52 protein-coding genes and 2 pseudogenes (1 of these 54 running past the window's edge) are annotated in these 57,671 nt (G+C 60.7%); 36 read left to right on the top strand and 18 right to left on the bottom strand.

Annotation, left to right across the window (positions count from 1 at the left end; all coding sequences use genetic code 11):
• From HGO38_RS26645 to HGO38_RS26675, 7 genes are all read left to right on the top strand, one after another.
• On the top strand, positions 1 to 346 hold a 346-nt coding region (locus HGO38_RS26645), incomplete at its 5' end, for a transposase (RefSeq protein WP_250958841.1).
• 323 nt (positions 347 to 669) lie between these two features.
• Positions 670 to 2,040, top strand: a complete 1,371-nt coding sequence (locus HGO38_RS26650; protein WP_250958842.1) for a S41 family peptidase — start codon at positions 670 to 672, stop codon at positions 2,038 to 2,040.
• A gap of 244 nt (positions 2,041 to 2,284) precedes the next feature.
• Complete coding sequence (gene leuS / locus HGO38_RS26655; RefSeq protein WP_250958843.1) at positions 2,285 to 4,804, top strand: leucine--tRNA ligase; 2,520 nt, start codon at positions 2,285 to 2,287, stop codon at positions 4,802 to 4,804.
• Between the two features lie 33 nt (positions 4,805 to 4,837).
• Complete coding sequence (locus HGO38_RS26660) at positions 4,838 to 5,311, top strand: NUDIX domain-containing protein (protein ID WP_250958844.1); 474 nt, start codon at positions 4,838 to 4,840, stop codon at positions 5,309 to 5,311.
• Positions 5,312 to 5,475: 164 nt separating this feature from the next.
• Positions 5,476 to 6,024, top strand: a complete 549-nt coding sequence (locus HGO38_RS26665; RefSeq protein WP_250958845.1) for an isochorismatase family protein — start codon at positions 5,476 to 5,478, stop codon at positions 6,022 to 6,024.
• 117 nt (positions 6,025 to 6,141) lie between these two features.
• Complete coding sequence (locus HGO38_RS26670) at positions 6,142 to 6,969, top strand: class I SAM-dependent methyltransferase (protein ID WP_250958846.1); 828 nt, start codon at positions 6,142 to 6,144, stop codon at positions 6,967 to 6,969.
• A 97-nt stretch (positions 6,970 to 7,066) separates the two neighbouring features.
• Complete coding sequence (locus HGO38_RS26675; protein WP_250958847.1) at positions 7,067 to 8,308, top strand: MFS transporter; 1,242 nt, start codon at positions 7,067 to 7,069, stop codon at positions 8,306 to 8,308.
• A 139-nt stretch (positions 8,309 to 8,447) separates the two neighbouring features.
• Here HGO38_RS26675 and HGO38_RS26680 read toward each other — a convergent pair whose 3' ends face one another.
• Entirely contained in the window at positions 8,448 to 9,893 is a 1,446-nt protein-coding gene (locus HGO38_RS26680) for an IS1182 family transposase (protein WP_502941642.1), read from the bottom strand.
• A gap of 108 nt (positions 9,894 to 10,001) precedes the next feature.
• On the opposite strand from HGO38_RS26680, the gene HGO38_RS26685 reads away from it, so the two are divergent.
• The 3 genes from HGO38_RS26685 (at position 10,002) to argS (ending at position 14,518) form a co-directional block, all read left to right on the top strand.
• A complete protein-coding gene (locus HGO38_RS26685; RefSeq protein WP_250958849.1) occupies positions 10,002 to 10,487 on the top strand; it encodes an L-2-amino-thiazoline-4-carboxylic acid hydrolase in 486 nt (161 codons plus the stop codon).
• A gap of 423 nt (positions 10,488 to 10,910) precedes the next feature.
• The gene (metG, locus tag HGO38_RS26690) at positions 10,911 to 12,461 is read left to right on the top strand and encodes a methionine--tRNA ligase (protein WP_250958850.1); all 1,551 of its coding nucleotides are present in this window, start codon (positions 10,911 to 10,913) and stop codon (positions 12,459 to 12,461) included.
• A gap of 353 nt (positions 12,462 to 12,814) precedes the next feature.
• Entirely contained in the window at positions 12,815 to 14,518 is a 1,704-nt protein-coding gene (gene argS, locus HGO38_RS26695; protein ID WP_250958851.1) for an arginine--tRNA ligase, read from the top strand.
• Between the two features lie 35 nt (positions 14,519 to 14,553).
• Here the strand turns inward: argS and HGO38_RS26700 are convergent, their stop codons facing one another.
• The 8 genes and pseudogenes from HGO38_RS26700 to HGO38_RS26735 form a co-directional block, all read right to left on the bottom strand.
• Positions 14,554 to 14,943, bottom strand: coding sequence for a nuclear transport factor 2 family protein (locus HGO38_RS26700; protein ID WP_250958852.1), 390 nt, complete (start codon positions 14,941 to 14,943; stop codon positions 14,554 to 14,556).
• Positions 14,944 to 15,045: 102 nt separating this feature from the next.
• Positions 15,046 to 15,579: an AAA family ATPase gene (locus HGO38_RS26705; protein ID WP_250958853.1), complete on the bottom strand. Its 534-nt coding sequence runs from the start codon at positions 15,577 to 15,579 to the stop codon at positions 15,046 to 15,048.
• A gap of 463 nt (positions 15,580 to 16,042) precedes the next feature.
• Positions 16,043 to 16,521, bottom strand: a pseudogene (locus HGO38_RS26710) (transposase); the annotation flags it as partial.
• Between the two features lie 116 nt (positions 16,522 to 16,637).
• Positions 16,638 to 17,087, bottom strand: a pseudogene (locus HGO38_RS26715) (6,7-dimethyl-8-ribityllumazine synthase); the annotation flags it as partial.
• Positions 17,088 to 17,101: 14 nt separating this feature from the next.
• Positions 17,102 to 17,611, bottom strand: a complete 510-nt coding sequence (locus tag HGO38_RS26720) for a flavin reductase family protein (protein ID WP_250958855.1) — start codon at positions 17,609 to 17,611, stop codon at positions 17,102 to 17,104.
• 61 nt (positions 17,612 to 17,672) lie between these two features.
• On the bottom strand, positions 17,673 to 19,058 hold the full coding sequence (locus HGO38_RS26725) for an NtaA/DmoA family FMN-dependent monooxygenase (RefSeq protein ID WP_250958856.1): 1,386 nt from the start codon (positions 19,056 to 19,058) through the stop codon (positions 17,673 to 17,675).
• Between the two features lie 359 nt (positions 19,059 to 19,417).
• On the bottom strand, positions 19,418 to 20,035 hold the full coding sequence (ribA, locus tag HGO38_RS26730; protein WP_284739573.1) for a GTP cyclohydrolase II: 618 nt from the start codon (positions 20,033 to 20,035) through the stop codon (positions 19,418 to 19,420).
• A 120-nt stretch (positions 20,036 to 20,155) separates the two neighbouring features.
• Positions 20,156 to 21,508, bottom strand: coding sequence for an acyl-CoA dehydrogenase family protein (locus HGO38_RS26735; RefSeq protein WP_250958857.1), 1,353 nt, complete (start codon positions 21,506 to 21,508; stop codon positions 20,156 to 20,158).
• 233 nt (positions 21,509 to 21,741) lie between these two features.
• On the opposite strand from HGO38_RS26735, the gene HGO38_RS26740 reads away from it, so the two are divergent.
• Positions 21,742 to 22,380, top strand: a complete 639-nt coding sequence (locus HGO38_RS26740; RefSeq protein ID WP_250958858.1) for a helix-turn-helix transcriptional regulator — start codon at positions 21,742 to 21,744, stop codon at positions 22,378 to 22,380.
• A 10-nt stretch (positions 22,381 to 22,390) separates the two neighbouring features.
• On the opposite strand, the gene HGO38_RS26745 is transcribed toward HGO38_RS26740, so the two are convergent.
• Positions 22,391 to 23,686: an acyl-CoA dehydrogenase family protein gene (locus tag HGO38_RS26745; protein WP_250958859.1), complete on the bottom strand. Its 1,296-nt coding sequence runs from the start codon at positions 23,684 to 23,686 to the stop codon at positions 22,391 to 22,393.
• A 164-nt stretch (positions 23,687 to 23,850) separates the two neighbouring features.
• Between HGO38_RS26745 and HGO38_RS26750 the strand changes: the two genes are divergently transcribed.
• Positions 23,851 to 24,786: an AraC-like ligand-binding domain-containing protein gene (locus HGO38_RS26750; RefSeq protein WP_250958860.1), complete on the top strand. Its 936-nt coding sequence runs from the start codon at positions 23,851 to 23,853 to the stop codon at positions 24,784 to 24,786.
• A 1,223-nt stretch (positions 24,787 to 26,009) separates the two neighbouring features.
• Here HGO38_RS26750 and HGO38_RS26755 read toward each other — a convergent pair.
• On the bottom strand, positions 26,010 to 26,864 hold the full coding sequence (locus HGO38_RS26755) for a D-amino-acid transaminase (protein ID WP_250958861.1): 855 nt from the start codon (positions 26,862 to 26,864) through the stop codon (positions 26,010 to 26,012).
• Positions 26,865 to 27,215: 351 nt separating this feature from the next.
• On the opposite strand from HGO38_RS26755, the gene HGO38_RS26760 reads away from it, so the two are divergent.
• From HGO38_RS26760 to HGO38_RS26855, 20 genes are all read left to right on the top strand, one after another.
• Positions 27,216 to 28,196 (top strand): TRAP transporter substrate-binding protein, encoded by a 981-nt coding sequence (locus tag HGO38_RS26760; RefSeq protein WP_250958862.1) that lies wholly within the window; start codon positions 27,216 to 27,218, stop codon positions 28,194 to 28,196.
• A 78-nt stretch (positions 28,197 to 28,274) separates the two neighbouring features.
• Positions 28,275 to 28,808, top strand: coding sequence for a TRAP transporter small permease subunit (locus HGO38_RS26765; protein WP_250958863.1), 534 nt, complete (start codon positions 28,275 to 28,277; stop codon positions 28,806 to 28,808).
• A gap of 3 nt (positions 28,809 to 28,811) precedes the next feature.
• Positions 28,812 to 30,113, top strand: coding sequence for a TRAP transporter large permease (locus tag HGO38_RS26770; protein ID WP_250958864.1), 1,302 nt, complete (start codon positions 28,812 to 28,814; stop codon positions 30,111 to 30,113).
• Positions 30,114 to 30,137: 24 nt separating this feature from the next.
• A complete protein-coding gene (pxpB, locus tag HGO38_RS26775) occupies positions 30,138 to 30,854 on the top strand; it encodes a 5-oxoprolinase subunit PxpB (RefSeq protein ID WP_250958865.1) in 717 nt (238 codons plus the stop codon).
• Complete coding sequence (locus tag HGO38_RS26780) at positions 30,851 to 31,828, top strand: 5-oxoprolinase subunit C family protein (RefSeq protein WP_250958866.1); 978 nt, start codon at positions 30,851 to 30,853, stop codon at positions 31,826 to 31,828. The genes pxpB and HGO38_RS26780 overlap by 4 nt, the downstream gene beginning before the upstream one ends.
• Complete coding sequence (locus tag HGO38_RS26785) at positions 31,825 to 32,463, top strand: GntR family transcriptional regulator (RefSeq protein WP_250958867.1); 639 nt, start codon at positions 31,825 to 31,827, stop codon at positions 32,461 to 32,463. The genes HGO38_RS26780 and HGO38_RS26785 overlap by 4 nt, the downstream gene beginning before the upstream one ends.
• Positions 32,460 to 33,431, top strand: a complete 972-nt coding sequence (locus HGO38_RS26790; RefSeq protein WP_250958868.1) for an NAD(P)-dependent oxidoreductase — start codon at positions 32,460 to 32,462, stop codon at positions 33,429 to 33,431. Before HGO38_RS26785 ends, HGO38_RS26790 begins: the two co-directional genes overlap by 4 nt.
• The gene (locus HGO38_RS26795) at positions 33,428 to 34,669 is read left to right on the top strand and encodes a hydantoinase/carbamoylase family amidase (RefSeq protein ID WP_250958869.1); all 1,242 of its coding nucleotides are present in this window, start codon (positions 33,428 to 33,430) and stop codon (positions 34,667 to 34,669) included. Before HGO38_RS26790 ends, HGO38_RS26795 begins: the two co-directional genes overlap by 4 nt.
• Positions 34,666 to 35,352, top strand: coding sequence for a GntR family transcriptional regulator (locus HGO38_RS26800; RefSeq protein WP_250958870.1), 687 nt, complete (start codon positions 34,666 to 34,668; stop codon positions 35,350 to 35,352). The genes HGO38_RS26795 and HGO38_RS26800 overlap by 4 nt, the downstream gene beginning before the upstream one ends.
• A 45-nt stretch (positions 35,353 to 35,397) precedes the next feature.
• On the top strand, positions 35,398 to 36,564 hold the full coding sequence (locus tag HGO38_RS26805) for a M24 family metallopeptidase (RefSeq protein ID WP_250958871.1): 1,167 nt from the start codon (positions 35,398 to 35,400) through the stop codon (positions 36,562 to 36,564).
• 26 nt (positions 36,565 to 36,590) lie between these two features.
• Positions 36,591 to 37,004, top strand: a complete 414-nt coding sequence (locus tag HGO38_RS26810) for a VOC family protein (RefSeq protein WP_250958872.1) — start codon at positions 36,591 to 36,593, stop codon at positions 37,002 to 37,004.
• Between the two features lie 28 nt (positions 37,005 to 37,032).
• Entirely contained in the window at positions 37,033 to 37,977 is a 945-nt protein-coding gene (locus tag HGO38_RS26815) for a 2-hydroxyacid dehydrogenase (RefSeq protein WP_250958873.1), read from the top strand.
• 133 nt (positions 37,978 to 38,110) lie between these two features.
• Complete coding sequence (locus HGO38_RS26820; protein WP_250958874.1) at positions 38,111 to 38,956, top strand: transporter substrate-binding domain-containing protein; 846 nt, start codon at positions 38,111 to 38,113, stop codon at positions 38,954 to 38,956.
• A 66-nt stretch (positions 38,957 to 39,022) separates the two neighbouring features.
• Positions 39,023 to 39,766 (top strand): amino acid ABC transporter ATP-binding protein, encoded by a 744-nt coding sequence (locus HGO38_RS26825; protein ID WP_284739574.1) that lies wholly within the window; start codon positions 39,023 to 39,025, stop codon positions 39,764 to 39,766.
• 9 nt (positions 39,767 to 39,775) lie between these two features.
• Positions 39,776 to 40,459: an amino acid ABC transporter permease gene (locus HGO38_RS26830; RefSeq protein ID WP_250958875.1), complete on the top strand. Its 684-nt coding sequence runs from the start codon at positions 39,776 to 39,778 to the stop codon at positions 40,457 to 40,459.
• Between the two features lie 13 nt (positions 40,460 to 40,472).
• Positions 40,473 to 41,138, top strand: a complete 666-nt coding sequence (locus HGO38_RS26835) for an amino acid ABC transporter permease (RefSeq protein WP_250958876.1) — start codon at positions 40,473 to 40,475, stop codon at positions 41,136 to 41,138.
• 29 nt (positions 41,139 to 41,167) lie between these two features.
• Positions 41,168 to 42,094: an N-carbamoyl-D-amino-acid hydrolase gene (locus HGO38_RS26840; protein ID WP_250958877.1), complete on the top strand. Its 927-nt coding sequence runs from the start codon at positions 41,168 to 41,170 to the stop codon at positions 42,092 to 42,094.
• Between the two features lie 11 nt (positions 42,095 to 42,105).
• Positions 42,106 to 43,566 carry a dihydropyrimidinase gene (hydA, locus tag HGO38_RS26845; RefSeq protein WP_250958878.1) on the top strand — a complete coding sequence of 487 codons (1,461 nt, stop codon included), beginning with the start codon at positions 42,106 to 42,108 and terminating at the stop codon, positions 43,564 to 43,566.
• Entirely contained in the window at positions 43,563 to 44,225 is a 663-nt protein-coding gene (locus HGO38_RS26850) for an aspartate/glutamate racemase family protein (RefSeq protein ID WP_250958879.1), read from the top strand. Before hydA ends, HGO38_RS26850 begins: the two co-directional genes overlap by 4 nt.
• Positions 44,222 to 45,148: a LysR family transcriptional regulator gene (locus HGO38_RS26855; protein ID WP_250958880.1), complete on the top strand. Its 927-nt coding sequence runs from the start codon at positions 44,222 to 44,224 to the stop codon at positions 45,146 to 45,148. The genes HGO38_RS26850 and HGO38_RS26855 overlap by 4 nt, the downstream gene beginning before the upstream one ends.
• A gap of 97 nt (positions 45,149 to 45,245) precedes the next feature.
• On the opposite strand, the gene HGO38_RS26860 is transcribed toward HGO38_RS26855, so the two are convergent.
• The 5 genes from HGO38_RS26860 to HGO38_RS26880 all read right to left on the bottom strand — a co-directional run bounded on the left by HGO38_RS26860 (position 45,246) and on the right by HGO38_RS26880 (position 52,019).
• Positions 45,246 to 46,754 (bottom strand): sugar ABC transporter ATP-binding protein, encoded by a 1,509-nt coding sequence (locus HGO38_RS26860; protein WP_250958881.1) that lies wholly within the window; start codon positions 46,752 to 46,754, stop codon positions 45,246 to 45,248.
• Complete coding sequence (locus tag HGO38_RS26865; RefSeq protein WP_250958882.1) at positions 46,751 to 47,794, bottom strand: hypothetical protein; 1,044 nt, start codon at positions 47,792 to 47,794, stop codon at positions 46,751 to 46,753. The genes HGO38_RS26860 and HGO38_RS26865 overlap by 4 nt, the downstream gene beginning before the upstream one ends.
• Entirely contained in the window at positions 47,791 to 49,920 is a 2,130-nt protein-coding gene (locus tag HGO38_RS26870) for an ABC transporter permease (RefSeq protein ID WP_250958883.1), read from the bottom strand. The genes HGO38_RS26865 and HGO38_RS26870 overlap by 4 nt, the downstream gene beginning before the upstream one ends.
• 73 nt (positions 49,921 to 49,993) lie before the next feature.
• Positions 49,994 to 50,983 carry a sugar ABC transporter substrate-binding protein gene (locus HGO38_RS26875; RefSeq protein WP_250958884.1) on the bottom strand — a complete coding sequence of 330 codons (990 nt, stop codon included), beginning with the start codon at positions 50,981 to 50,983 and terminating at the stop codon, positions 49,994 to 49,996.
• A 28-nt stretch (positions 50,984 to 51,011) separates the two neighbouring features.
• The gene (locus tag HGO38_RS26880) at positions 51,012 to 52,019 is read right to left on the bottom strand and encodes an ABC transporter permease (RefSeq protein WP_250958885.1); all 1,008 of its coding nucleotides are present in this window, start codon (positions 52,017 to 52,019) and stop codon (positions 51,012 to 51,014) included.
• 545 nt (positions 52,020 to 52,564) lie between these two features.
• Here HGO38_RS26880 and HGO38_RS26885 point away from each other — a divergent pair.
• The 4 genes from HGO38_RS26885 to HGO38_RS26900 all read left to right on the top strand — a co-directional run bounded on the left by HGO38_RS26885 (position 52,565) and on the right by HGO38_RS26900 (position 57,304).
• On the top strand, positions 52,565 to 54,184 hold the full coding sequence (locus tag HGO38_RS26885) for an AMP-binding protein (protein WP_250958886.1): 1,620 nt from the start codon (positions 52,565 to 52,567) through the stop codon (positions 54,182 to 54,184).
• A complete protein-coding gene (locus tag HGO38_RS26890) occupies positions 54,181 to 55,368 on the top strand; it encodes an acetyl-CoA C-acyltransferase (RefSeq protein WP_250958887.1) in 1,188 nt (395 codons plus the stop codon). Before HGO38_RS26885 ends, HGO38_RS26890 begins: the two co-directional genes overlap by 4 nt.
• A gap of 280 nt (positions 55,369 to 55,648) precedes the next feature.
• Entirely contained in the window at positions 55,649 to 56,302 is a 654-nt protein-coding gene (locus HGO38_RS26895; protein WP_250958888.1) for a TetR/AcrR family transcriptional regulator, read from the top strand.
• A 111-nt stretch (positions 56,303 to 56,413) separates the two neighbouring features.
• Entirely contained in the window at positions 56,414 to 57,304 is an 891-nt protein-coding gene (locus HGO38_RS26900; protein WP_250958889.1) for an SDR family NAD(P)-dependent oxidoreductase, read from the top strand.
• A gap of 65 nt (positions 57,305 to 57,369) precedes the next feature.
• Here the strand turns inward: HGO38_RS26900 and HGO38_RS26905 are convergent, their stop codons facing one another.
• Both HGO38_RS26905 and HGO38_RS26910 read right to left on the bottom strand, forming a co-directional pair.
• A complete protein-coding gene (locus tag HGO38_RS26905; protein ID WP_250958890.1) occupies positions 57,370 to 57,603 on the bottom strand; it encodes a substrate-binding domain-containing protein in 234 nt (77 codons plus the stop codon).
• A gap of 15 nt (positions 57,604 to 57,618) precedes the next feature.
• Positions 57,619 to 57,671, bottom strand: partial view of an SDR family NAD(P)-dependent oxidoreductase gene (locus HGO38_RS26910; RefSeq protein WP_250958891.1) — the 3' portion only. The gene runs 709 nt beyond the window's last position; the window shows 53 of its 762 coding nt (coding positions 710-762); its start codon lies beyond the right edge, outside the window — the gene reads right to left on this strand; the stop codon is at positions 57,619 to 57,621.

The raw sequence follows: 57,671 nt of genomic DNA on the forward strand, positions 1-57,671 counted from the left end.
CGACAATGTGAAGATCGACTACGTCAACCGTGACGCCTGCAAAGCGTGCCATCTGCGCGAACGCTGTACCAAGGCCTTCCGCCGCGTCTCGCGACTTGAGAACGAGGCGGTGCTCGACCGCATGGCGACACTTCTTGCCGCCCGGCCCGACATTCTGGACCAACGGCGCGAAAGCGTCGAGCACCCGTTCGGAACGATCAAGCAGTGGATGTATCAGGGCGCGTTCCTCATGCGCAGGCTGGAAAACGTCCGCGGGGAGTTCAGCCTGACAGCGCCCGCCTACAACATAAAAAGAGCCATCACCCTTGTCGGCGTTCCTGGCCTCATCGCCGCTGTGCGAGCATGATAGCCCCACTGTGCGCACTTTCTGAACCAAATGGCGCATTCAAAAACGCTCAAAACGCCTTGTCGGGCTCTTTGGACATCGAAATCAGGGAAATCTGGATGCCTGCAGAGTTCCGGACACTCAACAGCGCATGCCATCATTCAATCCAAAGAGTTTTCGGACAATCTGTGGGAATTCTGCGACAGGAGCGCCCTGCCTTATTTTTGCCCGAAGCGGTATCGCTAGAAACAAATCGCTCAAGGCTTTACAGTCAAGCTTGAAAAGGCGGTAAGCGGCTCTCGCTTTTCGGTTCCGAACTTCCAAAGATTCTGGAAAGGCACACAATGATACGCAGGTTTTCTCTTGTTCTCGCCAGCGCATTGATGAGTGCAACCGCGATGAGCATTGTCTATTCCTCTGTGGCCCCAGCGGAAGCCGCCAATGAAACCACTTACAAGGAATTAGCGATTTTCGGCGAAGTGCTGGAGCGTGTCCGGGCGCAATATGTGACGCCGCCAACGGATGAGCAGCTTATCGAGAATGCCATCAACGGCATGCTGTCCTCGCTTGACCCGCATTCCAGTTTCATGAATGCGAAGGATGCCGACGATACGCGCACCCAGATCAAAGGTGAGTTTGGCGGCCTCGGTATCCAGGTGACCATGGAGAACGAACTGGTCAAGGTGATCGCCCCCATGGACGATACACCTGCAGCGAAGGCTGGTGTTCTCGCTGGTGATTATATTTCCGAGATCGACGGCCAGCCCGTGCGCGGCCTGAAGCTGGAGGAAGCGGTTGAGAAGATGCGCGGACCGGTCAATACACCCATCAAATTGACACTCATCCGGGAGGGTGCTGACAAGCCGATCGAATTGATAATCGTGCGCGACATTATCGCCGTGGAGGCCGTGAAATTCCGCGTCGAAAACGATGTCGGTTATCTCCGTGTCATCTCCTTCACGCAGAAGACCTATGACGACCTGGAAGCCGCGATCATCAAGATTAAGAAAGATGTTCCGGCCGACAAGCTGAGGGGCTATGTGCTCGACCTGCGCCTGAATCCGGGCGGTCTGCTGGATCAGGCCATCAATGTTTCGGATGCGTTTCTTGAGCGCGGTGAAGTTGTTTCCACCCGAGGCCGTACCCCCGATGAGACCCGTCGCTACAGCGCAACCGCTGGCGACCTGACCGATGGCAAACCTGTTATTGTGCTGGTCAACGGGGGTTCTGCTTCAGCCTCGGAGATCGTCGCTGGCGCGTTGCAGGATTTGCGCCGCGCGACCGTCGTTGGAACACGCTCTTTCGGTAAGGGGTCCGTCCAGACGATTATCCCCATGGGCGATGTGGGCGCGCTCCGTCTAACGACGGCGCTTTATTACACGCCGTCCGGGAAATCCATTCAAGGGACCGGTATTACGCCGGACATTACAGTCGAACAGCCGCTGCCACCCGAATTACTGGGCAAGCTGAAAAACGCCGGCGAATCGAGACTGCGCGGTCACATCCAGGGTCAAAGCGAGACGGAAGACGGCTCTGGTTCCTCGGCCTATGTGCCGCCAGAGGCCGAGGGCGACCTTCAGCTTCAGTACGCATTGGAACTGCTGCGCGGCGAGAAGATCGATCCAGCCTTCCCGCCGAGTCCGGAAAAAGCGCTTTCCTTCAAGAAAAGAACCCCGCCCGCCGATAGACTCTGTACTTTGTCGCGTAAATCCTAATTTTGCAGCGCTGCAAAAGTCGGGCTAACATATCGAGCAAATGTCGGGATTTTCGTGACAACTGGACATTCTATAAAATTCATGGCACTGGTTTAGGCATGAATTACAGCGCCGCCCATAGCCTGCTCCTAAGCACCTTCGCTTGACGAGGGTGGGTTAGCGCGCGCGCTTTTGTATGTAACCCGCCGAAGAGGCGGGTTTTTTATTGCTCTCTCTTCGGCCAAATCAACCGGTAGAGACAATCATGGCCTACGATCCCAAGCGCATCGAGCCCAAGTGGCAGGACTATTGGCACACGAACGCAACGTTCCGAACCGGAGAAGATCGCTCCAAGCCGAAATATTACGTGCTCGACATGTTTCCGTATCCCTCGGGGGAAGGCCTGCATGTCGGCCACCCTGAAGGCTATACCGCGACCGATATCGTCGCGCGCTACAAGCGGATGGCGGGTTTCAACGTACTGCATCCGATGGGCTGGGATGCCTATGGATTGCCGGCAGAACGTTATGCTGTGCGCACGGGTGTACACCCCGCAATTACCACCAAGACCAATATTGCCAATTTCAAGAGCCAAGTGCAGCGGCTGGGCTTTTCCTATGACTGGAGCCGCGAATTCTCCACCACAGATCCCGACTTCGTCCGCTGGACGCAGTGGATCTTCCTCAAGCTCTACGAACGTGGCCTTGCCTATCAGGCAGAGGTACCGGTCAACTGGTGCCCAGCGCAGGGGACGGTGCTGGCGAACGAAGAGGTAAAGGACGGCAAATATGTGGAGACCGGCGAGCCAGTCGAGCGCCGCCTCATGCGACAATGGATGCTCAAAATCACGGACTATGCCGACCGGCTGCTGGAGGACCTGGACGGACTCGAATGGCCCGAGGGCATCAAAACCATGCAGCGTAACTGGATCGGCCGTTCCGAAGGGGCGGAGATTGCTTTTGTCCTTGAAGGGCATGGGGATCGCCTCACCGTCTACACGACCCGGCCGGAGACTATCTGGGGGGCGACCTTCCTTGTGCTGTCGCCCGAGCATCCCATGGTGTCAGCAATCACGAGCCCAGCGCAGCGGGATGCGGTGCAGGGCTATCTCACCCGCACTGCGGCGCTGAGCGATATCGAAAAATTGCAGGAGCCCGACAAGACCGGCGTATTCACTGGCGCATACGCCATTAATCCCGCGACGGGCCGGCCGATACCGGTCTGGATCGCTGATTATGTGCTAATGGGCTATGGCACGGGCACCATCATGGCGGTACCCGCCCATGACATTCGTGACCACACGTTCGCACGCACTTTCGGACTGCCGATCGTAGAGGTCATCGCGGCAGCGGCGGGAACCAATATTAAAGAGGAGGCTTGGGAGGGCGAGGGCCGCCTGGTCAATTCAGGGGACTGGACCGGTTTCGACTCACAGACGGCGAAGCAGGCCGTCATCGCCTGGGTTGAAGAGCGAGGCGATGGGCGAGGCCGGACGCAATATCGCCTGCGTGACTGGCTGTTCTCGCGGCAACGATATTGGGGTGAACCCTTTCCAATCTTGCACCGAGTGGATGGCACGATTGTGCCGCTGCCAGAGGATGCCTTGCCGTTGCTGGCGCCGGAACTGGATGACTACAAGCCGACGGAGACCGGTGATCCGCCGCTGGCGCGGGCCGAGAACTGGGTGCGCACGAGCGATCCCGCGACCGGCCTGAACGCGCTACGAGAAATAAATACAATGCCGCAGTGGGCGGGCTCTTGCTGGTATTACCTGCGCTTTGCCGATCCAAAAAATGCCGTGGCACCGATCGACCGGGAGGTGGAGAAATACTGGCTGCCCGTCGATCTTTATGTCGGCGGAGCCGAGCATGCTGTGTTGCACCTGCTCTATGCCCGCTTCTGGCACAAGGTACTCTTCGATATCGGCGTTGTATCGACCAAAGAGCCATTCAAGAAGCTCTTCAACCAAGGCATGATACTGGCCTTCTCTTATCGTGATGCCTCCGGGAAGTATTATCGTCCCGATGATGTCAGCGAGCACAACGGCCAATGGTTTGCGGGCAACATGCCGGTCAGCCAGCAGGTCGCGAAGATGTCCAAGTCCAAGTTCAACGTTGTCAATCCGGACGAGGTGATCGATCTCTACGGCGCCGATTCCATGCGACTCTACGAGATGTTCATGGGACCTCTCGACGTGGCCAAACCGTGGCAGATGTCAGGCGTCGCAGGCGTCAGCCGCTTCCTGCATCGCGTTTGGCGCATGGTTTCGAACGCTGCGGATGGCCTGAACGACCAGATCTGCGATACACAGCCAGCATCCGATATCGCCCGCCTGGAGCACAAGACCATCCGCGCAGTCAGCGAGGATATCGAAGCGATGCGATTCAACACGGGGATCTCCAAGTTGATGGAGATGTCGAACGCATTGATAGCGCTGGAGCGAAGGCCACGAGCGGCGGTGGAGACCTTCGTGCTGCTACTCGCTCCCTTCGCGCCCCATATCTGCGAGGAATTATGGTGTATTCTGGGTCACAAGGCGTCTGTTGCGTATGCACCTTGGCCGTCATTCGACGAAGATTTGGCTGAGGATGAGCGTCGGGAATATGTTGTCCAAATCAATGGCAAGCTGCGTCACAAAGTGTTCGCCGCCCCGGGTCTGTCTACCACTGCTCTTCTGAGTGCCGTTAAGAATGATCCGCGTGTGAGTGCCCTGCTTGAAGGCAAACAGATAAAAAAAGAAATTGTGGTACCCGACCGCCTCGTGAATTTTGTCGTGAGAGATTGATTGTCGCAAATATCCTGAATTTTGAGGTAGATTATGGCCCTAACCCAAGATCAATTTTTTCAAGCCGTCGCATCGCGACAAATCCCACGAGTAAGAATTGCAGGCATTGTTGTGAACGATGGGAAAGTGCTCGTTCAAAAGCCTGCCGATGATCCGTCTTCGTGTTACGCCTTTATTGGTGGCGAATACGAAGTGGGCGACACCTTCGAGACCCGGCTTAGAAAGGAGTTCGAGGAAGAGACGAATGCCCGCGTTGTAGCGGCACGATACCTTTTCTGCGTCGAGAACCACTTTCGTTATAATGGCCATCACATTCAGCAGGCTGAGCACTTTTTCCTAGTGTCGCTGGATCGGCATGATATCACCAGTCATGAGGATCACCTCACACAGCACTGGCTGCCGCTTGCTGATTTGCCGAACGCCGATCTTCGCCCTTTTGTCGTGCGAGATGCCATGGCTTCAGGTAGCTACTTGACCGATAGGCACCTCATCCAAATGCCGGAATAGCTCGCAGAAATCCTGATTTTGCGGCGTTGCAAACGTTTGGCTAATATATCAAACAAAATTCGGGTGATTTCCGACAAAGGTGACGACTGCTTTCGCCCTTTGCAGACATGTTGGCACATGATAGCCAAGACTATCGCCTTTGCAGACCCGCAGGATCAGGGATTTTGAGAAAAGCTCTTGTTATCGTCGATATGCAGATGTACTCGCAGGACCGCCTCGATAGCGGGCGGGATCATGTCCATGGCGATGCCATCGTCAAGATCGCCGCACTAGCTGCGAAGTTTCGTAAGGACGGTGAGAAGGTAGTCCATGTTCATCATGGCGACCTCGATCCGACATCGCCGATGTACCCAGGCGCACCAGCGCAACGTGTGATGCCAGGCGTCGAACCCCTTTGCGGGGAACCAGTTTTTGTCAAAAGCACATCATCGCCCTTTGCATCGACCGACATTGAAAACTATCTCCGTGACAATCGCATCGAGACTCTCGTCGTCACAGGTGCCGTTGCAGGCTATTGTATCAATACGACCGTTCGAGTTGGGTCGGATCTTGGGTTCACTATGATCGTGGTCCGCGATGCCGTCATGGGCTTCGACCTTCCCGAGGAAAACCTGTCTGCTCGCGCGATTTTTGATGTCACCATGGCCCATCTCAAATCCGATTTCGCCAATGTTGTCGATAGCGCCGAAATCATGGCGCCCCTTAGCGAATGACCGCTGTTGGCAAATCGGGCGTTCTTGTCGCAAATTCCTAATTTTGCAGCGATGCAAAAGTCGGCCTAACTTATCGAGCAAAATCCGGGATTTTCGCGACAACTACCGAGGAACGCCGTGTCGGATGTAATTTCGCTTGAAGAAGGCCGACGCGCGTTCGGAGCGAACAGCGAAGCTTATAATGATGCAAGGCCCGCCTATCCGCCGCGCGTCTTTGATATTTTGCGCGATCAAGGCGCAGCGTCGCAAACGGCTAGAGTTTTCGAAATTGGGGCGGGGACAGGACAGGCAACCGCGCCGTTACTTGCCTTGGGCTGCACGATAACCGCTATCGAACCGGACGCGCGGCTTGCCACGACGCTGGGTGATCGATTGAAGCACTACAGTTCGTCACTGACCATCATGCAATCCTCATTCGAGGACAGTTTGCTGCCTTCTGCCGGTTTCGACCTCGGCGTCGCCGCCATGGCTTTTCACTGGCTCAAGCAAGATAGCGCGCTTGCCAAGGTGTTTCGGCTTTTGCGGCCGGGCGGTTGGTGGGCCATGTGGTGGACAGTCTTTGGCGATCCGGCTGGCATGGACCCGTTCCAGCGCCGAACTCAGGCGCTTTTCCAACCGCTGAGCCGCAGCCCCTCCCATGCGGCCGGCTCCAATCGGCCGTTCGCGCTCGACAAAGACGTGCGGATGGCCGAGTTGCAAGCGGCGGGTTTCAGGCACGCCACATATGAGGAAATCAGGTGGGCCCCAGCTCTAACGACCCGACAGATCGTAGGGCTAACGGCAACGTTCTCGCCGGTCGCCCGCCTGCCTGAAGCGGAACGATCCCGGTTCCTAAACGAGATCGGACGCATCGCGGATGAGGAATTCGACGGGCACGTTCGCCGGAACTTTGTCACGGCCATTTACCTCGCCCGCAAACCTGAAGAAATGTCGCGGAAATCCTGACTTTTTCAGCATTGATCCGTCGCTCTCGAACACAGCTGTCATCCACTTGATATGTGAAGCCTGCTAATCAGCACTTTTCATTGTTATGGCAGGCCTTATGCGGTTCTCGGGACCCGACAGGAAAATCATCGGTGTCCTCTTTGTCCTTGCTGTGACGCAGGTCATCGGGTGGGGTACGGTCAGCCTTCCCGCGATCATCGGCCGGCAGGTTGCCGCCGATCTTGGTATGAACATTGAGGCGGTCTTCGCTGGCACTTCGATCCTGTGTGTCATCATGGGCCTGTGGGCTCCGGTGTTGGCGAAGGGATTTATGCGGTTCGGCGCCCGCCGCGTAATGATGGCCGGGGCTGTTCTCGCTGCGCCCGGCTTTGTGCTGCTTTCCGTTTCAACAGGGCCAGTGCTCTATTTCGCCGCCTGGGTGATCCTGGGCACGGCCGGCAGCGCCACACTAACCACAGCCGCCTATATCATGCTCAATGAGATCGCCGGACGAAATGCCAAGAGCGCCATCGGCGCACTCATGTTGATAACGGGGCTGTCTAGCAGCATCTTCTGGCCGACCACAGCATTTCTCTCCGAAGTTATTGGCTGGCGTGGCGTCTGCCTCGCCTATGCTGGAATGATGGTGCTGGTTTGCCTGCCGTTCTATTTCTTCGGCTTGCCGCGCAGGGCATCTCCGGGTGAGGCTGTAAGCCCCTCAGAGCCGGCAATCGGGCAGACGACTATTGCACGCAAAGGCACTTTCGCGCTGATCGTGACGGCCATCGCCCTCAATGCCTTCGTTACCTTCGGGTTTTCTGCCGTACTGATCGAACTCTTGCAGGCGGAGGGACTACCAACGTCCCAAGCGATTGCCTTTGGCTCGATGCTGGGGGTAATTCAGGTGTGTGCTCGCGGACTGGATTTCGTGGGTGGCGGTCGATGGGATGGGATCACCACCGGCCTGGTCGCCGGTATCGGCCTGCCCGTCGCCATGCTGCTGCTCATCGTGGGCGATGGCACCTATTGGACAATCGCCGGCTTCATCCTGATTTATGGCCTGGGCAGCGGTGCGCTGGCGGTGTCCCGGGCCACCATCCCTTTGGTATTCTACGACAAGGCCGAATTTGCCAAGGCAACGTCGCGCATCGCACTGCCGCTCAATCTGATTTCGGCCGCATCACCTCCGATCCTTATCAGTTTGCTGACACAGTCTGGCAGTCACGTCCTTCTTGGCCTTGCCACACTATGTTCATGCGGCGCGCTCCTGAGCCTGTTTTTGCTCAGCCGCCGCCGGCCATCGGTCGACGCAATAGTGTTGCAGAACGCCTACAGAGCGTCCAAAAACCCTTTTGGCTGAATGATGGCCTGCACTTTTCAATGCCGGAACTCTACGGGTGAAGAGATTTCCCTGATTTCGATGTCCAAAGAGCCCGACAAGGCGTTTTGAGCGTTTTTGAATGCGCCATTTGGTTCAGAAAGTGCGCACAGTGGGGCTATCATGCTCGCACAGCGGCGATGAGGCCAGGAACGCCGACAAGGGTGATGGCTCTTTTTATGTTGTAGGCGAGCGCTGTCAGGCTGAACTCCCCGCGGACGTTTTCCAGCCTGCGCATGAGGAACGCGCCCTGATACATCCACTGCTTGATCGTTCCGAACGGGTGCTCGACGCTTTCGCGCCGTTGGTCCAGAATGTCGGGCCGGGCGGCAAGAAGTGTCGCCATGCGGTCAAGCACCGCCTCGTTCTCAAGGCGCGACACGCGACGGAAGCTTCTTGTGCAGCGTTCCCGCAGGCTGCACGCCTTGCAGGCGTCGCGGTTGACGTAGTCGATTTTCACATTGTCTCGGGACTTGCCGAAGTGACGGGGTGAGAGCACCTGGTCTGCGGGGCAAAGGTAGATGTCCTTGTCCGGGTCATAGCGGAATTGCTCCTTGGAGAAGAACCCCTCGGCCACGGCCGGACCACGGATCGGTTTGGGAACATAGGCGGTGATGCCGGCCTTCTCGCATGCTTCGATATCTTCGATCTTGAAGTAGCCGCGGTCGGCCACCGCCTCGATCCTGTCAACGCCGCGCGTCTCCATCGCCGCCTCGACCGTCGGTGCAAGAAGCCCCATGTCCAGGACCTGATTGCAGACCTCCTGCGCGGCGATAAGCTTGTGCTTCACATCCACGGCAAGCTGGATGTTGTAGCCGACGCCCACCTTCGTCATGCGGGCCATGGCACGGGCATCCGGATCGGTCAGCGAGATCTGGTCCTCACCGGTCTTGTCCAACTCGTCCAGCAGCGCCTTGTGGCGATCCCGCTTGCCTTGGATCGCCGCGATCTTTTCCGCGAGTTTGCCATCGCCGCGGCCGGAACCATTGCCGTTGGCGCTGGCTTTCTCCTCTTGCGCATCACCCTCATCGAGCCGCTTCATGTAATCGGCCAGTTTCTCGTCGGCTTCGCGGATGAACTTCGTCAATGCTCCCCGTGTGACGTTGCGATCCTTGTTGTTCACTGCCTTGATGCGCGTGCCATCGACCGCCAGAAGCTCTCGCCCGAACAGATCAAGCTGCCGGCAGAGAATGACGAACTCCCGGAACACCTGATTGAAAGCCGGCCGGTTCACACGGCGGAAATCGGCGATGGTGCGGAAGTCGGGCTTCAGGTGCCGCAGCAGCCAGATCACTTCGATATTGCGATGGGCCTCTGCCTCCAGCCGCCGGCTGGATCGCACCCGGTTGATGTAGCCGTACACGTAGAGCTTCAAAAGATCGGCCGGATCATAACCCGGGCGGCCGGTCTCCTTCGCCGTCACACGGATGAAACCAGCTTTCGCTAGGTCCAACTGATCAACGAAGGCTTCGATGAAGCGGACCGGGTTGTCCGGCCCAACGTAATCATTGACCGCCTCCGGCAGAAGCAGCAATTGCGCGCGATCTGTTCCCGAAAGATGTGCCATGGTAAAGTCTACCATAGACGACTAAATTCGGGAATCCCGGAGGATGTTTTCAAACACTCTGGAAGAATTTCGCGACAGCAGCCCAGCACAATTTTCGGAGGGGAAGATTTGCCCAAAAAGCCAACCAACAAATTGCTGTATGACGCCATTAAGGACCGAGGCACGGCTTATCTGATGGTCTTTCGCGAACTCAAAGCCCGCTACGGCGAAGATGAAGCCAAGGATGTGATGCGAAGTGCAAGCCGCGCCCACGGTCTTTATATCGGCAAATCGCTCGCGGGCTGCGCCCCGAGGGACTTTGAATGTATGGCAAGAGGCTTCGCGAAATCACCAGATGACGGGTCAGTGTTTTGCCCGGACATTAGGCGGCTCGACAGCACATGCCTCGAAGTGAAGATGATGGCATGCCCAATCAAGGACGCATGGGTGGACGCTGGATGCAGCCAAGAGGAAATCGTCACCTTGCTTTACTGCGCCTCCGCGCTTGACGAGGCGACTCTGGAAGCGGCGGGCTTCGACTTTGAGATTGAACTCTGGTCCCCCGGACAGGAAGGCTGCTGCCTGACCCGGATTACAAAGAAGACTGAACTGTGAACCGCAGGCGAGTTGGTAAAACGAAATTCTAATGCGTGATTTTAACTTTGAGTTTTCAGACGGTCTGCCCAATTAAAGCGACACTTGTTTTCCTGACTTTGCGACATCGCAGAATAGGGAGTTTTGTGGCAGCCGCAATGTCCGGTGTTGGCGCTTCTGCGCCATGACGGCCGTCGGCCCAAACCGGTCATCACATGTGATCGGGCATCTGGGCGATGCCATTCTTGGAATATTGCCATGTGTGGCAGCAGATGATACTGGTAGATATGGACCGAAACGTAACCAACAGCTCAGTTATGATGATGCCGCGCTCATAGCGTGGCGGGTTTCGTGCATCCATACTGCACCAGTGACCGCCCTAGAGGCGGTCTTTTCATTGGTCGATCCGTCTCGCGGGCAATTTAGCCTCGAAAGGATACATCAATGAGTAGCTCAGCTATATACATCACGACCTCCATTCCATACGTCAACGCAGCGCCTCACGTTGGCTTTGCCTTGGAACTTGTTCAGGCAGACGCCTACGCACGTCATCTTCGCCTTTTGGGGCACGATGTCAGGTTCCAATGCGGCACCGATGACAATAGTCTCAAGAATGTTAGAGCAGCAGAGGTGGCTGGTTTTCCGGTCACGGAGTTTGTGAATTCCAATGCCGACAGGTTCGAAAGGCTGGGAGTTCAACTTAAAATCTCGAATGACGAATTTATCCGCACCTCGAATAATCTGTCTCATGTCGCATGCGTCCACCGCCTCTGGAACGCATGCGCTTCAAGTGGCGATCTCTACCGCAAGTCTTACGAGGGTCTCTACTGCTTGGGTTGTGAGGAGTTTTACGATCCAGCCGAACTCGATAACGGCCGATGCCCCGAGCACGGTGTTCCGCTCGAAAACGTCAAAGAAGAGAACTGGTTTTTCCGGTTGTCCCGCTATCGCGACCGTATTTTAGAACTCGTTGAAACTGACACCCTGAAGATAGTTCCGAGCCACCGTCGTAACGAAGTGCTCGCCCTGTTGCGACGAGGCCTCTTCGACATCAGTGTGTCGCGCGGTGCTGAGCGGTCGCGGGGGTGGGGCGTCCCTGTTCCGGGTGGAGATGAAGTCGTCTATGTGTGGTTTGATGCCCTCGCGAATTACCTGACGGGACTGGGGTACGGCTCCGATGAACGTCTTTTCGAGCGTTACTGGTGCGGAGAAGGCGAGCGTATCCATGTTGTCGGAAAGGGGATTTCAAAGTTTCATGCCGTTTACTGGGTAGCTATTCTGTTATCAGCTGGCTTGCCACCACCGTCCTCAATTCTCATCCACGGCTATGTCACTGTGGATGGGAGGAAAATCGGCAAGTCCGCAGGAAATGGTATTGATCCAGAGCGGATTATACAGGCCTACGGCACCCCTGATGCGCTTCGCTATTATCTACTTCGACATGTGCGTTGTAGCGACGACGGAGACTTCTCTGAGGATCGCCTAGAGGCTGCATGGTCGGGCGAACTAGCAGCCCAGCTTGGAAACTTAACGAACCGCGTCGTAGCACTTCTCGCGACGTCGTTCGGCGGAATTGTTCCTCCCGTCCAAGACAGCGATTTTGTACGAGAAGCAATGCAGCTCCCATCCACGGTGGCGAGGGCGTTCGAGAGATACGAGCTTCATGTTGGGGTTTCTGAAATTTTCGCTTTCTTGGGTGAGGCAAATCGGCAATTCACAAAGAGAGCACCATGGGCGGATGCCAAAGCGCTGGGCGGTGACCTGCCCGCAGAGGATCGTCACATAACGATAGATCGCCTTAGCTCGTCCCTTGCCGAACAAGTATTTGGGCTCGCAATCGTGGCCCGAAGCCTTCTTCCCTTTTTGCCGACGGCAGCCACGGAGTTGCATACGAAGCTCGGCCTTCAGCTCCCTGAAAAATATCGGGATCGTATATTCGTCGATGGAGCGAAAACTGCATCTGGAGCGGTGCTCTTTCCTCGAAGGGGAGCGTAGCGATAAAGACGGAGAGAGCGAACAATGGCGGCTTCACGGCCGCCATTTTTGTCGCGAGAGTCCATGACCGCAAATGGCGGGAAGCTGAAGACCCCGGTCGGCCCATTGCGGTCATTGAAACACGGACCGCACAGTCAGCCACCCATCGCCAGCAGATTTTGATGAGACGCTTCCAATCGTTGCGGTTGCGAAATTCAGTCGATCACAAGATTGCCAGCGGTCATCGGACGGTCTATTGAAAAATCGAACTTAGAGGCCCGACATGAACATGGTTCCGAAGATTGCAGAACGGCGACGCTGAAGCTCTCAACGCTTCCGCGCTCCTTCACTCATGCAATTTCAGGAAATGATCCATGTCCGTAAAATCGGCCGCGCTCGCCGCCCTTGCTTCCGCATATGAACTGAACGGCCTCGAAGCCGCCCCCTCCATCGTCCGGTCGACCAGACCCGAGTTCGGCGATCTTCAATGCAACGACATGATGCGGCTGGCGAAATCCGCGGGCGAGAACCCGCGCGTGCTTGCGGCCGAAGTCGCAGAGGCAGCCCGGAGTGCTCTTTTCGAGGACGTGTCTGTCGCCGGCCCAGGTTTCGTGAACTTCCGGCTGGCCGATGCAACCGTTGCCGCGGAAGCAAGCGCCATGCTTGCCGATCCGTCGCTCGCCGCAGAGAAGGTGGAGCCGATGCGGACGGTCATTGACTTTGGCGGACCCAACGTCGCCAAGGCACTGCATGTCGGCCATCTGCGTTCCTTCGTCATCGGGGAGAGCCTGCGGCGCATCCTCGTGGAGATCGGTCACGACGTTCTGTCCGACATTCACCTTGGCGATTGGGGTCTCCAAATGGGCAAGCTTCTTCTGGGTGCATCTCAGGCCGCGGGATGGAAGGCAGGTGACCCCACATTCTTCATCGATCCATCGGCATTTGATGCCATGACCGTCGAGGAGCTAGGCGCCCTTTACAAGTCGGGTAATGCTGCCTGCGAGGACGAGGCTTCGCTTGCGCTCGCGCGGATGCTGACCACGAAACTGCAGGACGGAGATCCGCTTCTGGCAGAGGCCTGGGCGCGCATGCGGGCCATTTCCCTTGCATCGATCTCCGCCACGGCGGAGATGCTCGGCGCGCATTTCGATCTATTCAAAGGCGAAAGCGATGCGCATGCGGAAGTCGCGCCCATGCTCGACGATCTCACCACCCGCGGGCTGGCGCGCGCGAGCGATGGGGCTCTTGTCATCGACGTCTCCGGTGACTGGCTTCCGGACAATGTGCCACCTCTGCTTCTCCAGAAGAGAGACGGCGCGGCCCTTTACGGTACCACCGATCTCGCAACACTCCGGCAGCGGGTGCGTGACATCGGCGCGCAGCAGATCGTTTACTGCACTGACGATCGGCAGGCACTCCATATCGCCAGCGTGTTTTCGGCGGCGCGCACGGCAGGCTATGCCGATGGCGTCGAATTACGGCACGTGACCTTCGGTACAGTCCGCGGCAATGACGGCAAGCCCTTCAAGACCCGTGACGGGTCGGCAGCCTCGCTCGGTGACATGATCGATCTTGCGCTCGCCAAATCGTCTGAAAAGGTCACCGACAGCCAAGCAACCACGGTTGTGGGCCTTGGCGCGTTGAAGTTCGCCGACCTCTCCACACCAAGAAAGACAGGCTACATCTTCGATATCGACAAGATGACCTCCTTCGAGGGACGGACCGGACCGTATATTCAATACGCCTACGCCCGGATCTGCTCGATCCTCGACAAGGCTGCGGAGGCCGGCGTCGTTCCAGACGAGACAGTCTCGATCAGGCATCCATCGGAACGTGCCGTCCTGATGGAATGCCTCTGGTATCCGCACGCACTTTCGGAGGCAGCGCGACAGCTCGAGTCTTTCGAAATCGCCGATAGGGCCTACCAGGTGGCGGATGCGTTCAGCCGCTTCTACACAGATTGCCCGGTGCTGAAGGCGGACGATCCGTCGGGACGGCTTGCCACGTGCAAGCTGGTCGCAAGGGTTATCGGAAAGTGTCTTGAGCTTCTTGGAATGGAAGCTGTGCGGCGTATGTAAGGTCCATTGGTTTGACGGCTTCCGGCCCAATCCGGTCATTCTTGCGGGATAGGCGTTCCCTGATGAAAAACCATCTGCCAACGGCCCGAACCCAGTTTCCAGATCGAGCTACGCAGAGTTTCAAAGTTTTTAGGCGCTTCGTCTGCAACGCGAATGCTTCGATAAGTCACCAGGACCACGTCGCTTGAGAGCGAGGTGACAGAGAAATCGGCTACCTGCGGCACAATGTTTGATCCCGACGAGCCTTCGCTCGCGAGTGTATCAACCGTGATCTGCTTGTTATAGACCCGACCCGATTTCCCGAATTCAAAAAACTCATCGGCCAGACGGTCTGTGACTTGTTGGGGCGACATCCTTGTATCGGGACGATGGAGGCTAGTTTCCAAGCGGTAGAAAAGATCAGCGTCGGGTTCTGTGAATGACATGAAAGCTCCAACCATCGGTGTGACAGCACGATGATACACAGATACATCGACGGTTCGATGTCCGCCAATGGCGCATGGTGGAAGTCGATCCTAACCCGTCTTCTACGGGCTGAGATGGCGGAGAACGAAATCCGCTCGATCTTCAACCGCTACCTTCGGCAGGATAAATGTTTCATACCCAAGCTCGCGGTACGCGATCACTAGGCGATCGTATTCTGCAATCGCCTCGGCTAGATCGTGTTGCCGCTCCTTTTCGGTCACATAGATCTCTGGCCAAGGGGGCGTCATAAAAACTCTCTCGTGGTAGCGGTCATGTGACGCCAGCAAATTCCGCGCTGGACCGCCTGTCGCATGCTCAAGCGCCACCGCCGCGTCCACCAAACCACGGTCAAAGAAGACCCAGCCGGCTTCGCTGCTCATCCGTCTTCGGTCCTCAGCCGCGAGATTTATCGCCCGTTTGGCGAAAGCCGTAAGGTCGACCCAGGGCAGTCCATGCCCATCGCCGCGTAGCTCCTCATCCACGATCCGGCGGCCAGGCTCCGGTACGACGGCAAATCCCCTTCGGTCCAACTCGGCGAGGAGGGTTGACTTCCCGCCACCTGAGCAGCCTGAAAGCACGATCTGTCGAAAGCTCATGTTATCTCTCGTTCGATATCTGCTCTTGCGGGGTCTTAATAAGCCTGCAAGGCCATCGCCGCTTCTCTCTGTGACGCCTTTTGGCGCATTCTTGCCATCCATATCGCAGCGCCATTTTTCGGAATGGCCAATTGAGCTTGGTCAATGTGCGAGGACAACACCTCTTACTCAGGAACGCTGGTCTCAGCCGGAAAACCTCCTCTGCTCATGTCTGAGGCCCCATACATCGCGCTTAGCCACGGAAATCGTTTAAGTAATGGCGAACGCGCAGGCTGCGCCAATCAGGCGCACCTCGCGCAAACGCGTCATAAGCCCCTGAAAACACACAACCGAACGAAGGCGCACATCGCCTGCTTTTATCTAGCCTTCCTAATCGGTCGACTTTTTGGTGTGCTTTCCATGGCGGCAACCTTTCCTGTTGTTGATTGAAATCCATCATGTTTGACGCTGCAGGACGACATCGATCGCGGCGCAAGTGAACATGGACACGCCGGTAGCCATACCGCACGCGTGTCTCGCAAATCTCCTTGATGCGTCTTTCGAGTGGGGCCCGTCCGCTGCGCCGGGACTTGTAGTGGTAGTTGGGTGTGTCGAACCTCAGGACCTTCCAGGCCGGCCGGATCGATATGCCCCAATTCACCATCCCGTCGATCAGCTGTCGCTGCCGGTCAGGCCTCGGTGCTTTTGGAGGATGACGTCCTGGAGCATCTCGCAGTCCAACGTCAGACAGGCGACGATCTTCTTGAGCCGGGCATTCTCATCTTCCAGAGCCTTCAACCGGCCCATCTCGTCGGGCAACAGACCCGCATACTTCTTGCGCCAATTGAAATACGTCGCCTGGCTGATCCCCGCCTTCCGGCAGATCGCGGCCAAACGGCACGCTGTCGTCGCCCTGCTTCAAATGAACGCTTTCTGAGCGTCCGAAAACCTCGATGCCTTCATGCTTCCGTTCCTGTTCCCAGCGAGGAAATTACCGCGGCAAAATCCAGTTATGAACGGTCCAGGTTTTGGGGATCAGAGCAGGTCGGGCCACATTCGGTCGTGCCAGTGTCGGCTGCCAGAGCCTCGATCCTGGCATGGGCTTTAAGAACGCCTAGGACAGCAGAGGCCGCCTCCTCCCCCTTTTTCACAAAGTGATCGTGGAAGAATTCCCGTTGTGGACCCGCGTCATGGTAATGGTGAGGTGTCAACGAGACAGAGAGGACAGGGACATCCATCTCAAGGCCAACCGTCATCAGGCCTTCGACGACCGTAGCCGCAACGAATTCGTGTCGATAGATTCCTCCATCGACCACAAGGGCTGCACATACAATCGCATCGTATCGGCCTGTCTTTGCCATCTTTCTCGCGGCCAGCGGCAACTCAAACGCGCCTGGTACGTCCACAACGTCGATAGTGTGGCTGGCCATTGCAGATTTGAATCCCAGGAGGGCCTGCTCAACTGTTTCGGCATGCCACGAAGCTTTGATGAACGCTATGCGATATGTGCTGGTATTTCTGGTCTCCATTTTCGTTCTCCTGGCTATGCAACCTGAGGCAGCGTCATGATGCTTCGATTGAAATAAATCAGGGGCATACTCCCTCTTTCACCGCTGGCGATGTGAACGTCGCAAACGAAAATTGTGTGAGTTCCCGATCGTATTGTTTCATGAACGGAGCAGCTGAAGCGTGCGCACGCCCCTTCCAGGGCCGGCTGGCCCAGTTCGTCAACAGTCCATTGACCTATCTCGAACCGCTTCTCCGGCGAGACCTGGCCACCGAAGGCGGCGGCTACGGCCTCCTGACCCTCGGACAGAATGTTCAAACTAAGTCGGCCGTTTTCCAGAACGACCGGGTGCGCGGAGGCCGTCGTATTAACACAAACGAGAAGTCGGGGCGGTTCTTGGCATACGGAACAGGCCGCCGTGACCGTGAGACCACCACGCCCGGCCTTGCCGTCGGTTGTGACGACTTTGACGGCTGCTGCCATCATCGCCATCGCGTCCTTGAAACGGTCCGCGTTTGCGGCACCAATTTTCATATCAATCAACATATGAGTCCCCATCTGGATTGAAGGAAGGATCCGGCAAGCCGGATCCTGATCGTCGGGATGGTTATTCGGCGGCAACCGGTGCAGCATTGGAGAACGCGTTTCGGTATGCGGCACCCGGATGATTGTCGGGAAGCAGCGGGCCCCGTCCGAACAGCTTCTGGCGAAGCGGGCCTTCGTCATAGTCCCGTTGAGCCAAGCCGCGCCCCTGAAGCACCGGCGTCACATGGTCGATGAAATCGAGATAGGTCTCGGGATGAAGCTGGCAGATCATGTTGATGCCATCCACGCCCGCGTCCTGCCACCGCTCGAGCTCATCAGCAATGGTTTCCGGCGTGCCCACGATGCGGCAGTTATAGGAGAGCGCGTTGGCGACTTCCTTCACTGTCGCCTTCTCGCCGTTCGACTTGCCCATTTCTATCATACGCGCATAGCCCTGAAGGCCATCGAGACCGGACTCGTCAACCGGCTTGTCGGGATCAAGATTAGACAGATCGACGCCCATATCGCGGCTCACATGGGCGGCGAGCCCTTCGTAAAGGACCCACTCGTCGATTTCCGCAGCTTTCCGGGCAGCCTCTTCCATGGTGCTGCCGACCACGAATGACAAACCCTGGATAAATTTCAGGTCCTCGGGTCCCCGTCCAACCTGTTCGGCAACCTTTTTTGTACCGGCGATGCCAATACGAGCGCCATTCACATTGGGATAGAGAATGAAGGTGCCCTCAGCGTGCTGCGCAGCAAATTGGCTGCCGCGTTTGGAGGCGCCGGCTTGGTAAAGCATGGGCGTGCGTTGGGGCGATGGCGCCACCAGATGCGGTCCCTGGACCTTGTATCGCTCGCCGACGTGATTGATATGATGCACCTTCGTGTGCTCACTGAACACGCCTCTCTCACGGTCGGCGACCATCGCGCCGGCTTCCCATGATCCTTCGAAGAGCTTGTAGACGACGTCCATATATTCATCCGCCCAGTCGTAGCGCTGGTCGTGCGGAACGATCTTGTCATGTCCGAAATTGCGAGCTGCATTATCGGTCACGCTTGTCACGATGTTCCAGCCAATTCGTCCGCGGCTGATGTGGTCGAGCGTAGAGGCCTTCTTCGCGAAGGCGAAGGGATGTTCGGAAAGGATCGAGCTCGTGAACACCAGGCCGAGGTTCTTTGTTATTCCGGCGAGGGCGGCGCAAAGCGTGAAGGTGTCATTGCAGGGCATGTGGAGCCCCTGTTCGAAATAGGCGTCCCACTTGCCGTCATAGGCCGGATCGATACCAAGGATGTCGGCGAAAAAGATCGCGTCGAACTTTCCCTCTTCGAGTCTTCTGACAAGGTTTGCCCACGTGTCAAAGTCATTGAACTTCGCGAGCTGGCTCCGCGGATGCCGCCATGTGCCGTGATAGATATGCGAGGGCACGTTCATGGTGAAGCAGTTGAAAATCATACGTTTGCGCATCTTGCTGTTCCCTTTGGTTATCGTTGGTCTGGAACCCAAAAGCTATGCGGCACTGCAGCAATCGTCTTGCCTTAAAGAGAACACTGTCTGTTCTGAGCGTGCAAAAAATCGGCTTCTGGCAGATGGTTTTTCGGGAGTGACGGGCAGAAGCGGATTTCCAGGTGCCGTCATGGAGGAGACGACACCAGCTTGGCGTGGATTGGCCTTCCCAAGGTTATCGGTAGCGGAAATTGCGAGGCCAAGATCGGGCCACCGGCATTCGAAACGACGTGGGAACGTGTGTCGCTGTATGTGTGGGCCGTGCGCATGCTTCGTCCTCAAGGCGGAACAGGAGTTTGCAAACGTCATTCCGGAGGCGTTCAGCCCAGAGGCTCAAGAAAATGGCCGAAACGGTCTCTCTTGGAGGCGAGATAGACCGAGTTCGACGCGTTGACCGCGCCAATCAATCCTCGCCGGCGAGAAACCACGATTCCGGCCGCCACCAGCTTCGAAACCTTCGCGGGATTGTTCGTCAGAAGCTCAACTTTCGTCAGCTCGAGATCACGAAGGATGGCCGCAGCCGCTTCAAATTCACGAGCATCGACCGCAAAGCCGAGTTGCTCGTTGGCATCCAATGTATCGAGGCCTGAGTCCTGCAGGGCATATGCGGCGATCTTGTTTGCCAGCCCGATACCTCTTCCTTCGTGGCCGCGCAGATAGACCATACATCCAGATCCGGTTTCTCCGATGATCCTCAGAGCACTGTCCAGTTGTTCGCCGCAGTCGCATCGAAGGGATCCAAAGGCCTCTCCGGTCAGGCATTCGGAGTGCACGCGGACGATTGGTAACTCCTGCCGCTCGGGCTGTCCGCAGACCATTGCGAGATGTTCAATGCCTGAGAAAACGTCACGATAGGCAACCGCTCTGAAGAGGCCGTATCGGGATGGCATTGCGGCTTCAGAGTATCGAACGAGACGTGTCTCCTGTGGAGGGGGCATCCGTATGGTCTCCTGTCCTCGGTTGGTCCATCGGCGTTCGGCACCGGTAACGCCGAACGCCGCAATCCGCCCGACCCGGGCAGGGCGGGCTGTCCGGGTCTTCGCTTTCGTTCCGGGACGTTATTCCGCGGCAACCGCAGTTGCGTTGGAGTATCTCTTGTCCCAGTCGGCGACGGTGCCGATGCTTTCCATCGACTTTTCGAACACGACGGTCTCGTCCTCCATGATCGCACGGGGATTGAACCCTTCGTCGGCGATAACGCCATGGACGCGACGCCGCTGCATTCCCATGTTGCCCCCATCATAGATCGGCAAGACGGAGGCTTCGCGGAGATAGCGCCCGAAGGCGTATTCAGTGCTCAGGCTGTTGACGCCGACGACCTGCATGCATTTGTAGATAACGTCGAACATCGCCTCGGTCGTATTGATCTTGCACATGGCGCCAACAAGTTCGGCATGCTGCTCGTGCTTGTCGAGGTAGTCCGACGTGCGCCAGCAGAAGTAACGGGCCGACTCGATCTTCGCTGCGCAGTCTCCCAGAATGTAACCCACATTCTGGAAGCGGATGATCGGCGTCAGCGAACCTGCTGTATTGTTCTTGCAAAACTTCAGAGCAAGTTCGTAGGCGGAGCGAGCCATCCCGACGGCGGCGATGCCTGCGACCGGGCCGGACCAGGCGAAGTTCCGGTTGATGACGAAGTCGCCATTGCCTTCCGCACCCGGCAGGAGGTTCTCGACGGGTACGCGCGCGTTATTGAAGGTGATTAACGCATTGGATGCGGTACGGTGACCCTCCTTGTTGACAAACTGATAGCTTATGCCGGGCGTGCCGCGCTCTACGACGATCGCGGAAAGACCCTTGGTGCCGCCAGCATCCGGGTCGGTGCGGACGATCACGGTCTGGGCATTGACGCCCTTGGCATCCCACCCGCCTGCCGACGACCATTTCTTTTGGCCATTCAGGACGAAGTGATCGCCATCGCGGACCGCCGTCAGTCCGATACCCGCAGGCCTCGGGAACGGATTGTCGAAGTTGGCGGTGCCGCCCGTGCCGCCCGGCGGCTCACCCGCAGTCCAGCCGCCGAGGAATTCACCCGTCGGATCCGAAGTTGCCGCTCCGATGAAGCGCTTTTTTTGCTCCTCCGTGCCGTACCAGGATACCGGCATCAGGCCGAGGCCGTTGCAAAGGACAGTGCATGCGAAACCGGGATCGATTGCGCAGATTTCCTCGGCGGCAATGGTAAAGTCCAAGCACGACATACCGCCGCCGCCGTATTCCTTCGGCAGCATCGCCATGGCGATGCCAGCCTTGTAAGCCTCGATATAAGCTCCCTTGGTCATGGCATGCGCTACCAGCGGATCGGGTTCGCGATCAGCGTCCGGAACCACCGGCGCAAGGATGTTTTCCGCAAACTCGCGTGCCGTCGCCTGAATTCTTCGCTGTTCAGGTGACATTGTGAAGTCAATTGCCATTGAAGTTCCCCTTATGAACGGCCGTCCGGTATGGCCGGCCTCTGATGCGTCCTTCGTCATGCCGGACGTGGATGCAGGCTTACGGTACTTTTGGCATAAAAAAATGTCAAAACATTTTTATGTTGAAAAAGTAAGCAGTTGTGCTTAAATTCTGATCGAAATGCTTCTCGGGGCAGATGTTGTTAAATGGCTGGTGCGCCTTTATAAAAAGCCGGTGTATCGAAGGGGATTGAATGATGCTCAGCGGAGGAGGGACCCAGCGACGACTGCTCGCACAGCTTCTTGATGTCAAAAACGGTCTTTCGATCGATGATCTGGCACAGCGGCTCGATATCAGTCGGACGGCAGTCAAACAGCATCTTTCTGGGCTTGAGCGGGACGGCTATGTGGCGCGCGGAACCGCGCGCAAGACGGCCGGGCGTCCGGAGCAGACCTTCGTCCTTACTGACGACGGGATCGACGTATTTCCCAAGCAGTATTCGTGGTTTTCCCGGGTGCTTCTGCAAACCCTGAGGTCGCGCATCGGCGAGGCCGATCTCGGGGAATTCATGTTCAATCTCGGCGTCGACATGTCCGCTGCGGCCCTGCCGCGCATCACTGGAAAAACCAGGAGCGAGCGCATTTTAGAGATCGTCCGTATCATGAACGAGACAGGGTTTGTCGCGCAGGCAATCGAGGGTGATGCCGGAAGCCTTGCTCGCATCGCATGCAAGAACTGCGTCTATCATGATCTGGCGAAGGATCATCCAGAAGTCTGTCGATTTGACATCGGCTTTATCAGTGGACTGATGGGGGCGGATGTGGAGCAGGAAGAGTGCATGCAGCGGGATGAAGGACAAGTCTGTCGGTTCCGCTTCATTCCTTATGCCTAGCCAACTCTCGTTAGATCAGTGTCTTATCGAAGGGAGTGGCGGCAAGGTCCATGAAGGCTCGTGGATCGAAGTCATCATGGCGCATCACGGTCCAGATTTTCCGCATTTGCATCCCCATATTGCCAGCGTCGTACAAAGGGAAGACTGCCGCTTCGCGGAGGTAGCGCTCGACAGGGTGTCGGCGATCCAGCGCATTAACGCCCATCACTTTCATCGCACGAAAAACCGCGTCGAACAGCGTTTCTCCACAGAAAACCTTCGCCATAGCGCAGATGGCATGACCATGGCTTTCATTGCTGTCCAAGTAGTGCGCGGCCTTCCAGGCGAAAGCGCGGCACGCTTCGACCTTCATGGCGATGTCCGCAAGCGAATAGCCCACGGCCTGGTGGTTTATGATTGGCGTCGGCCCTCCTCCCGTGTAATTTTTGGACCATTCGAGTACATATTCGTAGGCGGAGCGGGCAACTCCGACAGCTGCGATCGCCGCAACGGGGCCAGACCATGTGAACGCCCGCGAAATCGCCAGGTCGCCCTGTCCGATCGCGAAGGCGTTTTCTTCTGGAACCCGGCAGTCCCTGAACACGATCGAGTTGTTCTGGCAGATGCGGTGGCCCAGCTTCGAGATAGGTTCCTCATACTCAACTCCGGCCGTGCCCCTGGGAATGATGATCGCCGACAGCCCTTCATTCCCGCCAAGCTCCGATGCCGTTCGGACGATACAGACGTTCACATTCGCTCCGGCGAGGTCCCAACCGCCCGCGTTACATGGCCAGTATTTATGCCCATTGAGAACATACTCGCCGTTCGCCCGGTCATGCTTGGCTGTCAGGGATATCCCCGCGGGCCAAGGTGCCGGATTGTCAAAATTTGCGGTGCCCCCAGGCGATCCCGCAGCTTCGCTGACAGTCCATGCGGCAAGATACTCGCCGCGAGGATCACCCGTCGCAGGCACAAGCCATCTCTGCTTCTGCTCCTCGGAGCCGAACCACACAAGCGGCATCAGGGCAAGACCGTTGACGAGCAGGATCGTGGCAAAACCTGGGTCTACGGCGCAGATTTCTTCAGCGACCACCTGAAGGTCGAGGTTGCTGATTCCGCCTCCTCCGTACTGCTTGGGAATAAAGCCGGTTGCAAAGCCAAGCTTGTATGATTCAATGTAGGCGCCCTTGACCTCCTGAAAGGCCCGTTGCGGGTCCGGTTCTTCGTCGGCCTTCCTAATCCGCGGTGCGAGGATATCGTTCGCAAACTCCCGCGCAATGGATTGCAGGCGCTTCTGGTTGACGGAGAGCGTGAAGTCTATGGCCATGAAGGTCTCCAGAGTTCTTGCTCAAGATAATGCAATCCCCGTGCCAGGACATCGAAGTCCGCATCCCCGAGCGGCCCGTGGAATGCGACAGAGGACGCTTCGCCAGCCGATTGGCATGCAAATTGCCTATCTCTTCCCGAAACGGGAACGTCGGAGGCGACAGTATGGCATCCTGGAATGCAAGCGAATTGCCCGAGCGGGACCGCTTCCCCTATTGGAAGGAAGTTCTGTGCGAAGCCTATATTGCACTGAACCCCACCCTTGAGGGTGAACGACCCTTCCGTGGAGAGGTTCGGGCACACCTTCTCGATTCGATCAACGTGACCACAATCTCTTCGAGCAGGCAGAAAGTCCATCGCCGGCGTCTGGAAATCAGCCGCATGCCGCAAGAAGTCTACTTTCTCAATTTCCAGATGAAGGGGCAGTGTCGGATGATGCAGGGCGGCAGAGAAGCGCTGCTGGAGCCAGGCGATTTTTCGCTGGTGGATTCAACCCAACCTTATCTCAATGACTACTGCAGTGATGATTGGACTCAGTACTCCTTCCGTATTCCGAGAGCTTTGCTCAAACCTCTGCTGAGGCAACCCGACAAGCAGACGGCCATCAAGATTACGAACGCGAATCCGATCGCATCCGTCGCCGGGGATTATTTGAAGTCCATAGCGCGGAACGTGGAACAAATCGAAACCGCTGCAACCCCAATAGCGAACCACATTGTCGAACTGGTCGCTATGGCTGCCGGAGTTTCCGTAGGCGCAGAAGACCGTGCTCGCGGGGCGCTGAGGGCGCAGCTTTCGCGATCTCTTGTCCGGTTCATCGGTGCAAACGCCGCGGATCCTGAACTGACGCCCGCCAAGGCAGCTCAGCACTTCAGAATATCCGTCCGATACGTGCACCTTCTCCTTGAGGAAAGCGGTGAGACTTTCAGCCGCCTGCTGCTCAGGCGTCGTTTGGAGCGATGTGCCGACGATCTCCGTGCCGAGGCTGTCGGCTCGATCGGTGAGATAGCCTTTCGTTGGGGATTCAACGATCTCTCGCATTTCAGCAGAACTTTCAGGGGCCATTTCGGAGTGGCTCCCCGGGACTACAGGAGCCGGTAAGTTGCGCGCGCAGGTTCGCGCTAACATAGCGCCTGCGAGGCTTCCCCCAGGCTCTTGGCCCGCATGACGCGCGCCACCCGCTTCTGATTGAAGAGGTGACCACCTGACGCCGTGCGGCGCCATAGGAACGAAGCTTGTTGGTGACGAATCGCTTGGGGGTAAGCCTCCGGTGGAGGACGAGGGTTGTCCTGCTTGTGCTTTCAGTCCTAGCGCCTCTCAACTCCATGGAAGCAGTTGGGTCTCAACCGTTGTGTCACGAACGACTCGCGAACGACCAGCGAGGCTCGCTGACGGCACGCAATCCCATTTTCTGGCCACGCCTCGTTAATCGGGTTTAAGCCTCTTCGTCGTAGAGCACTTGAATGAACCCACATGTGTCACTCAGTGCCGCGGATATTGTTTTCCCCGTGATCATGACCGTTCTTTTGGGCGTTCAGCTATGGCGGCGCGGCCATTTTCGACACGAGCTGCTAGGTAAAATTGGACTAACAGCGGTCATCCTGGCGATGGTCGGGGTATCCTTTGCGAACCTCTTCTATCAAGGCGTTCTGCAGGTGAGAGCTTGGCCAACGGTCGGTTTATTCGACCAAGTCGTGGTGACACCTGCTGGGGATGTATACGCGAAGATCAAAGACCCCATCCTGGGGCGGGCATATCGGGTGCAACGCTGTAGTTGCCGCGGGGAGTTCATGGCAGCCTTTCAACCGGACAACCAAGGTGGATTGTTCAAGATTGGTGCCAATTCCGACGACACGCTGAGCATCTACAGCGTCAGAAACGACTCGATTGACACCTTTGCAGGCGACGGCACCTTTCTCCATAGGCGCGTAGTGGACAGCGAAGGCATGCCGTTCAATTTCCTCAATTCTGGCCCGTCAGTGACGAGAGCCAATAACTGCGAATTCGTTATGGACCCAGTTTCCGGTCAGCCAGCAGTCAAAAACACCGCTGGCGTGTGGCCGCTGGAAAGCGGCGATTGGATGCTTGAACACGCGCTTAGCCGTCAGAACATCATAGGCGCTGCGGCTCTTGGGATTCTGTTTCTGGTGATTTCCCATGTCAGAAGGCGCAACCGGATGAAAAACCGCCCCCTATATGGGAGCGGCGGGGCCCTTATTCTGGAACGGGTTGCGCGGCCTGCCTTCAAATCTCTACAGTCAGCAAATGTCGGTCTCGGTCAAAACCTGCCCGACCATGACGAATCCGTTGGCACACATTGTGTGTCAGATGGCGCTCGCCAGGCGGTCCTCGATATAGGCCTGCAGCAAGGTCTGCGACACCGGCCCCGGCTTGCCGTCGCCCACCGGTTGACCGTCTATGCGGGTGACCGGCATGACGAAATTGGTGGCCGAGGTGATGAAGACTTCGGCCGCATCCTTTGCTTCCGCCGGCGTGAAACCGCGTTCCTCGACGGTCAGACCGGCGCGCCTGGCCAGATCCAGCACCGAGCCGCGGGTAATGCCATGCAAAAGGGCATTGGAGAGATCGCGGGTGACCAGCGTTCCAGCCTTGGTGACGATATGGGCGTTCGAGGAGCTGGCCTCGGTGATAAAACCATTCTCGACGAAGAAGGCGTCGTCGGCGCCCTGTTTCTGGGCCTCCATCTTGGCCAGCGACGAATAGAGCAGCTGCACCGTCTTGATCTGGCGTTGCTCCCATCGGCCTTCCAGCATGGTGATGACCGAAATGCCCTTGCCCCATTTCGGGTTGCCGAGCACCGGGCGGCTCTGGGTGAACATCACGAAGGTCGGGATCAGGTCATTGGTGAACAGGAAGTCGCGATCCTGGGCGCCGCGCGAGATCTGCAGATAGATCAGGCCGTCGGTCATGCCGTTCCGGGCAAGGATTTCGCGGTGCAGGGCCAGCATGTCCTCGTCGGAAACGGGGGCGGCAATGTTCAGCGAGGCCAGCGAGCGCTTCAGGCGGCCGGCATGGCCGGCATAGTCGATCAGCTTTCCACCGATCACGGCGGTGACCTCGTAAATGGCATCGGCAAACATGAAGCCGCGGTCAAAGACCGAAACCTTGGCCTCCGTTTCCGGCAACCATTGGCCGTTGAGATAGACAGTACGGGTCATGATGGGCAGTTCTCCCGAAGAGTTGGCACGACGCCCGCAGGCGCGCTTCTTGGCATATCGTGCGGATGAGTCCATAGCGTCAACTTATAGAAATATAAGAAGCCGTTGTAAATTGCATTTGCATCCAATGGCTTAGCTGTTCAGCTTGGCAACCCTCCCCCACGTTTCATCGACGCCCGACAGTTTGTTGTGCATAAAAAATAGACCTGCTCGTTCAGCGGCGAAAAAAGCGCCATAGCCTCTGGCCTATTGGGAATACGTCCTGTATACCGAAAATGCAAATGCCAATTTTCGCATGGCCGCCGCTCCCAAGGGCTGGCCGCAGAATGATAAAAGAGGGGTTACCGCACCATGAAGAACATGCTCCGTGCCGGCCTGGCCGTGCTTCTCGCCAGCCTCGCCGCACCCGCTGTCGCAGAAACGGCCTGGGATATGTCGGTCGTATGGCCGCCCGGCAATTTCCACACCAAGAATGCCATGAAATTTGCCGAAACGGTCAAGGACGTCACCAAGGGCGAAGTGGTCATCACCGTGCATTCCGGTGGCGCGCTTGGCATCAAGGGGCCTGAGGGCATGGCAGCGGTTCGCGACGGCATCGTGCCGGTCGCCGACATCCTGATGAGCCAGCAGGTCGGCGAAGCGCCGGTGCTGGGCATCGAAACCCTGCCCTATCTGGCGCCGACCATGCCGGATCTGGCGCTGCTGCACAAATTCTTCCGCCCGAAGATCGAGGAGGTCGCCACCTCGATGAACCAGAAGCTGCTCTACATGGTGCCATGGCCGGGCCAGGCAGTCTATTCGCCGAACAAGATCGAGACGATCGAAGACCTGAAGGGCCTGACGATCCGCGTTGTCGACGCCAATGGCCACAACTTCTTCAATGCGCTGGGTGCAGCACCCGTCCAGATGCCATGGGGTGAGGTTGTACCCTCGCTGGCGGCCGGCACGATCAAGGGCGTGACGACCTCGTCCTCATCGGGCGTCGACGGCGCGTTCTGGGAATTCACCAAGAACATGAGCACCTTCAACTGGCAGGCATCGAGCAACATCGTCACCGTCAACCTGGACGCCTGGAACGCCCTGTCGCCGGAAAACCAGAAGGCGATCGAAGCCGCCTCCAAGACGCTTGAAGGCGAGTTCTGGCTGGTCAGCCGCGCCGAAGATGACGCCAAGCTGGCCATCCTGAAAGACAAGGGCATTGACGTCTCCGCGCCGTCGCCGGAGTTGAAGGCCGCCCTGATCGAACGGGCAAAGCCGCTCTGGGAGGAGTTCAAGACCCGCGTTCCGGACGCCGCTCCCTATATCGACGCCTATCTGAAGGCCCAGAACTGACGCCATCGTCCGACATTCGTCGTCACCGATCCCAAGCGGTGACGACGACCCCTTGTCAGCGCCTTCCGGAGAATGGCCATGGATCCCAGCCCATCCCAACGCTTTTCACGCGTGATCGACCCGATCGATGCCTTGACGTCGCTTGGCAACGGTCTTGCAGCCCTCTGCCTGCTTGGCATTTTCGCGCTGATTGCCGGAGAAATCCTGCTGCGCAACATTCTCGGCTTTTCCTTGAGCTTTTCCTGGGACGTTGCTGCCTATCTGATGGGGGCCTGCTTCATGCTCGCAGGCGCCAGCGCCCTGAAATCCGGCAGCCATGTCCGGGTGACGGCGATCGCCGAAATGCTTCCCCTTCGCGGCGCCCGCTGGATTGAGATGGCCGCCTGCCTGATCGGCCTTGCCATTTCCATCGCTCTTTGCCACGCCCTGATCGAAATGGCGTTTCTCTCCTATCAGCGCGGCTCGACCTCCGCATCGGTGATCCGCACCCCGCTGATCTGGCCGCAAGCCGTGATCGCGCTCGGCGCCGTGCTCCTCTGCCTGCAGATGCTGGCGCAATGCCTGAGATTGCTGCGCGGTGAAGCACTGACCACCGGACCGGGACTGGAATAGACCATGGGAAAGATTTCACTCAGCCTTCTCGGCCTGATGACCCTGATTCTCGGCACCGGCGTCTGGATCGGCCTCGGCCTGATCGGCACTGCCGCCGGCCTGCTGATGCTCTACCGGCCCAATCTGCCGTTTTCAAAACTGCTGGCCCAGCAGACCTGGAACACCCTGGTCTCGCCGGAAATGCTGGCGCTGCCGCTGTTCATCTTCATGGCCGACCTGCTGTTCCGCACCAAGATCTCCGAGGCGCTGTTTTCGGGCCTCGCCCCCTGGCTGCGGCGCGTGCCCGGACGACTCAGCCATATCACGGTGCTCGGCTGCACGCTGTTTGCCTCGGTCTGCGGCTCGTCTGCGGCCACCACGGCCACCGTCGGCCGGATCACCGCGAAGGAGCTGATCTCGCGCGGCTATGACCGCGATCTGGTCACCGGCAGCCTGGCTGGCGCCGGCACGCTCGGCTTTTTGATCCCACCCTCGACCATCATGATCATCTACGGCGTGATGGCTGAGGAATCCATCCTTCGGCTGTTCATGGCCGGCATCCTGCCAGGTCTCCTGATGGCGGCCGCCTATATGGGCTATATCGGCATCCGCGCCTATCTGAAGCCGTCACTTGTCGGCGTCACCCCGCCCTCGACGACACTGCGCGAAAAGCTCGTGGCACTGAAGGATCTGGGCCCCCTGCTAATGCTGATCATCGGCGTCGTCGGCTCGATGTATGGCGGCTTCGCCTCGCCCACCGAGGCGGCCGCGGTCGGGGTCGGCGGCTCCATGCTGATCGGCTTCTGGCAGAGGACGCTCAACCTGCAGCGCCTGATGGAAGCCGCCCGTCAGGCGGCCGACAGCTGCGCCATGATCGGCCTGATCATGGTCGGTGCCATGTTCCTCTCCACCACGATCGGCTATCTCGGCATGCCGGCCTATATCGCCGGAATGATCGAAGGCTGGGGTCTGTCGCCCTTCGCGCTGATCGTCGTGCTGCTGATCTTCTACATCATTCTCGGCACGGTCATGGAAGGGCTCGGCTGCATCGTCATGACCCTGCCGATCACGCTTCCCCTGGTCATGGCGGCGGGCTATAGCAAGGTCTGGTTCGGGATCTTCATCGTGATCGTAGTGGAAATGGCGCAGATTTCACCGCCGGTCGGCTTCAACCTGACCGTCATCCAGCGGCTGACCGGCGACAGCATGGCGCGCATCACCCGGGCCACGATGCCGTTCTTCTTCATCATGGCGGGCTTCGTGATCCTGATTGCGCTGTTTCCGGGCATTGTCATGCTGGTGCCTGATATGATGAGCAGGCCGTAAGGTGCCATGGGCTTGGGGGAGGCTATGACCATGCGAATTCTGCCCTGCGGCGACAGGGCGCTCTGCGTCGAGCTGTCCGACAAGATCGATGAGGCGGTGAATGCCCGTATCATCGATCTGGCGGCAGCGCTTTCGGCTGATCCGATCAGCGGCATCGAGGAAACGGTGCCGACCTATCGTTCCTTGATGGTGCTCTACGATCCGGCGATCATCCGCGGCAAGGATCTGTCCCTGCGGCTTGAAGAGCGCCTGTCCGCCCTGCAGCCCGGCCACACCTCCGGCCGGCTGTTTTCGGTGCCGGTGCGCTATGGCGGACCGGTCGGCCTCGATCTCGACGATCTGGCCGCGATGAAGGACATGAGCGTGGACGGCTTGATCGCGCTGCATGCCTCGGTGGACTACCGGGTCTACATGATCGGCTTTGCACCGGGTTTTGCCTATCTCGGCGGCCTGCCGGATGCCCTGCACACGCCGCGTCTGGCGGTGCCACGCCAGCATGTCGCCGCCGGCGCGATCGGCATCGGCGGCAAGCAGGCCAATATCAATTCGGTGGCGGGTCCCAGCGGCTGGCGTTTTCTCGGCCAGACGCCGGTGCGCCTGTTCGATCCGTCCCGAGACCAAGCCTTCCTGCTGAAGGCCGGCGACCGGGTCCGGTTCCGGCCGATCGACGCTGCGGAAGAGGCCGATCTGGCGGCGCAGATTGCCGCCGGCGCGCCAGGTCTTGAGGAGATCGCGGCATGAGTGGGTTCCTGACAATCCTGCGGCCCGGCATGATGATGACGGTGCAGGATGCCGGCCGCTTCGGTCTGCTGCATCAGGGCGTCTCCGCCAGCGGCGCCATGGACCCGGACGCCTACCGGATCGCCAATGCCCTGGTCAGCAACGATGCGGGTTCCGCCGTGCTCGAATTCGCCATCATGGGCGGGGCGCTCAGCGTCAGCCGCGATTGCCGGATCGCGATCACCGGCGGCGCCTGCGACATCCGCATCGGCGACCGGGTTCTGCCGGGTTGGGAAAGCCATTGGCTGAAGGCCGGCGAAATTTTGACCATCGGCGCTTTGCGCGATGCCACCTGGGGCTATGTCGCCGTGTCGGGCGGCATTGACACCGCACCGGTGCTCGGCAGCCGATCCACCCACCTGCGCACGGCACTCGGCGGCCACCAGGGCCGGCTGTTGGCGGCAGACGACGCTTTGCCGCTCGGGCGCGAACCGGAGCGCGACTGCCTGTGTCTTGGTCGGCCGTTTCGCCGGGCCATCGGACCGATCCGCGTGGTGGCAGGGCCGCAGGACGACTATTTTTCGAAAGAGATCTGGCAGCGTCTTCTGACCGAAAGCTTCTCCGTCGGCACGATGCGCGACCGCATGGCAGCGATGCTGGATGGACCGTCGCTGCCGGCGATCCGGGGCCACGATATCGTCTCGGATGGAACGCTGGCCGGCTCGCTACAGGTGCCGTCGAGCGGCCGGCCGATCGTGCTGATGGCCGACCGGCAGACGACCGGCGGCTACCCGAAGATTGCCACCATCATCTCCGCCGATCTCGGCCGCTTCGCGCAGATGCCCTCAGGCCGGGCTTTCCGGTTTCGCGCCGTCTCCGCAGAACAGGCGGAAGATGTCGGTTTGCGAGCCGCCCGCGAGCTTTCGGATGTGATCGCGACGCTGATCCCGGCCGAAACGGATGTCGAGACGGCGATGGAGGAGATGGCATCATGACCCAGCCCCTGGCCCGCCAGGCCCGCGAGCGCATCGTCGAGATGATCCTGTCGGGGGATCTGTCGGCGGGCGATACGCTGTCGGAAGACAAGCTTGGCAAGCTGCTCGACATGTCGCGCACCCCCGTGCGTGAAGCGATGAAGCATCTGGAAGCCGAAGGGCTTGCCGCCCGCGACGGACGCTTTCTCAAGGTTCGCCACATCGGGGCCGATGAGGTCCGCGAGATCTTCTTCCTGCGCGACACGCTGGAAAGCTATGGCGCCCGACAGGCCGTCCGGCTGTCGCCGGCGGTGCTCGGCGCCATGCGGGCGCGGGTCGAGGCGGTGATGGCAGCCGGACCGGGCGAAGAGCAATGGCGGGTCGATGACGATTTCCATCGCATGATCGCCTCGGCCAGCGGCAACCCGCTGCTGGTCTCCACCGTCGAGGCGCTGCGCCTGCGAACCTGCATCTTCGACCATGGCCGGATCCCCGAGCGCTTCCTGAAGGGCTGCCACGAACATCTGGCGATCCTCGCGGCTTTGTCCGCCGGCCAGGCCGAGGAGGCTGCAAGCCGGATGTCCTACCACATTCTCCAGGCACGCGACGCCGTGCTGATCCATCTTCAAAACCGCATGGGGCTCCCGAAGTCATGAAATGCCTGATCCTACAGCCCGTCCATGCCGATGGGCTAGCCCTGCTTGAGGAAGCCGGGATTACGCCGGTGATCTGCCCGGACCCGTCGCTGGACACGGTGCAGAAACTCGTGCCCGGCTGCGTGGCGGCGATCACCCGCGATATCGGCTTCCCGGCCGCCTATTTCGAGAAAGCCGACGCGCTGAAGGTCATTGTCGTGCATGGGGCCGGCCATGATGCCGTCGACAAGCAGGCGGCCCTCGCACATGGCGTGCTGGTCTGCAATTCACCGGGCTTCAACGCACGATCGGTGTCGGAACTGGCGCTGGGCCTCAGCCTTTCGGCAGCCCGGCTGATCCCGGCCGCCGATCGCGACGAGCGGGCCGGTCACCACGGGTTCCGCGAGCGCGAGCGCTTCAGCGAATTGTCCGGCAAGACGGCGCTGATCATCGGCTTCGGCGCCACGGGTGCCGGCCTTGCCCATATGCTGAAGGCCGCACTCGGCATGCGGGTGATGGTCTATTCGCCGCGGGCGCCGGACCTCAACGGCTTCGAGCGCGTCGCCACCCTGGCCGAAGGCCTTGCCCAGGCCGACCTGATTTCGCTGCACACCCCGATGCGGCCGGAAACCCGGCATCTGATCAACGCCGAAACGCTGAGGCTGACCAAGCCGGGTGCGATCCTGATCAATACGGCGCGCGCCGGGCTTGTCGACGAGGCAGCGCTCGCAGCGGCGATCGATGAGGGCCGCATCGCCGCCGCCGGTCTCGACGTCTATAGCCATGACGCCCCGCAGGGACCGCTTGGCGCGTCCAGCCGCGTCATCTTCACCCCGCATCTGGGCGGTGCAACGCTGGAAGCCCTGAAGCGCACGGCGGTCGGCTCTGCCCGCAACGTGCTGACGGCGCTCGCCGGCCAGACACCGGCCACTGCGCTCAATGCGCCGATCGGGGCCTTTGCTGCCCGCGACGAAAGGAAAGTGTCATGATCGAAGCGATGATCGCCGATATCATCGAGCGCGTGAACCGGCTGAGCCTGCCTGGCCCCGGCTTCACCCGCCCATCCTACAGCCCGCTGGAAACGCAAGCCCATGCCATCATCGCCGAGAAGGCGGAAGCGCTTGGCATGACCGTGACGCGGGATGCCGGCTCCAATCTCTTCGCCCGCCTTCCCGGCCGCGACCGGGCAGCCCCTGCCCTCTATATCGGCTCCCATCTCGATACCGTCGCCATGGGCGGCGCCTATGACGGGGTGGCCGGCGTGGCCGGCGCAATGGCGCTGGCGGCGCATTTCGTCAACAGTGGCGAAACCCCGCCGGTCGATCTGGTCGTCACCGTCACACGGGCCGAGGAAAGCGTCTGGTTTCCGGTGTCCTATATCGGCTCGCGCGCCGCACTCGGCCGGCTGACGGCGCCGGAGATGGAGGCATGCCGCATCGATAGCGGCCAGACGCTCGCCCATCACATGCGTCTTGAGGGCGGCGACCCGGACGCAGTGCTGAGAGGTCCGGGACTGACGAGCGCCCGTTTTATCGAGATCCATATCGAGCAGGGGCCGGTGCTGCTGAAGGCGGACGAGCCCTTTGCGCTTGTCAGCGGTGTGCGCGGCGGGCTGCGCTATCGCCAGGCGGGCATCGACGGTATCTGGGCCCATTCGGGCGGCGCGCCGCGCAGCGAGCGGGCGGACGCGGTCTTTGCCTTCGCCGATCTGGTGACCGCGCTCGATCGCCTTTGGGGGGAGATGCTGGAGAGCGGACACGATTGCGCCGTCACGTTCGGCAGGGTCGATGCAGCCAGCGACGAGCATGCCTTTGCCAAGGTGCCGGGCCGGCTGGAATTCTGTGTCGACATCAGATCCGGCGACGATGCCGTGCTCGACCGGATGGATGCGGCCCTGAAAGCCGAGATCGCAGCGATCGAAGCAAAGCGCGGCGTGCGCTTTCGGCTGGGGGCACAGTCGCGCAGCAAGCCGAGCGCCCTGTCCGCGTCGCTGAACGACCGGATCCTCGCCGGTGCCGGGGCGCTCGACCTGTCGCCGCGCATCATGCTGTCTGGCGGCGGCCATGATGCGGCAGCCTTTGCGGCGGCCGGCTGGGACTCCACCATGCTGTTCATCCGCAACTGGAACGGCAGCCACAATCCCGACGAGGGCATGGACGAGAAGGACCTGGCGCTGGCCGTGCGGGCGCTGGCGGAAACCTTTGCCGACCGGCAGGGCCGGCCATGACGGACACCATAGACGGCACGCCCCGCATCGAGGTCAACGAGAAGGATACGCTGGCCGACCGGATCTACCACGATATCAAGCGGCGCATCCTGGAAGGCGGCATCGCCAGCGGCGAGAGCCTCAGCGAAAACCAGCTGGCGGCGGAAGCCGGCGCCTCGCGCACGCCGCTGAGGGTCGCGCTGGCGCGTCTTGAGCAAGAGGGCGTGATTGCCCGGCTTGCCAATGGCACCCTGGCGGTCCAGCCCGTCACCGTGGAGCAATTGCTCAACATCGTGCAGTTGCGCCGTCTTCTGGAGGGGGCCGCTGCCGCCCGTGCGGCGGAGATGGCGCGCAGCACCGGTCTGCACCCGGCGCTGGCTGCCGTCAAAGAGGTGACCGAGACCTATGCCAATGGCAAAGCCACCGCCTTTGACGAGTTCTGGAAGCATGACGATGCCTTTCATACCGCCGTCGCCCATGCCGCCGGCCTGACGCTCTGGCCAGCCATGCTGTCGGAACTGCGCGAGACGGCACGGCGCTGCACCATTACCCGGACCCATGACCGCTTCACCGAGCAGGCCAAGGAGCACCTGGCCGTCATCGCCGCCATTGAAGCCGGCGACGCGCACAGTGCGCGCGCTGCGATGGAAACTCATTTCGCCAGCGTGCGAACCCGGTTCCTCGATTGGCTGGCCAGGCCATGACGAAGGCCAGAACCGGAACAAGGACAATCGGACGGGAGACCAGACGTGCATGAACTGACCTATCTTCGCGGGACCGAGGCGGCCTTTCCCGCAGAAGAATTTGCCAAGCGCGAGGTGCAGGCGCGCCAGCGTATCAAGGACGCCGGACATGAGGCGCTTGTCGTCACGGGGCCGGAGAATATCTACTGGCTGACCGGGCGCCAGACCGCCGGCTATTTTGCCTTTCAGGCCTTGATTCTGCCCGTCGAAGGCGCGCCGGTGCTACTGGTCCGACAGCTGGAATTGCCCGGCGCCATCGCCAATACCTGGCTGACCGACATCGTCGCCTATCAGGATGGTGAAAACCCGGCACAGGTCCTGGCGTCCACCCTGGTGAGGCTTGGCATCGCCCGGCCGGCTATCGAGAAAGCCGGCTGGTTCGTCTCACCCAATCTAATGGCCGAGATCGAGACGGCCATCGGCGCCGGTATGCTCTCCGACGGATCCACGCTGGTGGCGCCGCTGAGGATGCTGAAATCGACGGCCGAGCTCGACATGATCCGGCTGGCTGCCGGCTATGCGCAGGCCGGGCTTAAGGCCGGCCTTGCCACCTGCCGCAGCGGCGCGTCCGAAAACGAGGTCGCAGCCGCAATGTTGGCGGCATCCGTCTCTGCCGGGTCGGAAACCTTCGGCATGGAGCCGCTGGTCTCGTCGGGCCCGCGCAGCGGCTTGCCGCACATGACCTGGCGCCGTCGGCTGATGGAGGATGGCGATGCCGTCTTCCTGGAAATGGCCGGCAGCCATGCCCGGTACCATTCGGCGCTGATGCGCACGGCGTTTATCGGACCGGTCCCGGACGAGGTCAGCGCCATGATGGAGTGTGCGTTGAAGGCGCTGGATGCCGCCCTTGCCGAGATCCGTCCGGGCGCCTCCTGCGCCATGCCGCACGAGGCCGCCCAGACGGTGATCGATGCGGCCGGCTATACCAACGCCTTCCGCAAGCGCATCGGCTATTCCATGGGGGTCGCCTTTGCGCCGGACTGGGGCGAAGGCGGCATGCTCAGCCTGTTTACCGGCACCGATGTGCTGCTTGAGCCCGGCATGGTCTTTCACCTGCCCGCGACGCTGCGCGCCTTCGGGCGCTTTACCGTCGGCGCGTCCGAAACCGTGATCGTCACGGATCACGGCTGCGACATTCTCTCCACCCTTCCCCGCGGCATCACCGTGTGCTGAAACAGCAAAACATCCAAGGAGCTTCCATGCGTTCTCTCTTCCATCTCGCCTATCACATCACCGATCTCGACGAGGCGCGCGCATTCTACGGCGGCGTGCTCGGTTGCACTGAGGGCCGTTCGACCGACACCTGGGTCGATTTCGACTTTTTCGGACACCAGATCTCGCTGCATCTCGGCAAGCCGTTTGAAGTCACCCGTACCGGCAAGGTCGGCGACCACATGGTGATGATGCCGCATCTCGGTGTCGTCCTGCCGCTCGAAGACTGGCTGGCCCTGTCGGACCGGCTGGTCAAGGCCGGCATCGCCTTCGACATTCCGCCGGTCATCCGCTTTGCCGGCGAACCGGGCGAACAGCGCACGATGTTCTTCTTCGACCCTTCCGGCAATCCGATCGAGGTCAAGGGCTTCAAGGACTTCGACAGCGTTTTCGCGCACTGATCAAAAGAACAAAAGGGAAGATACCGGCATGCTGCCACCCATCGCGCTCGTGACCCGTATGGACGAAACCTCGGAGCAGGACTGGCTCGATCGTCTGGCCAAGGCCATGCCGGGCGAGACGATCCGTCCGTTCCGGGATCTGACGCCCGAAGAGCGGCGGCTTGCCGAGATCGCCATTGTCGCCAATCCCGACCCGGCCGATGTGGCGGCCCTGCCCTGCCTGTCGTGGATCCACAGCCTGTGGGCCGGCGTCGAGCGGCTGGTCGCCGAACTTGGCGGCCTGGCACCGCCGATCGTCCGGCTTGTCGATCCGGAATTGTCGCGGGTGATGGCCGAAGCCGTACTGGCCTGGACCTATTACATCCACCGGGACATGCCCGCCTATCGCAAAAGCCAGCAGAACCGGCTGTGGCAGCCGCTCGACTACCGTCATCCGCGCGATGTCACGGTCGGCCTGCTGGGACTTGGTGCTCTGGGAACAGCCGCGGCAGGCCGCCTGACCGGCGCCGGCTTCAAGGTCTGCGGCTGGAGCCGCTCGCCGAAGGTGCTGGAGAGGGTCGAGACCGTCTGCGGCGACGATGGCCTGCGGCATGTGCTGGCAACGAGCGATATCATCGTCTGCCTGGTGCCGCTGACATCGGACACCCGCGGCCTGCTGAATACAGAGCGACTGGCTGTAATCAAGCCCGGCGCATCGATCATCAATTTCGCCCGCGGCGCCGTCATCACTAGCGACGCCCTGCTGGCCGCACTCGACAGCGGCCGGATCGCCCATGCGGTGCTGGATGTCTTCGAGCAGGAGCCCCTGCCCGCGGATGCCCGTTTCTGGGGCCACGACAGGGTCACCGTGCTGCCCCATATCTCGGCACCGACGACGCCGGAAACGGCCTGCGCCATCGTGGCCGCCAATGTGCATGCCTGGCGGGATCGCGGCGTGATGCCGGTAACCGTCGATCGCGATCGGGGATACTGAGTTGGTATAAGCAGAACGTATAATTCAACTCGAATTATAATAGGCAATTATATTGCACTGCGACATGACCCATGAAACGATGATCCCATAACAAGGCCGTAAAGGCCGACCTCACCACCAGCAGGAGAACATCATGAACCGCTTTTTCAAGTCCGGCATTGCCGGGCTGGCGCTTTGCTGCGCCTTGTCGCCGGCTTTCGCCGAGGGTACGATCAAGACCGCGCTCGACGGCACATTTGCGCCGCATGCCATGCCGACGCTCGACGGCAAGGTCGAGGGTTTCAATGTCGATCTCGTCAACCTGATCGGCGAACGCCTCGGCAAGACGGTTGACCTGACGTCTGCGCAGTTTTCCGGACTGATCCCGGCGCTGCAGGCCAAGACCTACGATTTTCTGGCAGCGCCGGTGACCGTCAATGCCGAACGCTCGGCGAACCTGCTCTTCACCGAAGGCTTCATGGACACCAATTTCGGCTTCGTCGTGCCGGCCGGTGCCCCGGACTATGCCTCGCTTGAGGATCTGAAGGGCAAGACCATCGCCGTCAACAAGGGGTCTGCCTATGACAGCTTCCTGCGCGGCAAGGAAGCCGAATACGGCTGGAAGATCGAGAGCTACGGCACCAATACCGATGCCGTCGCCGCCGTTCTGGCCGGCCGCGCCGATGCGAACCTCGCCGGTGCCACCGTGGCCGCCTGGGCGGTCAAGCAGAACCCGCAGCTGAAGCTATCTTATGAATATCCGACTGGCCTGGTCTGGGGGCTTGCCTTCCGCAAGGATGACGTCGAAGGCCGCAACCTGGTCGACAAGGCGATCGAATGCCTGAAGACCGATGGCTCGATGGCCAAGCTGTCGGAAAAATGGTTCGGCGTGACGCCCGTTGCCGGCACGACCATCGTCACGCCCACCAAGGGCTACGGCGTTCCGGGCTTCGACGGCTATGTCGAAGACGACCATGCACCGTCCTGCGCGCTGAAATAATCTGTTGCCGATCCGGCGCGGCCCCGTCGCGCCGGACCGATCTGAGCCTGCCCGGAGTTCGTGCCCATGTCCCATCATCCCATGCTTGAGATCGTCGCGCTGGAAAAGCGCTTCGGCACGAACACGATCCTCAAGGATATCAATCTGAGGGTCGCCGAAGGGGAACTGGTCTTCGTGATCGGCCCGTCCGGGTCCGGCAAGAGCACCATGCTGCGCTGCTGCAATCGGCTGGAAGAACCGTCCGGCGGCGACATCATCGTCAACGGCCGCAACATCATGAGCGGCACCGCCGCCGATCTCAACCGCATGCGCCTTCAGGTCGGCATGGTGTTCCAGGGCTTCCACCTCTATCCGCACATGACCGTTCTCGACAATGTCACGCTTGCCCAGCGCAAGGCCCTGAAGCGGTCCCGCGGGGATGCGGATACACGGGCGATGGACATGCTCGACAGCGTCGGCCTCGCCTACAAGGCCAAGGCCTATCCGTCCGAGCTGTCCGGCGGCCAGCAGCAGCGCGTGGCCATCGCCCGTGCGCTAGCACTCGATCCCAAGGTCATGCTGTTCGACGAGCCGACCTCGGCGCTTGACCCGGAACTGGTCGGCTCGGTGCTGAAGGTGATGAAGGACCTGCGCGACAAGGGCATGACCATGCTGGTGGTCAGCCACGAAATGGGCTTTGCCCGCGAGACCGCCGACCGCGTCGTCTTCATGGATGGCGGCGTGATTATCGAGGAAGGCACCCCGGACGAGATTTTTGGCGCGCCGAAGGCCGAGCGGACCCGTGCCTTCCTGTCACGTGTCAAGAACTGAGGCGGTTCCATGGACGGTCTCACCCGGTTTCTGACGACATTCTTCGATCCGGCGATGATGCAGGCCCATGCGCCGGCCGTGCTCGCGGGGGTCTGGGTCACCCTGAAGATCGGCCTGGCGGTGATCATCGCCGGTATCGCACTCGGCCTGCTGCTTGCCTGCCTGCGCACCTACGGGCGAAAGCTGGTCAATTTTCCGATCATCTGCTTTGCCGATATCTTTCGCGCCCTGCCGCCGCTGGTGCTGATCCTCATCCTCTATTTCGGCCTGCCGTCGGCGGGCGTGCTCCTGTCCGGGCCGATGGTGCTGTTCCTGGTCTTGAGCCTGACGCTGGCCGCCTTTGCCGAAGAGATCTTCTGGGCCGGCTTTTCCGCCATCGAGAAGGGCCAGTGGGAGGCCGGCATCGCCACCGGCCTTGGCTTCACCGGCACGCTCATCCATGTCGCCCTGCCCCAGGCCGTGCGTCTGGCCACCCCGCCGCTGGTCAACCGGGTTCTTGCCATCACCAAGATGACCGCACTCGGCTCGGTGATCGGCGTCGAGGAGGTGCTGTCGGCGGCCACCACCGCGCAGAGCTTCTCCGGCAGCGCCACGCCATTGTCGCTGGCGGCGATCGCCTATCTCATCATCTTCCTGCCTGTCGTCTTCCTGGCCCGCACCCTGGAATCCCGGCAGCGCTGGGGACGGCACTGAGAGGAGAGACACGATGCAGACCCTTCTCGACCAGTTCTTCAATATCTCCATCATGATCAAGACCATGCCGCTGATGCTGAAGGGTCTGGTGATGACCCTGAAACTCTGCGCCGCAGTGATCCTGCTCGGTCTTGTCGGCGGGCTCCTGGTGGCGCTCGGCAATCTCAGCCCGCGGCGTTGGCTGCGTCTGCCCTCGATCGTCTTCACCGACATTTTTCGCGCTTTGCCGCCGCTGGTTCTGCTGATCTTCATCTATTCCGGCCTGCCCTTTGCCGGCGTCGAGATCTCGCCCTTCACGGCGGTGGTGCTGGCCTTCTTCCTCAACAATTCCTCCTATTATGCCGAGGTCTACCGGGCCGGCATCCTCTCGGTGCCGAAGGGCCAGTTCGAGGCGGCGCGCTCCACCGGATTGTCGAAGGCGCAGGCGCTCATCCATGTCGTGCTGCCGCAGGCGGTGCGCAATGTGCTGCCGGACCTGCTGTCGAACACGATCGAAGTGGTCAAGCTCACTTCGCTGGCCTCCGCCGTCTCCTTTGCCGAACTGCTCTACAGCGCCAATATGGCGCGCTCCGTCACCTACAATGCCTCGCCGCTCGTGCTGGCGGCGCTGATCTATCTCGTCCTGCTCTGGCCTCTGGTGCGGCTTGTCAGCCGCTTCCAGCGACGGCTCGCGGCCTGACGCTCCACAAGACTTGAAAGGACATGACCATGACCCGAATGATGATCGCAGGCGCCCAGCTCGGTGCCATCCAGAAAGCCGACAACCGCGACAAGGTCGTGGCCCGCATGATCGATCTTTTGAACGAAGCGGCCGCCAAGGGCGCCGACATGGTGGTCTACCCGGAACTGGCGCTGACCACCTTCTTTCCGCGCTGGTACATGCCGGACCAGGCCGAGGTCGACACCTGGTTTGAAACGGAAATGCCCAACCATGCCACCATGCCGCTGTTCGAGCGGGCCCGCGATCTGAACGTCGCCGTCACCTTTGGATACGCCGAGCTGACGCCGGAGGGCCTGCACTACAACACCTCGATCATGACCAACCGCCGCGGCGAGATCATCGGCAAATATCGCAAGATTCATTTGCCAGGCCATGTCGAATACGATACGACGCGCGCCTTCCAGCACATGGAAAAACGCTATTTCCTGCCCGGCGATCTCGGCTTCAACGTCTGGCGCAACGAGGGCGTGGTGATGGGCATGGCGATCTGCAACGACCGGCGCTGGCCGGAGACCTTCCGCTGCCTGGGCCTGCAGGGTGTCGAACTGGTGACGATCGGCTACAACACGCCGTCGGTGAACAGCCAGATGAGCGTGGAAGGGCTGCCGCAGCGGCTGTTCCATTCGGAACTGTCGCTGCAGGCCGGCGCCTACCAGAACGCCACCTTCGTGGCCGGCATCGCCAAGGCCGGTCTTGAGGACGGACATCCGCTGATGGGCGGCTCGGTGATCGTCGATCCGGATGGCTTTGTTCTGGCGCGCGCCGAGACCGAAGAGGACGAGTTGATCCTGGCCGATTGCGACTTTTCCAAATGCGCCTTCGGCAAAACGACGATTTTCGACTTTGAGCGCCATCGCCGCATCGAGCATTATGGCCGCATCACCAGCCAGACCGGCGTGATTCTGGAAGTGTAGGGAGTATCTCCGTGACCGCTTACGATACCGTCATCCACGGGGGCCGGGTGGTCACCGCATCAGAGGTCTTCTTTGCCGATATCGGCATCCGCGACGGCCGGATTGCCGCACTCGCCGAGACGATCGAGGGCGGCGAGCGCCGCATCGACGCCACCGGCCGGTTGGTCATGCCCGGCGGCATCGAGGGCCATTGCCATATCGCCCAGGAAAGCTCGTCGGGCGTGATGACCGCCGACGACTATTATTCCGGATCGGTTTCGGCAGCCTTCGGCGGCAATTCCTCCTTCATTCCCTTTGCTGCCCAGCATCGCGGCCAGTCGATCGCCGAGGTGATTTCCACCTATGACGGCCGCGCCGCGCCCCATTCTGTCCTCGACTATTCCTATCACCTGATCATATCAGACCCGACGGCCGCCGTGCTGGCCGAACTGCCTGGCGTTTTTGCCCGCGGCATCACCTCGTTCAAGGTGTTCATGACCTATGACCTGATGAATATCGGCGATGGCGGCATGCTCGATATCCTGACGGTCGCCAAGGCCCATGGGGCGCTGACCATGGTCCATGCCGAGAACAACGATATGGTCAAATGGATGAACCGGCGGCTTGCCGCAGCCGGCCTGACCGCGCCAAAATACCATGCCATCAGCCGCCCGGAACTGGCCGAGGAAGAGGCGATCAACCGCGCCGTGTCGCTCGCCAAGCTGGTCGACGCCGCTCTGTTCATCGTCCATGTCTCGACCGCCGGTGGTGCGGAGATCGTGCGGCGGGAAAAGCTGGCCGGTGCCAAACTCTTTGCCGAGACCTGCCCGCAATATCTGGCGCTGACCCGCGCCGATCTCGACCGCCCCGGCATGGACGGCGCCAAATATATCTGCTCGCCGCCGCTGCGCGATACCAAGACCCAGGATGCCCTGTGGCGCCATATCCAGACCGGAACCTTCGAGAGCGTCTCGTCCGACCATGCGCCCTATCGGGCCGATGCCAGCGGCAAGTTCCTGAACGGCTCCGAGGTGCCCTATCCGAAGATCGCCAATGGCATGCCCGGCATTGCCATGCGGCTGCCCTATCTGTTCTCCGAGGGCGTGGTGAAGGGCCGCATCACTCTGCCGCAATTCGTGCAGCTATCGTCTGCCAATGCCGCAAGGACCTTTGGGCTGGACAAGAAAGGCGCCATCGCACCCGGATACGACGCCGATATTGCCATCTGGAATCCGGCCGAGACCCGCATCGCCACGCAGGCAGCCCAGCATGACAACATGGACTACACGCCTTTCGAGGGCATCGAGATCACCGGCTGGCCGGACCTGGTGATGAACCGCGGGACCATCGTGGTCGAGAAGGGCGAGCTGAAGGCCGAGCGCGGCCGCGGCCGGTTCGTCGCCCGCAAGCCGGTGGATCTCACCGGCATTCCCGGTCATCGCGCCGGCGAGCTGGACCCTGCCCGCAATTTCGGCGCGGAGATCGCCCCATGAGCGGACCGATCGTCGTCATCAATCCGAACAGCTCAGAAAGCGTCACCGAAGGTCTGCGCGAGGCGCTGGCCGGTTTTCAGTTTCCCAGCGGCCCGCTCATCGAATGCCTGACGATCGTCGAAGGCCCGCCCGGCGTCGTGACGCAGCGTGATGTCGACGAGGCGGCGCTGAACACCGCCAAGATCATCGAGGCACGCCCCGATGCCGGCGCCTTCGTGCTGGCCTGCTACTCGCAGCCGGGCCTTGATCTGGCCCGCTCGCTCACGTCAGTGCCGGTCTACGGCATCCAAGATGCCGGCGTTTTGGCCGCATTGGCGCGGGCCGATCTGTTCGGCGTCATTGCGGTGGCGGAGGCCTCCATTCCCCGCCACCTGCGCAACCTGCGGCGGCTCGGCGTCGACAACCGGCTGGCCGGGGAAGTGGCCCTGCAGGGCAATATCAACGTCGCCGACAGCGGTCATGGCGAGGAGAGTTTTGCCGCACTGCTGGAGGCTGGCGTTAAGCTCCGCGCGCTTGGCGCCGGGGCCGTGGTGCTGGGCTGCGCCGGCATGTCCGGCCATCGCGCCAGGCTCGAGGCAGAGCTCGGCGTTGCCGTCATCGATCCGACCCAGGCGGCGGTCGCCATGGCCTTCGGTCATCTCGTCACCGGCACCCCATGACCGAGCCCGCCACGCCACCGGATATCTCGCTGCGCCTGCTGGAAATCTTCGGCGCGATGATGCGGTGCGAGACGACGGTGGAGGCGGCCGAACAGCTCGGCATTTCGCAACCCGCCGTGTCGAACGGCATCCGCCAGCTGGAGAGCCAGCTCGGCGTCACGCTGTTCGAGCGCCTGCATCGCCGCCTGCAGCCGACGGAAGAAGCGCTGCTGCTCTACGAGGAAGTGCGCCCGGTCTTCGGCCTGCTGCGCGGCTTTTCGGCCCGCGCCCGCGACATGCGGCAGGGCTTGTCGGGACGGTTGCGGATCATCACCACGCCGCCGCTTGGCCATACCGTGGCGCCGGCGGCGCTGCGGACTTTCCTGAAGGACCGGCCCGACGTCTCGGTCTCCTACGATGTGCGGCGGCTGGAGCATGTGCTGGAGGCGGTGCAAAGCGGTGCGGCGGATCTCGGTCTGGCTTTGGGGCTCGACCGTCACCCGGCGGTCAACATCGAAGTCCTGGCCCGCACCCATATGGTGGCCCTGGTGCCGCTGGACGGATTGCTGGCGGAAAAGAGCATCGTCTCGGCCAGCGACCTCTCCCCCGGCAGCTTCATCGGCCTTGAGGCGGAATCGCGCATGGGGCAGATCCTGCGCCATGCCTTCGAGCGAGACGGCGCCCATTACGATCCGCGCGTCGAAGTGCGCTACTGCTCGACCGCAGCGGTGCTGGCGGATACAGGCATCGGCGCTGCCGTCATCGATCCCTACAGCGCAGCCTTCCAGCGCAAGACCCATATGGTGTCGCGGCCCTTTCAGCCGCCGAGCGAAGTCTGTGCCGTAATGCTGACCCGCAAGGGCGTACCGCGCTCACGACTTCTGCATGCCTTCATCTCCGAGCTGAAACAGGCCATCGCCGATTTCGACGTCAAGGCCGCATAGGCAGACTGTGTATGTCCGACATTGTCTCTAGCGCCTGCTGGTGGCGAACTGGCATAGGTGATCTGCAACACGCCCCACAATCGGGTACAATTCCCCCTCAGTGAATAGCGGCGTTCAGGATTGCTGTCGCAGTCGCGTCCTCGCGGGAAAATTCCGCTGCAATCGTGCCTCCTTTGGCAACCAGAATGCGATCGGAGAGATCGAGTATCTCCGGCAGGTATGAGGAAATCAGGATGACGCCGGCGCCGCTCTCGGCAAAATCGCGGATGATCTTGCGGATTTCCGCAATCGCGCCAACATCGACGCCGCGCGTCGGCTCGTCGAAGATGACCAGCCGCGGCTTCTGGGCAAGCGACTTGGCGATGACGACCTTTTGCTGGTTGCCGCCGGACAGATGCAGCACCGACTGGTTCTCGCCGATGCTGCGGATCGAAAGCCGCTCAGACCAGGTTCGGGCCAGATCGCGCAGCCTGTCGAAGGGAACGACAAATTTGCCACGACCAAACTTGGCAAGCCAGCCAAGCTCGATGTTCTGGCGGATGCTCATCGTCTCAAAAAAGCCGTCCAGCTTGCGATCCTCGCTCACATAGGCGATGCCGTCGGCGACGGCGTGCGCCGGCAGCGAATACCGGACCTCACGACCGTCCAGCCAGATCCTCCCGCCACCGAAATTGCGCTTGGTATGGCCCATGACGACCTTGGCCATCTCACTGCGGCCTGAGCCGATCAGGCCGGCTATGCCGGTAATCTCACCCGGGAAGACCGAGAAGGACATGTTATTGACCATGCTCCCCATGCGCAGGTTCTCGACGCGCAGGACAGGCAGAGCGGAGCCCGGGCGTTGCCTTGACGGTGACGACCGGTCGGTTGGATCGAGCAGATCTTCTCCGACCATGTGGCGAATGAGGAGCGGCCGGTCGAAATCGGTGGCAGGCCCTGAAGCGACCAGACGTCCGTTGCGCAGAACCGAGATGCGATCGGCATGGGTCAGCGCCTCCTCCAGGGCGTGGGAAATGAAGATCATCGCCACGCCGCGCTTCTTCAGCGAGACCATCAACTCGAACAGATGGTCGGTTTCCTCAGGCGTCAAAGCGGCCGTCGGCTCGTCCAGAATAATCACGCGCGCATCATTGAGCACGGCGCGGGCAATTTCGACCATCTGGCGCTTGGCCGCCGACAGCGAGCCCGCCAATTGGCTGGGATCGACGTTGAAGTTCAGTCGTTGCAGCACCTGCCGTGCCGCATTGCGAACCTTGCGGACGGAATTGAAGGTGCGCTCGCGGCCAAGAACGATGTTCTGCGCGACCGTCAATTGCGGCACGAGGCTGGTTTCCTGATAGACCATCGAAATGCCGCGACGGCTGGCATCCTTGGGTGCCGAGAAATTCACAGCCTCGCCATCGACCCACAGCTGCCCATCCGACGGCGTGACAACGCCGGCAATCAGCTTGCACAGGGTTGATTTTCCGGCGCCGTTTTCGCCGGCCAGGGCGTGGATCTCGCCCGGATACAATTCAAAGCTGACGCCATCCAGAGCGGCAATGCCGCCATACCGTTTGGTTGCATTTTCCAGACGGATTATAGGCTTTGGCTGAAGATCTGTCATGTCAGGGGGCCCAGGTTGAGGATTTCACCGCTCGCCTGGCTGACGGCGATCACGTCGCCGTTCCAGATGACGGCATCGCTGATGGCGTGCCGGCGACCATTGGCCCGGGATTGCAGCGAGCCTGTCGGCATAAGGGTCTCATCGAGCGTGATCAGCAGTCCGTAGGAAAAGGACGGCGCCCAGGGCTTGATCTCGCCGAACAGGCGCGTTGCGCCGAGTTCGATGGGGAAGTCGTGGCTGAATTCCGGACTGGCACGCGGGGAGATCCAGTGCCGTGGGTCGATCGTTGCCTTCATCTCGTCGACGAAGCCATGCTCCGTGCGCAGGAATTCGATCAGCGGATCGCGCCTCGAGAGACAGGCGAGCAGATAGCCCTGCGGCGTCTTGCGCAGACGCCCGAGATAGGCCGGGAAGCCGCCCCGAAGCACCCGGCCGGATGTATCGATGGCACGGGTGGTATCAAGCTCGGTGACGATCAAGCCCCCGCTTTCATCCCGGCAAATGCCCATGGGGCAGCTGAGGTTTCGGGAGATGACCCGGGTCGCGCCATCCCTGGTTTGTGCGGTGACTGACCCCGTCCGTGCCGCATCCCAGGGCGCCATGGCCAGCGCCTCGTTGGCGCAGGTATAGCCATTCCGGACGACCGCAATTTCATCTTCGGAAAGAAACAGGCAATCGCAGGCGCAACCAGCGTCGGCTGTCGCTGGAGCCGCCCATAGCAGCGACTGGCCCTGACGGTTGTGGATCCGGACTTCGCCGTTTTCCAGACCGACGGCGACAAGGCCGCCCGGGCTGACGGCAAGGGCCGTGACGGGGTGGTCCAGTACGATCCACGGGCTTGGCATGTCGCCCCAGCGATCGGCCGACCAGACCGATGATCCCGAAGAGATCAGCAGCGCCCCATCGGCCGAAACCGCCAGCGCATCGGGCCGGGTGATGGCAATGGCCTCAGCCTCATCGAGACGGCTGTTGGGGCCAAGGATGCCTTCGAGCGTCATGGCCGGGGGCTCCGCGGCGCGCGATTTGAACAAGAAGCTCATGATTTGCCCCAATAGCTGTCAGGCCCGTTCCAGCCCGGATTGGCGTGGTCAAGCACCAGCCGGCCGATCTTGTTGTTGGTCACGCCGCCCAGATAAAGAGCGCCCTCATGCTCGCGCATCGAGGTGATCATGTAGAGCGGCCCGCTTGCATCATCCCAGAGGGCGTCGATGATCCGCCCGCCGGCATCGATCTTCAGCACGCCGCCAATGTTGAGATTGCCGAACAACCAGTTGGTCGGGGGCACACGCTTGGTCATGCGGCGCCGCAGCCCCGGATGCTTCATGGCAAGGTCGATCACCGGGTTGCGCATGCCCGCCAGCGCGATCCAGTAGCCGCCGTCCGATGAACGATTGATGTTGTCGGGATACCCCGGAAGTCCGTCGAGGAAGATCCGGGGTCCGGCCTTCAGATCGGCGAGGTCGAAAGCAAGGATCGCGCAATCCCATGTGCTGGCGACAAGGAGATGACGGCCGTCATGGGTCAGGCAGACGCCATTGGGGAAGACGAGATTGTCGCAGACGGTCCGGGTCTTGCGGGTCGCCGGGTCGAAGCTCAGCAATCGCCCATTGGGCCGCCCCTCCAAGAGGTCGAGGCCCCAGTTCTCGATGTCGTAGCGTTTGGTGGCATCGGTGAAGTAGATGACACCGTCGGGCGCGATGTCGAGATCGTCGGCCATGCGGATGACGGTATCGTCCTGGACGCTGAACAGCGAGCGTTCCGTCTGGTCGGTCAGCAGTTCGACGGTGCCGTCCATGGCAACGCGGACAAGACCCATGCCGGCGACGCAGGCGACGATCCTGCCGTCGCGGTCAAACGCCAGGCCAAGCGGTCGCCCGCCAATCTTGGCAAGCGGCTCGACGCGAGCGCCGTCACCCGCCGCAAGCCGCATGATATAGCCGTCGCGCGTGCCACAATAAAGATTGCCGTCACGGTCGAGGATGACGTCTTCCGGACCGTCCACTTCGCCGGCGGCTAAGAGCGTTGCATGGCCGAGCTTTGGCGCTGTCTCATGGGGCATCAAGCCGGCCATGCCCTTGACGGATGCAACGCTCAGCCTGACCGGATCGAGATAGGCCGAGGCGAGCAGGCGATGACGGTTCTTGCGGAAACGCACATCGATTGCAAGGATCGCAACCAGGATGGCGCCCATGCAGAACTGCACAAAATCGCCGCGCAGGCCCGCATTGATCAGGGCATTGTTGAGGATATAGACGGTCAGAAAGCCGACCAGCACCGACACCACGGCGCCTCGTCCCGGCACGAAACCGCCCAGTCCGACAACGAGCGCCGTCAGCGCGAAGAATTCCATGCCGATACCGGTGTCGGAGCCGATGCTGTTCTGCCGGGCGGCGAAAAGGAAACCGGCCATTCCGACAATCAGGCCGGCCAGAACATAGGCGAGAAAGATCGTCAGTTTGACATGGATGCCGCCATGGCGGGCGGCCTTGCGATTGCCGCCGACCGCCAGCACATGCCAGCCGAAACGCAACTGGCGAAACATCACGAAGATAGCAATGGCGACGGCAAGCAGCACCCAGAAGCCGACCGGCATGGTCAGCAGTTTCTCGAAGCCGATGAAGTCCCAGGTATCGTCGATGCGGGCGCTTGTCGAAATCTCCACCAGGCTTGACTGCGAGGCAAGCGTGTAGAGACCGCGCACGGTGATCATCGTGCCGAGCGTGGTTAAGAGTGCGCCGCAGCCGACGATGCCGGCCAGCAACCCGTTGACGGCACCGATAAGCGCGCCGCAGACAAGGCTGAGGCCGAGAACGGCCGGCACGGGCAGCCCCAGGATGTGGAAGCCGTACAACGCCGCAAAGGCCGACATGGCGAAGTTCGAGCCGACCGAAAGATCGATCCCGCCGACAGCGACGACAACCAGCAGCGCCAGTACGATCAGGCCGCCGTCCGCAGCATACTGGGCGAGATTGCGCAGGTTTGATGCGACGAAGTAGTCCTCGGTCGTCAGCACGACACCCACGAGCACGCACAGAAATGCGGAAAAGGGGATCGCGCTCTCGACCCATCCCTTCGACAAGATGTCCGAGATGATCCGCCGGGACGAGAGCACGACAAGCGGCACCTGTCGCTTCGGCAAACGGGAGAGATCGATCGTTGCGGTCATTGCCGGGTCCGTCACTATGAAGCATGCAGGATGGGCCGACCCCATGCGGGGCCGGCCAGTTGCTCAGATGCCGTTACATCTTCCAGCACAGGTCGGACGAATAGCTCTCGCCGGCCTTGATGATCTTCATCGGCGACTCGATGGAGAGCATGGCGCCATCAGGGCCGGTCGCGCCCTGCAGCAGCAGGTCGATGAGTGTGCCGGCATCGCGGCCCTGGCCATCGGCGTCGTAGCTCCAGATGCGATCGAGAACCTTGTCTTCGACCGCCTTGCAGGCCACCGAATCGCCACCGCCGGTCGCATAGACAAGCACTTTGTCCTCCAGGCCGGCATCCTTGACGGCATTGCCGGCACCCATCGTGTGCACGTCCCAGTGGCCGAAGATGGCGCAGAGATCGGCATGTTGCTGCAGCACCGTTGCGGTGATCTGGCGGGCCTTTTCCGGCTCCCAGTCGGAGGCCTGGTTGGAGACGACCGAGATTTCCGGATGCTGCTCGAACACCTTGAAGGCGGCCTCGTTCATGATGACGCTGTCGGCCGCGGTCAACTGTCCGGGGATGATCGCCACCTTGCCGGACTTGCCGCTGCCCGTACCGCATTCCTTGACGATGTCTTCTGCGACTTCGCGGCCGATCCGCTCCCAATTGGCCCCGACGAAGGCAGACGACGGCTGATTGGACTGTAGGTTGATCTGCAGCACCTTGATGCCATCTGCTTCTGCCTGCTTGATTTGACGCGACAGCAGCTGCACGGTTGGATTGTGCACGACGAGCAGGTCCGGCTTTTCGCTGATGGCTTTGGCCAGTAGCTCCGACATAGCGCCGGTATTGAAGGCGGCGTCCCGCACGTCAATGGAGTATCCATAGATCGCCGCATGCTCCCTCATGCGGCGAACCCAGCCTTCGGTGAGGGAAACGCCCATCGAAATCGGCACGAAAATTACTTTCTTGCCCGCGATGCTGGTTTCGGCCCGCGCAGCCCCCCCGGCTGCGAGTGCCGCGCATGCACCGATCAGCGCTGCCGACAGGCTCACGCGAAGTCGTCTTCCCAATCTGTTCAACATAGTCTCCTCCTTGGTTGAATGGCATTCTTCAGAGATCGCCAACGGTGTCCGTCTCGGTATCGCGGGGGTTGAGAAAACGGTCGGCCACGATGGCCGTGATCAGGACAAGGCCCTTCAGCACATCTTGTGTCTGGGTCGAGAAATCGAGCAAGGTCATGCCGTTACGCAGCACCGCGATGAGAGCAACCCCGATCAGGATACTGCCCACTCCACCGCGCCCTCCCCGCAGCGGAATACCGCCGAGAACCACGACGAGGATGACCTCGAACAGCAGGCTGCCATTGGTGACAGTGCGGAAATCGACGGTACCGCTGACCGAGGCGACCACCAGACCCGCTATCAGCGCGGTCAGCGCGGCGAAGACATAGATCATCAGCGTGGTGGTGCGGACCGGCAGACCGGTCAGGCGGGCGGCCTGAAAATTGTCACCCATGGCGTAGACGGTCCGTCCAGGAATGGAATAGCGCAGCAGCAGCCAGGTGATGGCCAGCGTCATGGCCATCAGCATGACCGGCACCGTGAAGCCTGGAAACAGGCTGGAGGATAGAAACGTGACGGCAGGGTTGCTCTTGGGCAGCAACAGCAGGTATTCGCCGCGAAGGATGGCGAAACGGAAAAGCCCTGTTATCAGCATGGCAGATGCCAGCGTTGCCAGCATGGGCGGGATTTCTGCGTAGGCGGTCAGCCAACCGTTCACGAGCCCGACCGCGACCATGGCAAGCACGGTCAGCGCAAATGCGCTCGGCCCGTTCAGTCCGGCATTGATCAGAATGCTGAAGGTGGCAGCGCCTGCCACCATCTGGGCGATCAAGGAGAGATCAAGGCCGCGCGAGATGATGACGACGGCCATCCCGCAGCTGAGGATCACCAGCGACGCGGAGTTCGAGACCACCACGCGCAGATTGCCAAGCGTCGCAAAACCGTCAATTGTCGCAGAGAAGACGATAACCAGCAGAACTGTTGCCGCCAAGACGACGGCTCCCAGCACATTTGCCTTGTCCTTGCGCCGTGCCAAAACCATCGAGAGATCAACCATGATCGCTCGCCTCTCCAGCGCGCGTGGTGGGCTCGGACTCGCGCCTTTCCGGGATTTTGGCATTTGCCCGGACAGCCCCGCCAGCCTGTGCGATTGCCAGGACACGCAGGCCATCCCTATCTACGATACGCCGTTCGTCGCCCTTCATCAGCATCTCCCCCAACGCGGTCTCCCCACCGCGTCCACCTCCAAACAGCTGGGCAGCCATTCGGAGACATACTCTTACCGTACCGTGTGCTTCCGACATCCGGTGACGACCCGCCGCCATTGCGGCATGCAGCCGTCCCATCGACTCTGCCTTTCCGGCAACAAGTCGGTCAACGGACGCTACATGTCGCATACATTTCACTAACGCACAAGAGAGTGAATATTGACTTAGGCATCAAGCTGGCTCATTTATGGCGCCAGTGGCCGCAGCGTGGGAATGCGGCCGGGAAGGAATTCATGCATCGCCTTATGCTCCATATCCGTCCGTGGCGATCGGTCTTTCGCCGCGCATGTCCAGGTCACGTGCAGTCCGCGGACTTCACGCCCGGAGGGTGGCAATGATCGACGGCAGCATGCAACCTTTTTCGCTGACGCTCGACAAATTCCTCGTTCACGGCGCAAAATGGCACGACAGGGCGGAAGTGGTGACGGCGCAGCCGAATGGAGGGGTACAGCGTGTCACCTACAAGGACCTGCTGGAGCGTGCCCGCCGCCTGTCGGCATTGTTGCAGAACCGCTCCATAAGGGCGGGCGACCGGGTCGCGACACTGGCATGGAATACCGCGGCCCATGTCGAGGCATGGTATGGCATCGTCGGCATCGGGGCGGTTTGCCACACGCTCAACCCGCGGCTTGCACCTGCCGACATCGCCGCCATGCTCAGGCAGTCTCAGGCGCCCATCCTGATCGTCAGTGCGGACTTGGCCAACCTCGCTCAGACCGTGGCGGAAGCTGCCCCTGATGTGACCTCTATCCTGATCATCGATGGCGAAGCAGCGGTCGGCAGCGGCGGAAGCGGCATCCGGCCGGAAACCCTGGAACGGCAGCTTGGCCAAAACGACGGTGCTTTGGTGGAGTGGGGCCAGTTTGACGAAACAGCGCCCAGCGGCCTCTGCTTCACCTCCGGTACAACGGGAGCGCCCAAGGGCGTCACCTACACACACCGGTCCAGCTATCTTCATACCTTGCGGCTGCTGCAGGCGGATGTCTTCGCCATCAGTGCCAGGGATACCATCCTGGCATGTGTGCCGATGTTCCATGCCAATGCCTGGGGACTGCCGTTTGCAGCGCCGGCTGTCGGCGCAAGGCTTGTGCTTCCCGGTCGGCGGGCCGACGGCGAAAGCCTTGCCAAGCTGATCAATCAGGAAAAAGTGACGCTTGCTGTCGGCGTGCCGACCGTCTGGCTCGGCCTGGTCGAGTATCTGGAGACCCATGGCGGGGAGGTCCCGTCCTTGCAGCGCATCCTGGTCGGCGGCACGGCCCTTCCGCCGGCACTGATGGAGCGGATCGAAGCCCGCCTTGGTGTCCGGATCCAGACCAGTTGGGGCATGACAGAGCTGTCGCCGTCCGGAACGGTCGCCGATCCGCTTGCCGATCCGCGCGATGCCGCCCTGTCCGGCAAGCCGGCGATCGGCCTGGATCTTTTGCTGACCGACGCCGAGGGACAACCTTTGCCCGATCAGCGCAATGTCGAGGGTCATCTGCGCGTGCGCGGCGCCGCCGTGGTCGAACGCTATTTCGGCCAGGACACGGTGGCAACGGATGCCGATGGCTGGTTTGTCACCGGAGACCTCGCCCGCATCAATGCAGACGGACAACTGATCATCACCGGTCGCTCCAAGGATCTCATCAAGTCCGGCGGCGAGTGGATCAATCCGGCCGAAATCGAGGCCATTGTCGGCGCCTTGCCGCAGGTGTCGCTCGCCGCCGTCATCGGCTGCATCGATCTGAAATGGGGGGAGCGCCCCCTGCTGCTGGTCGAGATGCGCCGCGACGAAGAGGCCTCAGACGCCGAACTGCTTTCTTCGCTGAAGGGACGGGTCGCGTCCTGGTGGATCCCGGACCGGGTGATCCGGCTGAATTCCATGCCGCGGGCGCCGACGGGCAAGATCGACAAGATGCAGTTGCGACATCAGTACGGCAACGCCTCGGGGTGGCCACAAGGAGCAGGATCATGAGAGAAGCCGTCATCGTCAGCACAGCCCGCACGGGTATCGGCAAAGCCTATCGCGGTGCATTGAATGCCACCAAATCGCCCAGCCTGACCGGCCACGTCCTTGCCAGGGCCATCGACCGGGCGGGAATCGAAGCGGGTGAGATCGAGGATTTCGTTCTCGGCACGGTGCTGTCGGCCGGCACCGCCGGGATGAACCTGGCGCGCAACGGCCTATTCGCTGCGGGCTGCCCGGCCTCTGTTTCTGGCCAGACCATGGATCGCCAGTGCGCCTCCGGACTGATGGCGATTGCCACCGCCGCCAAGCAGATCATCGTTGATGGCATGGATGTCGTCGCGGCCGGCGGACAGGAAAACATCTCTGCCGTGCAGGATACCTACTTCGCCTGGGGACTGAAGGAGGCCGACCCGGCAGTCGTCGCCCGTGTTCCCCATGCCTATATGCCGATGCTGCAAACGGCTGAATTCGTCGCGCACAAATACGGCATCAGCCGCGAGGCGCAGGATGCCTATGCGCTGCAGTCCCAGCAACGCACCGCAGCAGCCCAGGCTGCCGGGCGGTTCGATGCCGAGATCGTGCCGTTCGCCACCACCATGCGGATCAAGGACAAGATCACCGGAGACATCGTCGAACAGGCCGTGACACTCGACCGCGATGAAGGCAACCGGCCGGAGACGACGGCCGAGGGGCTGGCTGGGCTCAAGCCTGTCGTCGAGGGTGGCGTGATCACCGCGGGCAATGCCAGCCAGTTGTCCGACGGCGCATCGGTCTCCATCCTGATGGATGCAAAACTGGCGGAGCAACGCGGGCTCGAACCGCTCGGCATCTATCTTGGCATGGCGGTCGCCGGCTGCGCACCGGAGGAAATGGGCATTGGCCCGATCCACGCCATTCCGAAGCTGCTCAAGCAGCACGGACTGCAGATCCGTGACATCGGGTTGTGGGAGTTGAACGAAGCCTTTGCCGTGCAAGCACTTTATTGCAGGGACTTCCTTGAGATCGACCCGGACATCTACAACGTCAATGGCGGCGGCATCTCGATCGGTCACCCCTACGGCATGACCGGTGCACGGCTCGTCGGCCATGCGCTGATCGAGGGCCGGAGACGCGGTGTGCGCTACGTGGTGGTCACCATGTGCGTCGGCGGCGGCATGGGGGCGGCCGGATTGTTCGAGATCAATCCCTGACGGACGCGAGACCTGCGCGGCGGACAGTGTGCGGTGGAGATTGACGCGCACTGTCCGTCGCGCCATTAATCGATGCGGACAAATGTCGCTCACCGTCACGCCTCCCGCATGGCTAAACGGCCCTGACCACGTCATGCGAGGCGACGTCCAGCAGGGCCGGGCTCAGCGCTTTGTTCGACCATCCGTGCCGATCCGGCAGTGCTAGCAGAGAGGTCCTTAATTGCCCGTTGAACGCAAAACCCCGCCGAAGAGGTCTGTGAGGGCCGAACGGCGCGCTGACATGATCGAGCAGATCCTCGACACTGCAGAAAGCCTGTTTTCCAGGCATGGGCTTCACGGTGTGACGCTAAAGGATGTCGCCAAGAGCATCGGTGTCCACCATACGCTGATCAACTACTATTTCGACGACAAGAAGCAGCTGTTCGACGCCGTCTTCGCTCGCCGTGCCTCGGTGACCAGCGAACGACGCATGATGATGCTCGACGCATACGATGCGGCCACGAAAGGAAATCCGACCGTCGAGGGTGCTCTGCGTGCCTTCCTCGATACAGACCTGGATCTCTATATCGAGGGCGGCGAGAACTGGAAGAACTATGCGGCGCTGGGCGCCCAGGTCGCCAACACCCCGGAATGGGGGGCGGAGATGATGGACAAGCACTTCGACCCCGTGGTGCTTCGGCTGATCGGCATCCTCAGGAAAGCGCTGCCGAACTGTGCGGAGGAAGACATCTTCTGGGGCTATCACTTCGTGACCGGCGCTTTGATGCTGACCCTCGCGCGCACGGGGCGCATCGACAAGCTTTCGGGGGGCTTGTGCCGCTCGGACGATCTTGTTGCGGTGAAATTGCGCATGGCGACCTTCATGGCGGCAGGATTCAATGCGATCTGCCAGCAGCCCCCGGACGCCGGGGCAGCCCCTTCGCCAAAGGCGTAATGTCGTTGAATGGTGATCGCAGCGCAGCAAAGCCATAAACATCGCTTGCAAGAATATCACTAATTCACTAGTGAGTGAATGTAATCCATTGACCAGAGCGGGAGGAATGGCATGAAGCTCAAGGGCCGCACGGCGATCGTCACCGGCGCAGGGGGAGGGCTTGGCCGTTGCCACGCGCTGCAGCTGGCAGACCTGGGTGCCAGCGTCGTCATCAACGACCTCAGCGAGGCTGCAGCCCAGGCGGTAGCGGACGAGGTTGTCGCCAAGGGGGGCGATGCGATCGCCTTCACCGCATCCGTGACTGACGAGACCCGGGTGGCGGACATGGTCCAGGCCGCGATGGGCCGCTGGGGTCGCATCGACATCCTCGTCAACAACGCCGGAATTCTGCGCGACAAGAGTTTTGCCAAGATGGACATGGCGGATTTCCGTTTGGTGATCGAAGTCCACCTCATGGGGGCTGTGGTCTGCTCCAAGGCGGTCTGGGACATCATGCGCGAACAGCAATATGGCCGTATCGTCATGACCACGTCGTCTTCAGGCCTTTATGGCAATTTCGGTCAGTCGAACTACGGCGCCGCGAAGATGGCCCTGGTCGGTCTGATGCAGACCCTGGCCATCGAGGGCGAAAAACACAATATCCGCGTCAATTCGCTGGCCCCGACCGCCGCGACATCGATGACCGAGGGCCTGCTTTCGGCCGAGGCGCTCGCTCTGCTCGGACCCGAGCGGGTCAGCCTTGGACTTTTGGCACTGGTTGGCGACGATGCGCCGACACGGGCGATCCTGTGCGCCGGCGCCGGCCATTTTGCCGCAGCCAACATTACGCTGACGACAGGCGTGCAGATCGCAGGCGGCCCGCAGGCCGCAGATGATGTCGCCGCATCCTGGAGCAGGATCAGCGATCGCAAGGGAGAGATCGTTCCGGCCTATGGCTTCATACAGGCCGAACGCGAGCTTGAGAACGCGGGGCGCTCGATACCGATCCTTGCACGCGGTTAAAATCGGCCGCCCCGCAAAAGCGCCACGTGACACCGTGACCGAACCAACCCGGCGGCATCTCCCGGTTACACCGACTCCCGCTCGACGAGGGCACATTCGACCTTCAACTGGTCGTGGCTGCTCTTCAGGCCGCCGGCGATGTCGTAGATCATCTCCACCGCCATGGCGCCCATTTCGAACAGCGGCAGGTGCAGGGTCGTGAGCGGCGGGCGGATGAACTGCCCCTCTGCTTGGGGCGGACACGGTAGCGTTGCTGGGATGAGAATGGCGGGGGGGGCATCACGGTATCGATACCTCACCCCCCTCATTTCTGTCTAAAGCTGCACCCCGCGCGTCAACGCGCCGTCGACGACAAGATTGGTGCCAT

Origin of the sequence: Rhizobium sp. CG5, assembly GCF_023701945.1 — a bacterium.
GTDB lineage: Bacteria > Pseudomonadota > Alphaproteobacteria > Rhizobiales > Rhizobiaceae > Allorhizobium.

Bases quoted from the DNA above. Each gene is read 5' to 3' on its own strand.
- HGO38_RS26750 (WP_250958860.1), top strand. From the start codon at position 23,851: ATGGCATCCTGGAATGCAAGCGAATTGCCCGAGCGGGACCGCTTCCCC.
- HGO38_RS26735 (WP_250958857.1), bottom strand. From the start codon at position 21,508: ATGGCAATTGACTTCACAATGTCACCTGAACAGCGAAGAATTCAGGCG.
- HGO38_RS26800 (WP_250958870.1), top strand. From the start codon at position 34,666: ATGACGGACACCATAGACGGCACGCCCCGCATCGAGGTCAACGAGAAG.
- HGO38_RS26780 (WP_250958866.1), top strand. From the start codon at position 30,851: ATGAGTGGGTTCCTGACAATCCTGCGGCCCGGCATGATGATGACGGTG.
- metG (WP_250958850.1), top strand. From the start codon at position 10,911: ATGAGTAGCTCAGCTATATACATCACGACCTCCATTCCATACGTCAAC.
- HGO38_RS26745 (WP_250958859.1), bottom strand. From the start codon at position 23,686: ATGGCCATAGACTTCACGCTCTCCGTCAACCAGAAGCGCCTGCAATCC.
- HGO38_RS26810 (WP_250958872.1), top strand. From the start codon at position 36,591: ATGCGTTCTCTCTTCCATCTCGCCTATCACATCACCGATCTCGACGAG.
- HGO38_RS26725 (WP_250958856.1), bottom strand. From the start codon at position 19,058: ATGCGCAAACGTATGATTTTCAACTGCTTCACCATGAACGTGCCCTCG.
- HGO38_RS26760 (WP_250958862.1), top strand. From the start codon at position 27,216: ATGAAGAACATGCTCCGTGCCGGCCTGGCCGTGCTTCTCGCCAGCCTC.
- pxpB (WP_250958865.1), top strand. From the start codon at position 30,138: ATGACCATGCGAATTCTGCCCTGCGGCGACAGGGCGCTCTGCGTCGAG.
- HGO38_RS26855 (WP_250958880.1), top strand. From the start codon at position 44,222: ATGACCGAGCCCGCCACGCCACCGGATATCTCGCTGCGCCTGCTGGAA.
- HGO38_RS26765 (WP_250958863.1), top strand. From the start codon at position 28,275: ATGGATCCCAGCCCATCCCAACGCTTTTCACGCGTGATCGACCCGATC.
- HGO38_RS26740 (WP_250958858.1), top strand. From the start codon at position 21,742: ATGATGCTCAGCGGAGGAGGGACCCAGCGACGACTGCTCGCACAGCTT.
- HGO38_RS26830 (WP_250958875.1), top strand. From the start codon at position 39,776: ATGGACGGTCTCACCCGGTTTCTGACGACATTCTTCGATCCGGCGATG.
- HGO38_RS26700 (WP_250958852.1), bottom strand. From the start codon at position 14,943: ATGTCATTCACAGAACCCGACGCTGATCTTTTCTACCGCTTGGAAACT.
- HGO38_RS26865 (WP_250958882.1), bottom strand. From the start codon at position 47,794: ATGAGCTTCTTGTTCAAATCGCGCGCCGCGGAGCCCCCGGCCATGACG.
- HGO38_RS26785 (WP_250958867.1), top strand. From the start codon at position 31,825: ATGACCCAGCCCCTGGCCCGCCAGGCCCGCGAGCGCATCGTCGAGATG.
- ribA (WP_284739573.1), bottom strand. From the start codon at position 20,035: ATGCCCCCTCCACAGGAGACACGTCTCGTTCGATACTCTGAAGCCGCA.
- HGO38_RS26895 (WP_250958888.1), top strand. From the start codon at position 55,649: ATGATCGAGCAGATCCTCGACACTGCAGAAAGCCTGTTTTCCAGGCAT.
- HGO38_RS26675 (WP_250958847.1), top strand. From the start codon at position 7,067: ATGCGGTTCTCGGGACCCGACAGGAAAATCATCGGTGTCCTCTTTGTC.
- leuS (WP_250958843.1), top strand. From the start codon at position 2,285: ATGGCCTACGATCCCAAGCGCATCGAGCCCAAGTGGCAGGACTATTGG.
- HGO38_RS26850 (WP_250958879.1), top strand. From the start codon at position 43,563: ATGAGCGGACCGATCGTCGTCATCAATCCGAACAGCTCAGAAAGCGTC.
- HGO38_RS26875 (WP_250958884.1), bottom strand. From the start codon at position 50,983: ATGTTGAACAGATTGGGAAGACGACTTCGCGTGAGCCTGTCGGCAGCG.
- HGO38_RS26835 (WP_250958876.1), top strand. From the start codon at position 40,473: ATGCAGACCCTTCTCGACCAGTTCTTCAATATCTCCATCATGATCAAG.
- HGO38_RS26755 (WP_250958861.1), bottom strand. From the start codon at position 26,864: ATGACCCGTACTGTCTATCTCAACGGCCAATGGTTGCCGGAAACGGAG.
- HGO38_RS26880 (WP_250958885.1), bottom strand. From the start codon at position 52,019: ATGGTTGATCTCTCGATGGTTTTGGCACGGCGCAAGGACAAGGCAAAT.
- HGO38_RS26660 (WP_250958844.1), top strand. From the start codon at position 4,838: ATGGCCCTAACCCAAGATCAATTTTTTCAAGCCGTCGCATCGCGACAA.
- HGO38_RS26770 (WP_250958864.1), top strand. From the start codon at position 28,812: ATGGGAAAGATTTCACTCAGCCTTCTCGGCCTGATGACCCTGATTCTC.
- HGO38_RS26680 (WP_502941642.1), bottom strand. From the start codon at position 9,893: ATGGCACATCTTTCGGGAACAGATCGCGCGCAATTGCTGCTTCTGCCG.
- HGO38_RS26860 (WP_250958881.1), bottom strand. From the start codon at position 46,754: ATGACAGATCTTCAGCCAAAGCCTATAATCCGTCTGGAAAATGCAACC.
- HGO38_RS26790 (WP_250958868.1), top strand. From the start codon at position 32,460: ATGAAATGCCTGATCCTACAGCCCGTCCATGCCGATGGGCTAGCCCTG.
- HGO38_RS26795 (WP_250958869.1), top strand. From the start codon at position 33,428: ATGATCGAAGCGATGATCGCCGATATCATCGAGCGCGTGAACCGGCTG.
- HGO38_RS26815 (WP_250958873.1), top strand. From the start codon at position 37,033: ATGCTGCCACCCATCGCGCTCGTGACCCGTATGGACGAAACCTCGGAG.
- HGO38_RS26890 (WP_250958887.1), top strand. From the start codon at position 54,181: ATGAGAGAAGCCGTCATCGTCAGCACAGCCCGCACGGGTATCGGCAAA.
- HGO38_RS26705 (WP_250958853.1), bottom strand. From the start codon at position 15,579: ATGAGCTTTCGACAGATCGTGCTTTCAGGCTGCTCAGGTGGCGGGAAG.
- HGO38_RS26870 (WP_250958883.1), bottom strand. From the start codon at position 49,920: ATGACCGCAACGATCGATCTCTCCCGTTTGCCGAAGCGACAGGTGCCG.
- HGO38_RS26825 (WP_284739574.1), top strand. From the start codon at position 39,023: ATGTCCCATCATCCCATGCTTGAGATCGTCGCGCTGGAAAAGCGCTTC.
- HGO38_RS26720 (WP_250958855.1), bottom strand. From the start codon at position 17,611: ATGTTGATTGATATGAAAATTGGTGCCGCAAACGCGGACCGTTTCAAG.
- HGO38_RS26900 (WP_250958889.1), top strand. From the start codon at position 56,414: ATGAAGCTCAAGGGCCGCACGGCGATCGTCACCGGCGCAGGGGGAGGG.
- HGO38_RS26820 (WP_250958874.1), top strand. From the start codon at position 38,111: ATGAACCGCTTTTTCAAGTCCGGCATTGCCGGGCTGGCGCTTTGCTGC.
- HGO38_RS26885 (WP_250958886.1), top strand. From the start codon at position 52,565: ATGATCGACGGCAGCATGCAACCTTTTTCGCTGACGCTCGACAAATTC.
- HGO38_RS26650 (WP_250958842.1), top strand. From the start codon at position 670: ATGATACGCAGGTTTTCTCTTGTTCTCGCCAGCGCATTGATGAGTGCA.
- argS (WP_250958851.1), top strand. From the start codon at position 12,815: ATGTCCGTAAAATCGGCCGCGCTCGCCGCCCTTGCTTCCGCATATGAA.
- HGO38_RS26840 (WP_250958877.1), top strand. From the start codon at position 41,168: ATGACCCGAATGATGATCGCAGGCGCCCAGCTCGGTGCCATCCAGAAA.